The organism is Enterovibrio sp. FF113 (genome assembly GCF_041439165.1).
Classification (GTDB): domain Bacteria; phylum Pseudomonadota; class Gammaproteobacteria; order Enterobacterales; family Vibrionaceae; genus Enterovibrio; species Enterovibrio norvegicus_A.
Genome location: NZ_JBGONO010000021.1, coordinates 877 through 58,547, shown reverse-complemented (window position 1 = coordinate 58,547; position 57,671 = coordinate 877). Strand labels below are relative to the sequence as shown.

Below are 57,671 nucleotides of genomic sequence, written 5' to 3'. Positions count from 1 at the left end.
ACATCCTGGTGACGAAGGCTTTCCAAGCCAAATTCCGTTTGAATCCTAATCGCAGCCCTGCGTTAGTCTTCCTGACTGTCCTTTTCCCTGTCGTGTTCCCAGTCGACATAAATAATTCTACGCCGATAAAAAATACAAAATAGGCGTCGACTCACATTTCAAACATACATTTTATTTCGAGAATTATTATCTAACTGAAAGGTAGGAGAAAAAAACAAAAACAGGCAAGTTTTAGGGAAGAATACTTACTAGAAGTTGGGCGATCACCTACAAAATAGCGCGTGAAAATGCTCGGCAGACATTGATATCTGAGTAACCTCAAGATGTATAATTCAGTGTTACGTCTAATAATATTGCTCTGGATATAGACGCAAAAAAGGCAGCCTCAGCTGCCTTTTGGAAACTTAACGAGCGAACAAATTAGTGCAAACCGCCAACGTATTGGGAAATAGCGTCGATCTCTTTGTCCGACAATTTGCTAGCAACGATACGCATCATACTATTCAAGTCGTTATTACGCTTCGCATCGCGGAACGCCATTAACTGAGCTGAGACGTATTCGGCATGCTGTCCAGAAATTTTAGGAAACCCTGACAGTGATGTGCCGTTACCACGTGGACCGTGACAAGCAATACACGCCGCAATGCCGCGCTCTGAATCACCCGCCAGATAAATCTGCTCACCGAGATCAACCGACGTTTCAGGTGTCGCACCTGGCTTGGCGGTTTGTGATGCGTAGTAAGCAGCGAGATCAGACATATCCTGTTCGGACAATGATGCCACCATGCCTGCCATTACTGCATTGTAACGGCCTTGCTCTCCACCCGTCGTCATACCGAGCTTAAAATCTTGAAGTTGCTTTAACAGGTATTTTTCGTGTTGACCTGCCAGAACGGGGTTTGCCGGAATGAGACTATTGCCGTCAGGACCGTGACATGCGGCACAAGTGGTTGATTTTGCTTTACCTGCTTCTGCATCACCCTGTGCATAGACGGTAAAACTCGCAATTAAAGTGAGTAGTAGCGCTAATTTCTTCATGACATTCCATTTATAATTATCAAGCTTCCAATACCACGATGCCCACGCCATCATGATACAATCATCGAGCAAAAACCGAGCACGGTCATTTTACACAATTTCACATAAAAGTAATCAGTCGACTACATAAAGTCGAGACGGAGTTAACAGTGAATCCTTCACTCAACTATCGCAACACACACTTTATCACCAGTGCCCCAGATATCAGGCACTTGCCGCCTGATACCGGTATAGAGGTCGCGTTCGCGGGACGCTCTAATGCTGGTAAATCTAGCTCAATTAATCGACTTTGTGATCATAAAAGCTTGGTTAAAGTGAGTAAAACGCCGGGTCGCACACAATTGATCAACTTATTTAAAGTGGATGAGGGATGTCACATTGTCGACTTGCCGGGCTATGGCTTCGCGCAAGTTCCACTGGAAATGAAGAAAAAATGGCAAAAATCACTGGGTGAATATTTACAAAAACGTGAGCAATTGAAAGGATTGGTCGTGTTGATGGATATTCGTCACCCGCTGAGAGAGCTTGATCAGCAGCTTATCTTTTGGGCGGTTGACTGCAACTTGCCAATTTTGGCGCTGCTAACCAAATGTGACAAACTAAAAAGTGGCGCACGTAAAGCAGAGTTAGCCAAGGTAAGAGAAGCCGCTCTAGATTTCGGTGGTAACGTACAAGTCGAACTCTACTCCTCGCTAAAAGGCATTGGCGTTGACATGCTGCGTAAGAAGCTAGATAGCTGGTATTTCCCCGTGTTTGAAATGGATGCAGAGACAACTGTCGACGCAGAAGAGAACGACGTTATCGCTACTAACGACGATTCAACGTCTAACCAGTAACCATCTCTTTGGTAAACCATAAGCTTTGTTGGATTTCAGACAAATAAAACCCCACCAGAAGGTGGGGTAACGGGAGAGAAATAGGAGGTTTTTTCTTATTCGTTATGAGTTGAGTGTCATCCATAATCTCCATCTCCGCAAGTTAGCCCTGCCGTTACGCTAAGTATTTTTGCCTTTCTTTACAGACAGATAATGTATTCAACCTCTGTAATGCACTGATTTTTAACATCTTGATTTTCTTATATGATACTTATTTTTTGTCGATAAATATCATTCCATTCACATACTCTGCCTGATCTTTATTCTGGAAGTGAATTACAATTTTAGCGGATAAAAAAAGACCGATCTGAATACTCAGATCGGTCACAAATAACGTGAAAGCCATCTGCCTAAAAAGCGTTGCAGACCACCCTAACCACATCAAGAACAAGAAGCAGCGGTCATTATAGCGCCGAGAAGTTTAAATTAAAGTAATTGCTCTAATCATGGGCGATAAATTATAACTCCTACACTACAAATAGATTAATTCATTGTTTTCAATGATTTTTATTCGATAATTGGAACTGAAGAGAAAACGGGTTTTCACAATAAAAAATGCCCCGGTCGACATTCATCGACCGGGGCTGCTGAATCAGCCAAATCCAATAACGTGAAACAAAAGGTCTGAAAGATAGAACATCTTACCTCTGTACCCTACGTCGCTAAATGTATATCAAATGGCCGATTAAGAAAACCCTTTACGTAGTTTTTTTTCATCAAATTATAAAAAATAGTGCTTTATGTATTCACAATGTTTCATGAAATCAATAAAAAAGCCCGTCTATACGGGCTTTTTTCGTTATGAAATTTAAGTGATTGTGTGATGGGTATCGACCATATGGTCGACTAATCAGTGTGCTTGATCCCAGTTTTCGCCTGTTCCAGAGTCTGCCACGAGAGGAACTTCAAGTAAGGCGGCAGATTCCATTAACTTACAAACCTGTTGCTCAACATCCGAAAGGTGTGCGATATCGACTTCCAGCACCAATTCATCGTGTACTTGCATGATCAAAGCAACACGACCTTCAGGCTGTTGTCCAATCCAACTGTCGACAAGAATCATCGCGCGTTTAATGATATCTGCCGCTGTTCCCTGCATCGGTGCGTTAATCGCAGCGCGTTCAGCCCCTTTACGGCGCATACCATTGCTTGAATTGATTTCTGGCAAGTGTAGTCGACGACCAAAAATAGTCTCTACATAACCTTGCTCGGCAGCCTGTAAACGCGTGGCTTCCATGTACTGACGCACGCCAGGATAACGTTCAAAATAACGCTCCATATATTGCTGCGCTTCGCCACGAGGAATTCCCAACTGTTTGGCCAAACCAAATGCACTCATGCCGTAGATTAAGCCAAAGTTAATGGCTTTAGCGCGACGGCGCATTTCACTGGTCACTTCACTAATATCAATCCCCATCACTTCTGCCGCCGTGGCACTGTGAATGTCTTTCCCGTTGCGGAAAGCTTCAAGCAATGCTTCATCGCCAGACAGATGCGCCATAATGCGAAGCTCGATTTGCGAGTAATCGACAGCAAGAATAGCTTTGCCCGGTGGTGCGATAAACGCCTGACGAATACGACGCCCTTCTTCATTACGAATAGGGATATTCTGCAAGTTTGGATCGGCCGAAGACAAACGACCTGTCGCAGTCACCGCTTGGTGATAAGAAGTATGCACGCGTTTGGTTTGCGGCTTCACCATCCTTGGCAGCTTGTCGGTGTAAGTCGACTTCAGCTTGGCTAGACCACGGTATTCGAGAATACATTTAGGCAGTGGGTAGTCCAGTGCCAACTCTTGCAGCACTTCTTCATTGGTTGACGGTGTGCCTGATGGGGTTTTCTTGACTACCGGCAGACCCATCTTTTCAAACAAAATGACTTGAAGCTGTTTTGGAGAGCTAAGATTGAACTCTTCTCCCGCCAACTCAAACGCTTGCTTTTCTAATTCATCAAGACGGATGGCAATTTCTTTCGATTGCGTAGCAAGCATGTCGGCATCGATCAAAACGCCATGACGCTCCATACGTGACAACACAGGAACAAGCGGCATTTCATATTGCTCGAAAATAACTTTAAGCTTTTCGTCTTGCAGCAAATGCGCCATCAACACATTGTGTAGGCGCAAGGTAACATCCGCATCTTCCGCGGCATACGGCGCGGCTTGTTCCATCTCAATTTGATTAAACGTCAGCTGCTTTTTACCTTTACCCGCAATTTCTTCGAAACTAATGCAAGCATGTTGCAGATAGCGTAATGCCAAACTGTCCATGTCATGACGCCCAGCCACACTATTAAACACATAAGATTCAAGCATGGTGTCGTACGCAATGCCCTTCATCTCAATGTCATAACGCGCCAATACGCTCGAATCATATTTCAGGTTCTGACCGACTTTGAGTGCACCGGCATCTTCTAGCCATGCTTTCATTTCTGCCAGCACCCAGTTTCTATCTAACTGTTGTGGCGCATCGAGATAATCGTGGGCAACAGGCAAGTAAGCCGCTTCACCTTCTGCAACGGCAAAAGAGAGGCCAACCAGATTGGCTTCCATGTAATCGAGGCTGTCAGTTTCTGTGTCAAACGCCACCACGTCAGCACTGCGCAGTTTGTCCATCCAAACGCGAAACGCTTCTTCGGTCAAAATGGTTTCGTACTTGCTGCGATCAATGCTTGCCGCTGAAAAGTTTACGTCTTCTTTTTTACCCGATGCTGAAGGCGTACCGGATGCGACCGCTCGCTCAGCGACAGCATCCATGCCAGCACTACCGCTTTGCGCTTCCGCTAACCAGCGCTTGAAATTAAGCTCAGTAAACAGCTCAACCAATTTGTCATTTTCAGGCGCACGGTTAGTCAATTGTTCGGGTGTAAATGGCAATTCACAATCTAACTTGATGGTGGCGAGTTGATACGAAAGGAACGCCCCATCTTTGTTGTCTTCTAGCTTCTTCGCCATGGTTTTAGAACCACGGAATCCAAGGTCGGCAATTTTATCAAGGTTCGCGTATAGCTCTTCTAATCCACCGATACCCGCGATCAAAGCCGTCGCGGTTTTATCACCCACACCAGGGACACCTGGGATGTTATCGACTTTGTCACCCATCAAAGCCAGATAATCGATGATGTACTCTGGGCCAAAACCATATTTATCATGCACGCCTTGTGGGGTCATGATGACATTGGTCATGGTATTAATGAGAGTGACATTCTCATCCACCAGCTGCGCCATATCTTTATCACCGGTACTGATCAGAATCGGCATACTGGCCTTGGAACCCTGCACGGCAAGCGTACCGATCACGTCATCTGCTTCGACACCGTCGATAACCAGCATTGGGAATCCCATAGCTTCAATGATTTTATGCAATGGCGCTATCTGACCGCGCAGGTCATCCGGCATCGGCGGACGATGTGCTTTATATTCGGCATACATGTCGTCACGAAAGGTTTTACCTTTAGCATCGAAAATCACGGTCACATTGGATGTCGGATACTGTTTGACCAGACTACGTAGCATGTTAACCACGCCATAAATCGCACCTGTTGGCTCGCCATTGGCGTTAGTCAAACTAGGGGATGCGTGGTACGCGCGATAAAGATAAGAGGAGCCGTCGACCAGAATCAACGGACTGTCAGAAGTCGTCGCCATAACGTTATAAGCTAACCAGAAAATGATTGATGGGCTAGGATGCCACGACTGGCGAATTCTGTTAACCCGCGATTTCGATTTCTATGGCTAAGAAAGCAAGTCACGCTTCGATTCATACCCTCACATTTATTTTCATATCGACCTACAGACTCATTATCAAACTGCCCTGTGCATAAACACTTTCCCGCCCATGACACCCACCTTTCGCTGTGGATAACTTTGTTAGTATTTATTTTTGGCAATTCAGATCATGTGTGAAAAACGCACAAAATCAAAAAATATATCTTTTGTTTTTATGCACTTAACTCTAAGTCATTGATCCGGATCAGGATCGTGCGGAGATCATCGACTGTGGAAAAAGAAATTGACCACCGATCAAAGCAACCTTGCATCTTTTACAATACCGTTCTCTAAGGTTGTGATCAGCGTGAATTCAAATCACCATCGTTTTGCTCATAGACTACGCTTGATCTGGCTATTAACTCGGCGGCGATCCACGCTTTCGCCGCAAGATGATTTCTTGCAACGAGGACACATTTATGAAAAAGGTGGCTGTCATCCTGTCAGGATGTGGTTTTTATGATGGTTCGGAAATTCAAGAATCGGTGTTGTCGCTTCTTGCGATAGAGCAAGCGGGTGCAAGCTGGCATTGCTTTGCGCCTGATGAAGAGCAATTTCATGTCATTAACCACCATGCAGGCGAGGAATCAGGCGACACACGTAACGCCTTGCAAGAAGCTGCGCGTATTTGTCGTGGCGATATTGCCCCAATATCCACGTTGAACCCGGATGACTTTGATGCCCTGCTCTTACCTGGCGGTTTTGGTGTAGCAAAAAATCTCAGTGATTTTGCCAACACAGGCGTATCCATGAGCATTCAAGAAGACGTTCTGCGTGTTTGTAAAGCGTTCGCAAGCGCTGAAAAACCAGCGGGCTATATTTGTATTTCCCCGATCTTGATACCAAAGGTGTATGGCCCAGGCGCGAAAGGGACCATAGGAACAGACCCCGAGACGGCAGCAGCATTTAATGCCATGGGCGGTGAACATGTTAATTGTCCCGTTGATGACTTCGTGCTTGATCAAAGCCGACGCTTGCTTTCCACTCCTGCCTATATGCTTGCTACATCGGTGAGTGAAGCGGCTTCTGGGATCAATAAACTGGTCGATAAACTCGTGGATATGGCGTGAAAGACGTTTGATATGACATGAGTAAAAAAGCGAAGAAGAAAAAGAAGTAGAAGAAGAAAGAAAAAAGCGACGCCGAGTTGGCGTCGCCTGCATCAGAAAACTGCACTACGTAAGCAGATTCATGCAAATACATTTACTGGAAACAATGTGAGCAATGTCGTGTGTTCTCTGGTGAAGATTGCCTTCGCCATCGAACGAAATAAATACTAATCATTCTCATTAGCGTTTACAAGTTATTATTACTGCTTTATTTTTGCTCATTCATAATGTGTGATTTTCTTCACAAAATGCAGGCGGTATTGATCCAGTGAGTCTTTTTTCTCTAAGTGCTCAATCAAGTAATGGTTATTGAGTAGCAAACAAAGCATGCCCGCAAAGCAATTACGCGATTTCACACGCAAGCTGGTGTAGCCATGTTGAGCGACCCAGCGCTCTTGCGAATGCAACAGCGCCTGTGCGATACCACGACGGCGACCTTTACGGGTGACGCCACCTAGCCAGCTATAGAAACAATCTTCATCCAATTGATAACCCACTTTCACCCCACAGCTTTCCCCATCTTGTTCTGCAATCAGCACCAAAAAGGGCTTGTCACCAATACGTTTTTTAAGTGAAACCAGCGTTTCCTCACGGGAAAATTCATCGATTTGACCGAGTACGTTGATGGCATCGGCCAGCGTGCCTTCTCGAATGATCATGGGTGTATCCTTATTTGATCAGCACTCATGTGCTTTTTCTCCGAGTATAGGCGAACAGACAAAAAAAAAGCCGATCAAACGATCGGCTCTATTACCCTCAATCTTATATGCAGGCAGACGCTAAACCAGCTTGGCCTGCGCTGTCTCGTTAACCTTAGTCATGCGACCCACAAGATAATTCAACAACACGCCATACATAGGTACAAACAGGCCAAGGCTTATGATGAGCTTAAAGACGTAATCGACAATGGCGATTTCCGTCCAGTTAGCCGCCATGAAGGCATCAGGGCTGTTGTAAAACGCGATGGCAAAGAAAGCCAAGGTATCAAGCGCGTTACCAAACACGGTTGAACAGCTAGGTGCTACCCACCATTTTTTTGTCTGGCGTAGGCGATTGAACACATGAATATCGAGGATCTGACCAAGCATGTAAGCCATGAAGCTTGCCACGGCAATACGCGCCACAAAGAGGTTAAACTCCGTGAGGTGCGCGAGTCCTTGATACTGTCCTTGATAGAACAACACCGACAACACATAAGAGATCAACAGTGATGGCACCATCACGCTGAAAATGATCTTACGTGCCATGCCTGCACCAAAAATACGAACAGTCAGATCGGTCGCCAGAAAGATAAACGGAAAGGTAAATGCGCCCCATGTGGTGTGAAAACCAAAAATGGTGAACGGCAGCTGTACCAGATAATTGCTAGACGCAATGATAACGAGGTGGAAAACCACCAAATAGGAAAGGGCGTTGCGCTGTTGCGCGGGCGTAAAAGTGCTCATTTGGAACCTTTTTGTCATTGGGGGCGAGGGAACCCAAACGTACTTATTATGCCGAGTATTCTACTCGACACCGTATTTTTCTGCTTCGCGGTGCAGTTGCATAACGCAAAGAAGGTGGCGAATTATACAGCATTTTTTTGGCTTGCCAACTGTCGTCGCGTCGCCGTGGTATCACGAAAAGGCGAGTTGTCTACTTAACCAGCGATGCAAAAACAGTAGTTCTTCATCGCCTTCTTTACCAAGGCGCTCTAACCACACACTGGCACTGTAATGCTCAGCTTTGAGCATAAAGGTGACGCCTTCAAAGTCGACCAACCATGTGTGCAGATCGGCATCGGTTTGCTTATCCTGCGCGTTGGCGTCAATCAGTTGGCAAAACCTATCTAGCATAGCTTCTGCGTTGTCGAAATCCATCCCATCCGCGGCCAACACCAAACGCCCTTCATTGGCGTCAAAATGCGATAACCTAAATCGTGGTTTATCCATAACTCGCATCATCCGTGTCGAGCGTGATGTGATCTTCAATCACGTCCAAAAATACATGGCCGTATTTTTCTAGCTTGCGCTGACCCACGCCATTGACCGCCAGCAATTCACCTTGCGAGGTCGGGATCATTTCAGCCATTTCAATCAAAGTGGCATCGTTAAACACCACATACGGCGGGATGTCTTCTTTATCTGCAATCGCTTTGCGCAGTTTACGGAGTTTGGCGAACAGCTTTTTGTCGTAATTGCGTTTGCCAAGCTTGTCGGCTTTACTACGTGGTGACAGACCGAGTCTTGGCACGGCAAGTTCAAGCGATGTTTCACCGCGCAAGACAGGACGTGCTTCTTCAGTCAGTTGCAGCACAGAACTTCGTGCAATGTTTTGCATCAGGTAACCGCGATGGATCAGCTGACGGAAAATGCTGACCCAATACTCATGACTGTGGTCTTTGCCCAGTCCATAAGTGCTGATCTTCTCGTGCCCGTGCTCTTTGATGCGCTGGTTTTGCATACCGCGCAGCACTTCAACCGTGTAACCCACACCAAAGCTCTGATTCACGCGATACACACATGACAGGGCTTTTTGCGCTTGCTCTGTACCGTCAAACAGCGTGGGCGGATCTAAGCAAATATCGCAGTTACCGCAGGGTTTCTCGCGATATTCACCAAAGTAATTCAATAACACCAGCCGGCGACAGGTTAGCGCCTCAGCAAACGCGCCCATGGCATTAAGCTTGTGGCTTTCCACCTGCTTCTGTGGCCCTTCTGGCTTTTCTTCCAAACAGCGATGCAACCAGCCGATATCCGACGGGTCATAAAACATCACCGCTTCGGCGGGCAAACCATCACGCCCAGCACGTCCGGTTTCCTGATAATAGGATTCGATGTTGCGTGGAATATCATGGTGAACCACAAAACGCACATTGGGTTTATTAATCCCCATGCCGAACGCAACCGTTGCCACCACAATTTGCACGTCATCGCGCTGAAAGGCTTCTTGCACCCAAGCGCGTTGTTCATTGCTCATGCCTGCATGATAGGCCGCTGCGCGTAAATTTTGATCGCACAGCTTTTCGGCCACCTGCTCGACCTTCTTGCGGCTGCTGCAATAAATGATGCCGCTTTGTCCGCTTTGCCCGGCGAGAAACTGGGTCAATTGCGCCAGCGGCTTATGCTTTTCCACCAAGGTGTAGCGAATATTGGGGCGATCAAAACTACCAAGGAAAGAGTGCGGAGCATCCAACGCAAGACGCGAACAAATATCCTGACGCGTGGCGTCATCTGCGGTGGCGGTCAACGCCATCACAGGCACATTCGGGAAATGCTGTTTTAGGCTACCCAGTTGCGCATATTCGGGACGAAAATCGTGTCCCCATTGAGAGATACAGTGTGCTTCATCCACAGCGATCAAGGCTATCTTTACCGTTTGCAAACGTTCGATAAAGTCACGCATCAACACGCGCTCAGGCGAGACATATAAAAGCGAGAGGTTACCCTCGCGCAGTGCTTGCCATGTTGCTGCTTGTGCTTCTGGGAGCATGGAGGAGTTAATACACGACGCTTGCACGCCGTTCGCAAGCAGTTGGTCGACCTGATCTTTCATCAGCGAAATAAGCGGAGAGATAACAATCGTCAAGCCATCGCGCACCAAAGCAGGAATTTGGTAGCACAGGCTTTTACCGCCACCCGTTGGCATGATGACAAGGCAGTCTTGACCCGCGATAGCGGCATCAATGACTTCCTTCTGACCGTCTCGGTAGCTGTGATAGCCAAACACCGACTGCAAAACAGATTCGTCTTGTGCCAGTTCCAGCGTTTGCGCGGCAGAATCAGTGACGGTCATGATGCCTCTCTTCAATGAATTGGCGCTCATTCTAAACGCCCTGCGCCAATGTTGAAAGCCATGCCGTTGTTGCACACGATTTTCTCATCAATATGTCACCTTTAAGGTGTGCTTAGCGATACATCCTCCATATACTGATTGATGCAGCTAAACCGTTTATATTTGATGACCATTCAGCACTACCACGCTAGATAAGCCATCAATACCCCTTATTTTTCGCTGCCCGCGCCGCCTTTAGGCGGTTTTTGCTCTTTGTCGTAATTTGTATGTTGAGATCTTGCAGTGAATGATGCGCAACAAACCCGCCGAGGCATATTTCTTGCCATTGGCGCCTATAGCATGTGGGGTATTGCCCCGATCTACTTTAAAGCGTTAACTGACGTCCCGGCATTGGAGGTCGTGATGCACCGTGTGCTGTGGTCGTTTTTCTTTCTCGCCATCATAGTGAAAATGAGTGGCAGCTTTGCCCGCGTAAAACTGCTACTCAAAGATACCAAGCGTTTAGCACTTTTAACCGTCACTGCCGTGGTTATTGCCGCCAACTGGCTCATTTTCATATGGGCCGTGGGCAACAACCTCATGTTAGACGCAAGCCTTGGCTACTTCATCAACCCACTCTTTAATGTGGTGTTAGGCATGGTATTTCTCGGCGAACGCTTCCGACGATTGCAATGGGTCGCCGTGGCACTGGCCTTTTCTGGTGTGGCTATTCAAGTTATCACTTTTGGCTCATTGCCTTGGGTTGCGTTGGTGTTGGCGGGCAGTTTTGGCTGCTACGGTCTGTTGCGAAAGAAAATCAATGTGGATGCAGCCACCGGACTATTCATTGAAACCGCAGTGTTATTGCCAGCGTCAGCAATCTATTTGCTCTTTATTGCCGACAGCGCGACCTCAAACATGCTCGACAACAGTTGGAGCATGAACCTGCTACTGATCGCCGCAGGTATCGTCACGACCTTGCCATTGTTGTGCTTTAACGGCGCAGCCACCAAATTGCGCTTATCAACACTGGGCTTTTTCCAATACATCGGCCCAACCATTATGTTTTTTTTGGCCGTGGGCATTTATACCGAACCGTTCACCGCGGATAAGGCCACCACCTTTGCCTTTATCTGGACAGCGCTGGCTATCTTCACGTTTGACGCAGTCAGACAACAAAAGAAAAAGCGCAAGTTAAACACTCCATCTTGATATTTCGGCACCGCAAGGTGCCGTTTTTTTATACCCGCAATATTTTTCTATCCTTCTGCCTTCACAGAGAAAAATTGACATCCTGCCTCGTTAATCCGACACACTTCTCGCTCATTAGCGAACTATACTCAGAGGCTAACCGTTCGTGCGTTAAAAGGAATTAGAATGAAAAAGCCCCCGACTCGACTCTTGTCCGCATTGGCACTTAGCTTAATGATGACAGGGACTGCCAACGCGACTGCTGAAGGTCAAATCACCGATGCTATCGCGCCCGAACTTGCCACAGGCAGCGTGATGCGAAAGAGCGTAAAAGGCACGCAATGGATGGTGGCGTCGGCCAATCCTCATGCCAGCAAAGCCGCCGAGTCCATTCTAAAAAAAGGCGGCAATGCGATTGATGCCATGGTCGCGGTGCAAACCGTGCTGGGCTTGGTTGAACCGCAAAGCTCTGGCATTGGTGGCGGTGCTTTTTTGGTGTATTGGGATAATAAGGCACAAGCCTTAACCACGTTTGACGGGCGTGAAACCGCGCCAATGGCAGCAACGCCAACACTATTTCTTGATGACAATGGTCAGCCGTTGAAATTCTATGACGCCGTCGTTGGTGGGCTGTCCGTCGGCACGCCGGGTACGTTGCGTTTAATGCATGATACCCACGCTAAGTATGGCGACCTGTCTTGGCGCGCCGTGCTCACCCCGGCTATTGAACTGGCACAAGCCGGTTTTGAGGTGTCACCGCGTTTGGCGGCGCTGATTGAAGGCGATGCTGATAGGCTGCGCCGCTACCCTGCGACTCACCAATATTTCTTTGACGACAACGGTAACCCTCTGAGCATTGGCGATCGTTTAGTGAACCTCGAATACGCCAGCACCTTGAAAATGGTGGCAGAGGATGTCGACAACTTCTACCAAGGCCCCATCGCTGATGACATTGTCGCGACCGTCCAAAACGCGGCGGGCAACCCCGGCGTATTGAGTAAAAAAGATTTGGCCGATTACCGCATTGTTGAACGCCAACCTGTCTGCGCCCCTTATCGTCAATATCGAGTCTGCGGCATGGGACCGCCGACCTCAGGCGCGATTACCGTTGGGCAAATCCTTGGCATTTTGAGCAACTTCCCACTGAAAGACCTCGGCAAAGACTCCCCTGAAAGCTGGCGTTTAATGGGTGATGCCTCTCGTTTGGCATTTGCCGACCGCGGACGCTATATCGCAGACACTGACTATGTGCCAGTGCCAACCGAAGGCTTGTTAGCACCCGAATACTTGAAAGCACGCGCGGCATTGATCCCTGCTGAAGGTGCCATGACTGATGTGTCCCCCGGCATGCCACAATTTAGCCATGCGATGAAAGCGCCGGCATTGGCCGACGATCAGTCCATCGAACTGCCATCCACCAGCCATTTTTCCATTGTGGATAAAGCGGGCAACATTGTCTCCATCACCACCACCATTGAAAACGGCTTTGGCTCGCGCTTAATGACCCGTGGTTTCTTGCTCAACAACGAGTTAACGGATTTCTCCTTTGCCACACAAAAAGACGGCGTGCCTATCGCAAACCGCATTGAGCCGGGTAAACGCCCCCGTTCATCCATGGCGCCCACCATTGTCATGCGTGATGGTAAACCATACATGGCGGTAGGCTCACCGGGTGGCAGTCGCATCATCGGTTATGTTGCCAAAACACTGGTCGCGCATCTTGATTGGGGTTTAGACATTCAATCAGCCATCGACTTACCGCATCTCGTCAATCGCTTTGGCACTTTTGATCTCGAGGCAGGGACGGATGCAGAAAGTTTCAAACCTGCACTTGAAGAAATGGGATATAACGTCAATATTCGTGACTTAACATCAGGCATTCACGGTATTGTTATCGACAGTGGTGCATTGGAAGGCGGTGCCGACCCAAGGCGCGAAGGGCTGGTCACTGCACAGTAACCCGTTAAGCCCCCTCAGGAGAATATGAATGTTACGTAAAATCAATACGATGGCACTTTGTGCCATTCTCGCAACAGCAGCAGTACCTGCTCAAGCACTTAGCTTGGACAGCCTACTCGGTGAAGCGAACAAAGAAGCCAGTAATTTACTCAATGGCGTAGACACAAAAACGGCAGATAACCCACTCACGTCGTTGCTGTCGACAGATCTTGGCGTCAATGACAAGCAAGCAGCAGGCGGTGCGGGAGCCCTACTTGCCATGGCTTACCAATCCCTAGGGGAAGAACAAAGCGGTGAGTTACTCAAGATGGTGCCGGGCATGGATTCTTTGACGGGGATGATTCCAGACGATCTCGCCAGTAACCTTGGCAACTTAGAGTCCGTCGACAAAGTCTTCGGTGTACTTGGCTTAGATCCAGGCATGGTACAAAAATTTGCCCCAGTGATACTCAAGTATTTGACCGGTGAAGGCGCCAGCGAATCGCTCATTAGCGGTTTAACGGACGCTTGGGGCGCAGCAAAATAATCTGTCTCTTGTTTCCATTCTCTTTAACTTGAGTGCGATACAAGAACCAACAGACGAAAAAGAAGGGGTGGCCTAAGCCACCCCTTCTTTTTACTGTCGTTTTTCCATGCCTTAACGTTTTGCTTTTAGCTTTTGGCTTTTGGCTTTTGGCTTTTAGAGCATGGCGCTTAACAGTGTCTGCCGTTACATCGCTTCTAGCTTGGCATATTGCGTCACCAACCACTTGATCCCTTCGCCATTAAAGGCGACCTGCACACGGCTTTGATTGCCGCTGCCTTCAAAATTGATGATCGTACCTTCACCAAATTTTGGATGCTGAACACGCTGGCCGAGATTAAAGCCCGTTTGATTGAAATTCTGCTGAGTCTGCGTTTGAGAGAAACGACCACTCGCCGCAGCGGGACGCGACACCTTAGCGCGCATACGCACTTCTTCTAGGCACTCTTCAGGCAATTCACGAATGAAGCGTGACGCTTTGTGGAACATGTCCTTGCCATACACACGGCGCATTTCAGCATGGGTGATAAACAGCTTTTTCATGGCGCGCGTCATGCCCACGTAGCAAAGGCGACGCTCTTCTTCGAGGCGCCCCGCTTCTTCGGATGACATTTGGCTCGGGAACATGCCCTCTTCCACACCAACCATAAACACCAACGGGAATTCCAACCCTTTGGCGCTGTGAAGTGTCATCAGCTGCACGGCATCATCAAATTCATCCGCCTGCCCTTCACCAGCTTCCAAGGCAGCATGAGACAAGAAGGCCGATAGCGGCGTCATGTCGTCTTGCACCTCTTCCGGCGCTTCATACTGGCGGGTTGCGGTGACAAGTTCTTCCAAGTTATCAATACGTGCCTGCGCTTTCTCGCCTTTTTCGGCTTCGTACATCGCGCGCAAGCCCGAATGCTGGATCACGTAATCGGTTTGCTGGAACAGCGCCATCTCACGCGTCTCGTCTTCTAACGCATTGACCAATTCAACAAAACGACGCAGTGAATTGGCCGCACGTCCCGCCAACACTTGCTCTTCCAACAACTGAGTACTGGCTTCCCACATGGTCGCGCCACGATCACGCGCCGCCAAACGAATGGTTTCCAAGGTGCGATCGCCCATTCCACGTGTTGGTGTGTTGATCACACGCTCAAAGGCAGCATCATCAAAACGGTTCGCCATCAAACGCAGGTATGCCAGCGCATCTTTGATTTCCTGACGCTCGAAGAATCGCATACCACCATAAATTCGATAAGGCAGCCCTGTTTGAATCAAGGCTTCTTCCAGCACGCGAGATTGGGCGTTGTTGCGATATAGCATGGCACAATCGTTCAATGCGCCGCCTTCGTCATGCCAAGATTTGATTTTACCGACGACAAAGCGAGCCTCATCCAACTCATTAAATGCACTGTATACGGAAATTAATTCACCTTCGTGACCGTCGGTCCACAGGCTCTTACCCATACGTTCCGAGTTGTTGGTGATCAGATGGTTTGACGCCTTCAAAATGTTGCCCGTGGAACGGTAGTTCTGCTCAAGACGAATGGTCTTCGCGCCAGCAAACTCATCAAGGAAGCGTTGAATGTTTTCGATCTTAGCGCCACGCCAGCCGTAGATAGACTGATCGTCATCGCCCACAATCATCACATTGGCTTGCGTGCCAGCCATCATGCGCAGCCAAGCGTATTGAATGTTGTTGGTATCTTGGAACTCGTCGACCAAAATATGCTGAAAACGCGCCTGATAGTGCTCACGAATATGGGTTTTATCGCGCAATAACTCGTGGCAACGCAGCAAAAGCTCCGCGAAATCCACCAGTCCTGAACGGTCACACGCTTCTTGATAAGCGCTATAAACACGTAACCAGGTTTTTTCGACGGGATCGAACTGCGCATCAATATGATGTGGCCGTAAGCCCTCGTCTTTTTTGGCATTGATGTACCACGATGCTTGGCGCGCAGGCCAGTGTTTCTCATCAAGGTTTTGTGCTTTTATCAAGCGACGCAGCAGACGCTGTTGATCGTCAGAATCCAGAATTTGAAAATCTTGCGGTAAATTCGCATCAAGATGGTGAGCACGCAGAATACGGTGACACAAGCCATGGAAGGTACCGCACCACAATCCTGATGACGTCCCCTGCATCAGTTGGTCGATACGCCCACGCATCTCCGCTGCCGCTTTATTGGTAAAAGTCACCGCCAGTACTGAAAACGGCGAGGCATGCTCCACTTTCATCAACCAGGCAATGCGATGAACAAGCACTCGGGTTTTGCCACTACCCGCGCCAGCGAGTACCAGATAGTTGCCGAGCGGCGCGGCCACGGCTTCGCGTTGTTTGTCGTTAAGACCGTCAATCAGGTAGGATACGTCCATCGTTCATTCACTGGTTATTTATACACTGGTTGAGGATTATATACCCAAGTGACTTTCAGGTGCGAACCTAACACCAAAATTCTGGGGCAAAGACCAACATACACCCCGATATTAACGCCGCCTTACTCCGCTCCTTTCACCAATCCAGGTTTCTCTCTCATACTTTTATAAAAATGATGATTCAAACCAAACAAAACTCATACATATCAATACTTTAATCCACCTCTTGGTTCGTCATTGGTTATTTTTAATCAAAAAATAACCGCAACAGCGAAAGTTTTCATTCACTCAACCTATCCTTTTAGGTGAGCACGTTATTGAAGACGGCTCTTTCTTTAATCAATTGATAATCCTAAGGACCTCCGTCCTTACAATGAGGAATTGACATGAAAAAGACTAATTTTGCTGTCGCTGCTGCTATTACCAGTCTGCTTGCTGTGGGTGCAACCACTTTGACGACAACGCCTGCCCAGGCTGCAGAAAAAGAGAAATGCTACGGTGTCGCAAAAGCGGGTAAAAACGACTGCGCAACGGCGACCAGTTCTTGTGCGGGTACATCAACCAAAGATGCCCAAAAAGATGCGTTTATCGTCGTGCCTCAAGGCCTATGTGACCGCCTGTCAGGCAGCGCTAAGTCGGCCTCTTAATCAGAGTAACGTCTTAATCGAAACAGGGGTTAGGCATGGAAAAAGTTTCTCCTTGGATTGGCGTGGGGCTAAGGCATCCACATCATGAGCACTTCATCAATAAATCCCCGGATATAGGATGGTTAGAAGTACACAGCGAGAACTTTTTCCAGCCTGATTCTGATGCTTTTCAGGCGTTAGATACCTTGCGACGCCAATATTCGATTAGCTGTCATGGCGTGGGTTTGTCATTAGGGTCAACCGACCCGATAAACCGCGACCACTTGCGTCGACTCAAACGATTAGTTGATGAGATCGATCCCTTATTCGTCTCTGAGCACCTCAGTTGGAGTTCGGTAAATGGCGAATATTTTAATGATTTACTGCCTCTTCCTTACACCGAAGAAGCACTGGATGTGTTTTGTGCCAATGTCGACATCACACAAGATCACCTCAGTCGACAGATTCTGGTGGAAAACCCATCGAGTTACTTGAGCTTTAACCACTCAACCATTCCTGAATGGGAGTTTCTGGCCGAAGTCGCCAGACGCACTGGCTGCGGATTGTTGCTCGATCTGAATAACGTGCATGTCAGTGCCTTTAATCATGGCTTTGACGCACAGCAATACTTAGCCGCTATTGATCCAGAGTGGGTGAAAGAAATCCATTTGGCAGGCTATGTCGTTAATCCGCTGCCCGAGGGTGAAATTTGGATTGATACTCACAGCCAGCCAGTTTCTGAGCCAGTATGGGCGCTTTATCATCAATGGATCGCCGCAAACGGGCCACGACACACCTTGATTGAGTGGGATAGAGACATTCCAACACCCGAGGTGCTGCTGGCGGAAGCGGCGAAAGCCGATGCCATCTTAAAGGCGCTATATTATGGCCCCTTGCGAGAGGTGGCATCATGACATCGCCAGACTTAGCCTCTCTGCAGCGACAGTTTAGTGACGCGCTGCACTATCAGCCGCACCAATTGCCGGTTGCTCAAGGCGTCACAGCACCCGATGCGCTATTGCAGGTTTATCGCAACAACTTCGTGATGACATTAACTGAATGCCTCGGCGTGGCTTACCCCGTGGTCAATGCACTGGTGGGTGAGGAGTGCTTTGCTGCCATTGCTCGCCAGCACGTGCTGACCACGCCAATGAATAATGCCTGTGCCGATCGTTATGGCGAAGGGTTTGACAAGACAATGACGTCATTGCCCAACATCATCGAAGCTGTCCCTTATCTTGCCGATATCGCGACACTAGAGTGGCATATTCAAACGGTCAGTCAGGCGACGATAACGAAAATGCCGTTTCCAGTGGAAGCCTTAGCGCTAGTGACACCTGAAGATTTTGGCAATATCCAGCTTCAGGTATCCCCCACAGCCAAAGTGATGCAAAGCCATTTCGCCATCTGCAGCATTTGGCAAGCAATCACCCATCATGATGAAGCGGCGCTGCAATCGCTTGACCCTCTTAATTCCGAGGCGACGCTCGTTCAACGCCGTCATAACACGCTAGAAATCACGTTGCTTGATGCCGAAGAAGCCACATTAATCGTCGCTTGCGAGCAATCGCCGTTTGGCAATATTGCTCCTCATTTATTGCAACACGTCGCCAGCGCCATGCAGCGTGGCGTGTTTACTGATTTTACTCTCGCTCACACGCCATAAGAAAAAAGGACATCGCGCATGCTTTCAGTTATTACCAAATTGGACGATATTTTTGCGTCCGCGCTCAAGCCCCTCGCTCCGGTATTGCTGCTGATCAGTCGTCTTTGGGTGGCATGGGTGTTTTTCCGTGCAGGGCAGACCAAAATCGCAAGCTGGGACAGTACGCTATACCTCTTTGAGTATGAATATCAGGTACCGGTATTGCCTTGGGAAATGGCGGCATACTTGGGGACGGCAGCGGAACTTATCCTGCCTGTATTTTTACTATTAGGTTTGTTAACTCGCCCAGCGGCTTTTGCACTGTTCGTTTTCAATATTGTCGCGGTTGTGTCTTACCCCGCCCTTTGGGATAAAGGCTTCTTCGACCACCAAATGTGGGGCGTGATGCTCTTAGTCACCACCGTGTGGGGGCCGGGCTTACTGGCACTCGACAATAAACTTAAACAGCGCGGGTGAGAGTCAAAAGCTGACTCAGATGGGAGATCTCCACATCCGGAAGTAATGTTGCATGCCGCTGCTTTGTCAGCGGCTGTTTTGTTTCGTTAATCCAGCACGCCTTAAATCCTGCCAGTTTCGCACCGCGCACATCCGCTTTTAAATGATCGCCAACATGCAAAATGTTCTCAGGATCAACATCCAGCAAGTGTTTCGCTTTAGTAAACATAGCCAAGTCAGGCTTGGCTTTCCCGTCAGGTCCGGCTTGCAGAACATGCATAAAATACGGCGTCAGCCCCAGCCGATCACAATCAACATTGCCATTGGTGATCGCCAAAAGTGGGTAATTTGCCGCTAATGCCGCTAAGGTTTCAATGGCTTCATCTGGCACGGAAAAGTTGCTGCGCTCGAAAAGAAAGAATTCAACGGCGTCATTGGCAAGTTGTTGCGCTGCAAAGTCGCTCAGACCACAGCGAGTGGCGGCAAATTTGATCTGCGCTCGTCGAATCTCTGTGACAAACCCTACCAAGCGAGGATCTTGCTCCATCACCTGCTGGCGAATGTCCTGCCATAACGCCCAGCTAAATGCTTCCATCGGCGGGCAATGCGAGGCTAGCCAATCCAGCAACTGTTGCTCTGCGCGTACAATCACCACACGGTTGTCGTACAAGGTATCATCCAGATCAAAGGTCAGTGCTGAGACGGGTTGCCATCTGCGGTAAAACTTCATGCGCGTTCCTCTACTCGTTCCGTTGCCTGTATTCACTCGATCACAGTGCTCACCAGATCAAGATCTGGGGGGGGGCTAATCGCTTTTTCGTTTACGCGCTCTGGGATGCGCTGCATCGTAGACTTTGGCAAGATGCTGGAAGTCCAAATGGGTATAGACCTGTGTCGTCGACAAGTCTGCATGCCCCAGCAACTCTTGAACAGCGCGCAGATCACCGGATGACTCCAACATATGCGTTGCAAAGCTATGTCTGAGTTTGTGCGGATTAATGTGGCTATTCACCGCTTGCTTTTGTCCCCACTCAGCCATACGTTTTTGTACGCTTCGCGCCGAGATTCGGCTTCCTAATTTAGAAATAAACAGTGCATTTTCTGGTCCTTTCAACAACAGATTGCGCACTTTTATCCAATTAATCAGCCACTCTTTGGCCATGCCAGTAAACGGGACGATACGTTCTTTATCGCCCTTACCGATGACGCGAAGATCGCCTTTTCGTACCGCCACATCTCGAAGATTTAGGCCGGTAAGCTCAGATAAACGTAGCCCCGCACCATACATCAACTCCATCATGGCGCGATCGCGCACCGCTAAGGGGTCGTCAGAATCGACAGAAAGCAGTTGGTTGATTTCATCCACATCAAGATTTTTTGGCAAGGTGCGCCCTTGTTTTGGCGCTGCCACACCTTTGGCTGGATTTGCACCCAAAGCACCATCGACAATCATAAAATCAAAGAAACTACGAAGAGCAGATAAACGCAGAGCAATGCTGCCCGGCTTTAGGCGTTCACGCTTGGCTTGCGAGGCAATTTGACGCACCCAGCCGGCATCGACATCCTGCCATTGAGTCACACCCGAATCCTGCAAAAATGTGGCGCAAGCGGTCAATTGTTGACGGTAATTAGATTCGGTATAGCGACTTAAGCCCCGCTCACGAATCATGTAATCAAAAAATCGCGCCAGTGGTTTTTCCAAGGCCGACAGCAGGCTCATTCGTCTGACTGCCACTTGGTAAGAAGAATAGCGATGTGCTCTGCAATTTGCTCAACAAACAGGGTGTCCATGCTGGGCTGAAAGTGTCCGCCATCTTTGCTGGCAAACGACAAAAAGCCTAGCTCTTTCCCCTTGTAAACAGGTACTAATGCATAAGAGCCTAGCTCTGGTGCGTGACTAACAAATAGTTCACCATCGGCTTTACGAAGACGACCCAAGTAAACATGCTGACCGCAAAAATGCGCCGCTTTTATTGCGTCGACACTTTTTTTGTTCAAGGCATGATGACCAACATCGTAAAAACGCAAGCTAACTGAGAGCTGCAGCGACGAGGCTAAAGTACGTAACGCCTGATGAATATCCTGCTCACGACTGGCGGCAAACAAAGCTTTGTGCGCCTGCGAGAAAGCACGAAACAGGTTTTCATTCCCTGCAGCAATGCTCATCAATTGGGTGATGTCTTCTTCTAGTTCAGCCACGCGTTCGCGTAATCGGCTTAGCTGAATTTCAACCAAGGAAACCGCGCCACGTTGTGGATGAGAGAGTCGAAGTTGCTCCAGCAATTTAAGCTGGCTAAGAAAAAAGTCAGGATTGTCTTTCAAATAGCTGGCCACGGCATCGTCGGTAAGCGCTTTTGCCAGTGGCCCTTCGAGCTTGGAAAGCTCCGTCATACTGTTATTTGTCCATCATAAACATGTGAAGCTGGGCCGGACATATGCAAAGCATGTCCCGGACCACGCCAACGAATGTGTAGATCGCCGCCTGGCAATTGCACGCGTACAGACTCATCAAGCAAGCCTTGTGCAATGCCGACAGCCACCGCTGCGCAGGCACCGCTGCCACAAGCTTGGGTCTCACCTGCGCCGCGCTCATAAACGCGAAGACGAATTTCACTGCGTGATACCACCTGCATGAAACCTGCATTGACACGCTCAGGAAAGCGCTCATGGGATTCCACCAACGGGCCCAAGGTGTCAACATCGGCCGTATCCACATCGTCAACCACTGTGACACAGTGTGGATTACCCATACTGACTGCGCCAACAAACAAGGTTTTATCGCCTACACGTAAAATATAGGTTTTTTCTTCTGTGTTTGCGCGGAAGGGAATTTTTGATGGTTCCCAAACAGGCTCGCCCATATTGACCGTGACCTGATCGTCACCATCAATATTGAGTACAATTTTACCCGACTTAGTGCTGACTTGGATTTGATGTTTATTGGTCAGCCCTTTCATGCGAACAAAACGAGCAAAGCAGCGCGCGCCGTTGCCGCACTGCTCGACTTCACTGCTGTCAGCATTGAAAATCCGATAGTGAAAATCACTCTCCGGATCATAAGGTGGCTCGACCACCAAAAGCTGATCAAAACCCACACCGGTGTTTCTGTCCGCCAAACGACGGATCATGTCCGGGGAGAAATACGCATTTTGCGTCACGCAATCAACCACCATAAAGTCGTTGCCGAGACCATGCATTTTCGAGAATTGTATCTGCATCCGGTTCCTTTATTCAGGCAAAACCTGTTCTAACTGCCACAGTGATTCCAGTGGCTCTCTCTGACGTACCAGATGGGCTTGCTCACCGTCCACCATCACTTCGGCAGCACGGCTACGCGTATTGTAGTTCGATGACATCACAAAGCCGTATGCCCCTGATGAACGCACAGCAAGCAAGTCACCAGCTTCCAACACCAAGGAACGGTCTTTGCCTAAGTAGTCGCCTGTTTCACACACAGGGCCAACCAAATCATAGGTTTTGCCTTCCCCGTCGCGCGGACGAAGCGGCACAATGTCTTGCCATGCTTGATACAACGCAGGGCGCAGTAAATCGTTCATCGCCGCATCAATGATGGCAAAATTCTTCTCGGCGTTGTGCTTGAGAAATTCAACTTTTGTGACCAATACACCAGCGTTGGCGGCAATGGCACGACCCGGTTCAAACACCAACTCTATGTCTTGATGATTGTCGAGACGATCTAGTAAGGCCTTGGCGTAGTCAGATGGCTCAGGTGGCTTTTCATCGTGATAAGTCACGCCCAATCCACCACCAACATCAAGATGAGTAATGTTAATACCATCTTCACGCAGTGCATCAATCAGCCCCAAAAGGCGATCGGTAGATTCAATAAATGGCGCCAGATCCGTTAACTGAGAGCCGATATGACAATCGATACCGTGTACGTCCAGATTTGGCAAGCCATGGGCGTAATGGTAAACCTCACGCGCACGGTCGAATGCAATACCGAACTTGTTTTCTTTAAGACCGGTTGAAATATATGGGTGGGTTTTGGCGTCTACGTCCGGGTTAATACGCAAGCTAACAGGTGCGACTTTACCGAGTTCACCCGCCACTTGATTCAATCGATCAAGTTCAGCTTCCGATTCCACGTTGAAACACTTAATACCCAACGACAGTGCACGCGCCATTTCTGGGGCAGTTTTACCCACACCAGAGAAAACCACTTTAGCCGGATCGCCACCCGCTGCAAGCACACGCTCTAGCTCGCCTTGGGAAACGATGTCAAACCCTGAGCCTAAACGAGCAAGCACATTGAGCACACCCAAGTTGCTGTTCGCCTTCACGGCATAGCAAATCAGGTGTGGATGATCGCCAACTGCATTATTAAACGCATGCCAATGACGCTCTAGCGTCGCACGAGAATAAACGTACAGCGGGGTGCCATAGTCTTGTGCCAACTGTGCCAAAGGCAGGTCTTCTGCCCAAAGCTGTCCGTCATCCTGATAATTGAAGTAATCCAACGTTGTCCTTCCCTGTCCGATATATTATGGCTGATCAGTTCCCTGAGCTTGCGTATCCTGTGTGTTTCCCGTTTCTGCTGGCGCACTGTTTTGCGCTGGCGCGTCTTCGGGAAAATAGAGTGGGCCTTGTTGGCCACATGCAGACAGCAAGGTAATTGCGGCCAGCACAACAAGTTTCAGGGTTGTTCGCATCATTTATGCCAGTGATCCAAAAGTTAATGCCCTCTATAATCGCATCAACACACTGAAAAGCAATAGGACGGAATACAATGAACACCAGTGAATACCATGAACTTGTCGACGCAGAATGGATGGCCATCGAGGAAGGTATCGATGAATGCGGTGCAGATATCGATTACGAAACATCTGGTAATGTTCTGACACTGGATTTTGAAGACCGCACTCAGATCATCATTAATCGTCAAGAGCCGATGTCAGAGATCTGGCTGGCGTCGAAATCCGGAGGCTTCCACTTCGCTTATAAAGAAGGAAAATGGCTGTGTAGCAAGACAGGCGTTGAGTTTAGCGAAATGGTCAAGCAAGAATGCCGCAAACAATCTGGCGAAGAGGTCAATTGGTAGAGCGCGCATTGCTTACGCACTAAATCAAGACTCACAAACGCAACGTCGCTGAAAGCCATTAGGTTTTCAGCGACGTTTGTGTCGGTACGTTTAGGCTTACAATTTAACGAGAAGCAACCTGTGCTGGCTCACCGCGCGTCTCTGCGCCACGTTGCCACTGGCGATCACTCTTATACGGGATCACCTGCGCCCGACCATCAGCCTGATGGATGATGTCGTAAAACTGAGGTAAGTTGAAATTAACGGCTTGGCCACTAAAGCTCACTTTTTCCTGAGATGATGTGTAGAAGCGGTTCACGCCTTGCACCATTTCTTCTTTATCGCCACTGCATTGACGATACATTTCTACGCGATTATTTTCGTCCAACACATAAATATTGAACCCTTCGCTGCAATCTTCGAAGAAAAACTGGATTATACCTTCACTAGCATACGCATCGACCACTTCTGGCGGATGTATTTCTCCCTCTTTATCCAACACCACCAAGGGCGATCCCGTGATCTTGTTGGTTGAGATAGAACGATAAAAATCCACCGAGTTCTCAAGTTTTTGTACCGACACGCCGCGTCGCTCAAAGAACAATCCGAAGGTTTGATCAGCCACACGAATCGCTTTAAAACGACGACGTTTTTCCTGATCGATAGGCTTTAATCGCATATCAATACATTCTGCCACCAACTGATACACCAAATTACGGATCAAGCCGCGCATTTTTCCAGCGTAGCAAAACACGTCGACAGACTCGGGGGGAATCGCATCTTGGTGCATCTTGCCTAGTAGCGTCTTAAGCACATCCAGCATGGCGTTATCACCCTTAAAATTCAGGGTACGCACTTCATTCCAGCTGTTGCGGTAAACCAAATCAACGCTACCCACCAAGCATTGCTGCTCAGCACCGTAGCTGAAAATGTCTGTGTTTTTGAAATCGAATCGAACTGACGGCTGCTTCAATTCAGAAGTAGGATCGTGCTCAAGGTTGATGAACAGCGCCAGTTTGCGGATTTCACAAGGGCTCGACAACGCCTGCAATGATGGATGCGGTCGACGTACCGAGAAGGTATTTCGCATGTCACTCACCAGCTGATACAACTTGTCGATGTCGACTTCACTGGTACGTGCGACGGAATGCAGGCAAGTCGATTCAGTGAGCATGCCATTGAAATACGCCCAAGCAACAAGCTTGGACAAGTAACGGTTGTGCTCTAGTGGCGCGCGACCAATGATGTCGACAGGTTTAAGTGATTGCTTATACAAATACCAACCCGGCGGATTGTTGCGCCCTTCCGGCACTTGAATCAAGGTCAGGTTAGGTTCGTGCAAATCCGGCGATAATTGAGGATTAAGCAAGGTCACTTTACCCGGCAACACCTCAAATGCAGCGTACAGCTTACGCGCCAAAATACTGATATCTTCAGGACTAATCGCAGAAGTAATGTCATTGCGACGCGCAAAGCGGATCAGGTTGCGATAGCTCAGCATCAAAGCTTCTAACAGCTCGTTATGCGCCTCTTTAACCTCTTCCACCTTCCAGTTACGGCGATTATCCAGACGTGCAATATCGTCTTGCGTCCAACCCCATTCACGGGTCAATACGCACAACACTTCACGGCGCCATGGCACGGAGCCTGGGCCCGGTTCACGGGTCAGTTTTTCATGGGTTTTGAGGTAAAAACAGCGACGCACCAAATCGAGACGACGGTGATCGTCAATGCGTTCGAGGTAACGCGTGACTTTCTCCAACATCAGATAGTAAGCATCAGATTGATACACATCCACCATACCGGAGAAGAAACGGCGCTTACCGTCAACACTAAGAAGCTGCGTGCCTGGGTATTCCCAAGAATACGCTTCAAGCAAAATCGCTTTCAATACCGACTTATACGGGGAGTCGATACTTTTATACAGTTGCCAAAGGCTGGAGCCAAAATACTCTTCTGCTGGGATCGACGGCAATCCGCCAAAATCGACCCAGTCATCACGACGAAGCGCACCGCTAGCGATCATCTCACCCACGTATTCTTCGTAGCAGTTTTCCATCTCTGGCGGCACCAAATACCACAGCAGTTGCTGACCAGCTAGGTGCAAGGCAGAGCGATAAAATTCATCAAGTAAGAGATAGTGTTGACTGGAGCCACAGTTATCAGACGTCATTTCCTGCGCGAGGTTTTGACGGAAACGCTGCTCACACATCACGAAGAAGTTCACTTCTACGCCTTGTGCCATTGCCCAATCAGAAATCAGCGAGCACTTAGCATCGAGCATTGAGCGCTCTTCTTCACTCACCCACTGTTGCACACAAACCCAAATATCCAGATCGCTGCTCAGGCTTTGCCCCATCGACGCGGTGCTGCCCATAGAGAACATCCCTTTAATCGGGAAATCTTTAGAAATGGGTTTTTCCGGCGCAGACGTATTCGATGCCAATGCACAATCATTGACAAAATCTTGATGAATATCTGAAAGGGTAAAGCTGGCAATGCCGTGAACAACACTGCGCTCGAGGTAGCCAGGAACGGCAGGATGGTTAAAGTGCAGCAAAGCAGGTAATACGTTAAACACGTTAACGGCCTGAGAATGCATAGCGCTTCGTGCGCGCTCCAATCGTACTCGATTGAAGGCATTAAGACGCTCTATTTGCTGATCAATATAGTTTTGCAAGATTAACATCCAAAGTTGCCGACATCCTAGTCAACGAAACAGGCCTCAACGAAATACCACTGCGAGTCCCATGGATAAAAACGTGATCAATCTAACAGTTTTTACTCGGAGCGTAAAGCAAGCAACGACACAACATATTTGCTAAACATCGCTCACTATCTGAACGAAACTGTGAGACACACAACGCTTTATCTCAAATTTGATTCGAAATAAGGTGAACCAAGTAGTATTTCACACCCTACAACGACCCTTATTATTTGATCCATATCACACAGGATAGTCTATGGTGCAAAGCTTCGCACATTTTAGACGCCGCTTTCTCTGCCCTATTGCTATGCATTTCCATAACAAGCCCTCCATCCCTTGCACTTCACGTTCACTGTCCTCGTTAATCACTGACGCCAATCACCGAAACAACCCATCTAAGTGATACGACGAATCACAGGGCATCACACGTACCGACTGACTTCTGAAATCCTGCATCTTGAGGTGGTTTGGCAATGAGAAGCGGTGATACGATTAGCGTATGCAAATCACATGGAACCCACTATGAATTCAACGCCCCTACGCATCGCGACTCGCAAAAGCCCATTGGCGCTTTGGCAGGCCGAATATGTTAAAGCTGCTCTCGAGAATACACACCCCGGTCTGGTGGTTGAGTTGGTGCCAATGGTGACCAAGGGCGACATTATTCTGGATACGCCACTCGCGAAAGTGGGCGGCAAAGGCCTGTTCGTAAAAGAACTAGAACAAGCCATGCTGGAAGGACGTGCTGATATCGCCGTTCACTCAATGAAAGATGTCCCTGTCGAATTTCCACAAGGGCTGGGACTCGTCACTATCTGTGAACGTGGTGATCCACGTGATGCTTTTGTTTCTAACACGTATTCGAGTATCAGCGATCTGCCACAAGGCGCGATTGTCGGTACATCGAGCTTGCGTCGTCAGTGCCAACTGCGTGAGATGCGCCCCGACCTCGTGGTTAACGATCTACGCGGTAACGTGGGGACACGTCTGGGTAAACTCGATAACGGTGAATATGACGCCATCATCCTTGCTGCGGCTGGTTTGAAGCGCCTTGGACTGCATGACCGTATTCGCAATGAAATCGAACCCGAAGAAATCCTGCCTGCAGTTGGACAAGGCGCCGTCGGCATTGAATGTCGACTTGACGATGAGCGTGTTCGTGCTTTGCTCGAGCCACTTGCTGATGCAAACACCACCTATCGCGTATTGTGCGAGCGTGCCATGAACAATCGCCTACAAGGTGGTTGTCAGGTACCTATCGGCAGTTATTCTGAAATTCAAGGCGATCAAATCTATTTGCGCGCTTTGGTTGGCGAGCCAGACGGCAGCGAAATCATTCGTGGTGAAGTCACAGGGCCGCTAGAGAAAGCCGAAGAATTGGGAACAGGCCTTGCAGAGCGATTGCTGGCAGAAGGCGCACGCCCGATTCTTGAAAAGTTGTATCAGGACGAAATATGACGGTCGTGGTCGTCCGTCCGGCACCTGCCTGTTATGCGCTGGTCGACAGCCTCAACCAAGCAGGAATAAAGGCGCTGCCCGCGCCTTTGTTATCTTTTTCAGCCGGCGCCGACCTCCCGACACTTCGCGATACCCTAACCACACTGCCTAACGGCAGTGTGGTTGTCGCTGTCAGCCCACGCGCTGTCGAATATGCGCAATTGCACTTAAACGAACATCATACCCAATGGCGCTCAGACCTACATTTCGTTGCTGTGGGCGAAAAAACAGCCTCTGTTTGGCGCGAACTGAGCAATATTGATGCGATGCAGCCCCCGAGCGAAGACAGTGAAGGCATGTTATCCCTGCCCGTTTTTTCAAAAACAACATCGTTATCTGTGCTGATTTTACGCGGCAATGGCGGGCGAGCCTTATTGGGAGATACGCTCATTCAAAGTGGTGCCAAGGTGCGCTATTTTGAAGCCTATCAACGACACTGGAACGCAGACGATTTATCATCATTAGCCAAACAATGGCGGGCAGACGGCGTCGACACCTTTGTCGTCACCAGTGGTGAACAACTTTCACTTTTATGCCAGACAATCTCAGAGTGTGACCAGCAATGGTTACGAGAATGCCATATACTGGTGCCAAGCAAACGGATTTACAATCAAGCAATTGGCCTTGGCTTTTCGGCAATTAACTGCGTAAACAGCGCCTCCAATGACTCGCTGCTGCGCGCTTTATACGAGATGAACAACTCGGGACATTCGGATGACAGACAAGAATAAACCTTCAGGCACGGAGAAAGACACAGCGGCGCCAGCATCCTCAAAAGACACGGCAACGAATGCGTCTGACAAAGCCACCAGCTCTCCTTCTCATACAGATACTAAAGTGTCTGATAAGACTCAAGCAGGCGATAAACCTTCTGTGGCACCGTCTTCTTCAGCAAAAGAAACCCAACCTGCTAAGCCTTCAAAACCCACCGCCTCTGCACCTGTGAAAGAAAAGAAAGGCGGGCGTGGATTGGCTGTACTTGCCATTGTGCTGGTTATTGCACTGGGCGCGGGTCTTTACTACCACGGGCATCAGCAATCAATGCAATACAACGCAGGTATTGCCACACTAAGTTCTCAGGTTTCTGAACTGAAAACGGCGCTGGAAGACAGTGACAAACAAGCACAAGCTGCGGTGCAAAAAGCCACGCAAGATACACAAGTGCTGATCGACCAGCAGGGCAAAACCATTGCCAGTTTGCAATCGGCTTTGGCTGACGTGAAAGGTCGCCGTCCTAATGACTGGTTACTAGCAGAAGCGAACTATTTAGTTAACCAAGCAGGCCGTCAATTATGGCTGCAACATGACGTGCTGACCGCAACAACCTTGATGGAAAATGCAGACCAACGCATTGCAGAGTTGAATGACCCGTCGCTGACGCCACTGCGCCAAGCCATGGCAAAAGACATTCAACAGCTGAAAGCGATTAAGCGCATCGACCGTGACGGCATCGTACTCAGACTGAACAGCTTGCAACAAGAAGTGGATAAACTGCCACTGGCTAATGCGATCATTCCTGAAGGCGAAGCGGTTGTCCCAGAGACAGTTTCAGATAACGTCGATGATTGGCAGCAAAACCTTAAAGCGTCACTGAGCGATTTTGTGAGTCAGTTTATTACCTACCGTAAACGCGATGGTGATGTCGTACCGCTTCTCACCCCTGCGCAAACCTTCTATTTGCAAGAAAACCTCAAAGCCAAACTGGATCAGGCTATCACCGCGGTGTATCGCCAAAATGGTCGTCTGTATGCGGAATCGTTAAAAGCGGCGGAAGAATGGGCCGAGCGTTTCTATAACCAAGACGCCAAGATCACCGAAAGCTTTGTCAGCACGCTAAAAGCACTGAGCCAGCAAACCATTGCGGTGAGCTATCCAGAAGCATTGGAAAGCCAGCTACTTATCAGCGACTTGTTAGCCGATCGCCTACGGCGCGACCTTGCGCCGCTGTCGACGGGGGAGAGCAGCCAATGATCAAAATCCTCCTATTAGTTATCGCACTGATCGCAGGTTTGATTGTTGGTCCTGATTTGGCCGGTAATCAAGGTTATGTGCTGATCTCTGCCGCAAATCAAACCATCGAAATGAGTCTGACTACATTGGTTATCGTGGTCATTGCTGCATTTGCTGCCTTGTTCATTCTCGAGTTTCTCATTCGCAAATTGTTTTCGTTTTCGAACTCAACCCGTGGCTGGTTTTCTGGCCGTAAAAGCAAAAAGGCGCGCACCTTAACTAACCAAGGTTTGGTCAAATTGCTGGAAGGAGACTGGAAACAAGCGGAGAAATTGGTGGTAAAGGGTGCAAACTGCAGTGATGCGCCGCTGCTTAATTACTTAGCCGCCGCAGAAGCAGCGCAGGGCCGTGGCGATGTGGAAAACCGCGATCGCTACCTGCAACAAGCCTCTGATTTTGGCACTGACAGCCTAGCTACCTCACTGACTCGTGCAAAACTTCAATACCGTCAGGGCCAATACGAAGAAGCACTGGCAAGCATGCAAGGCTTGTTAGATGCGAACCCGCGTAATGCCATCTTGCTCAATCTGCTTAAAGATACCTATCTACAACTGCAAGATTGGCAAGCATTGCTTCGCCTGTTGCCGTCACTGAAACGTGTGAAAGCCATTTCTGACGCAGATGCGACCAAACTGGAGCTAAAAGCTGAATGCGGCTTGATGGCCCATATCGCGACACAAAAGGGCAGTGATGGCCTTCTGGCGCATTGGAATAGCCTGTCGCGTGCAGCGCGTCAGCAAACACCGCTGATCGCCTGCTTAGTCAAACAATTGATTGCACGTCACGCCGATTCTGAAGCCTATGTCATTTTACGAGAAAATCTTAAGAAGCATCCTGATGAAACCTTGATTGGTCTCGTGCCTGAGTTGTCATTGCCTGACTATCACCCAGCGATTTTGAAGTTGCAGGATCTGTTGCGCTACAACGAGAGTAATCCGATCACACACAGCGCATTGGGTCAGTTGTATTTCCGCGAAGGAAAATGGGCAGAAGCTCGTCAGCATTTTGAAAAAGCGCTCAATATTCGTGCAGATGTGACCGACTATGCATGGCTGGTTGATACGCTTGAAAAGCTCAATGAATCAGGCGAAGCCAATCACCTCTCACGTGAAGCATTGAAACTCGCGCTACCTCACAAAGAATGAAACATTTTGCGCACAAAAAAACGCCCGAGCGGGCGTTTTTTTATTCACAAAATCCACTCAAAGCCGTAAAAACAACCCATTATGTTTCAATTCGTTAATAATCATTAAGGGCTATTTACCAGCCATTGTTAAGACAAAGTAGCTGGTATCAAATAGGAAGGTAAAATTTTGATGTCAAAAACCTTTATTTGAAAGTGAGCCCGTTGAATCATGGATATGTTACCTTGGATCATTGTGTCAGGCCTGATGGTTTCTGTTGTTACCGGTCTACTGACAGTTCTGCTGGTAAAAGGCATGGAGTAACTCTCTGCCTACTACCAATAACGCCTCCGCTTGGAGGCGTTTTTGTTTTCAGCATCTGACGATGCTGAACCAAAGATATCAAATGTTAAAAGAAGACATATGCCGCTTCAGGGCTTAAGCTCAATCGGCTTACAGAGGACTTTTTTTGTGTTAGCCACCCGTGCACACTTTCGACACACATAATCGGGGGCTGTGACCAGTTTAGCTAACGCTACCATGTCTTTTTCAATGTCTTTACTTTTCCAATCACACAAGGTTTTTGCCAACCCTATGCCTCCTCTGCTCTATCTAGGTCATCTGTTCAACGCTATACGCGATCAACGCATCGCCGCTTTCACGTAAACGTCGAAACGATTCTTCTTGGTTTCAATTTGGGTAGACGGCGTTTTTCCCGCAATGAACTCAGCGTAATCAGGGCGTTTAACCACCACACGCTTGGTTGCCAGCAAATAAGCAGGATCGAACAAACCATCAGCATCATGATCAGCACCAACCAGTGACTGAAACACGCGCATTTCTTTTTTTACCAAGGCTGATTTTTTTTTGTGCGGATACATAGGGTCAAGATAAACCACATCAGGGCGCTCAAGCGTTATGTCATCCACCAACTGCGTCAATGCATCGTGACTGGATGCATGCACCATCGACATGCGTTCGCTGACCCAATGTCCAATTTCTGGATCTCGCTTGGCACGTTCTAAGCCGTCTTCAAGTAATGCCGCGACCACAGGGTGGCGTTCTACCATCTGTACTTTGCAGCCCAGTGATGCCAGCACAAACGCATCTCGGCCCAAGCCCGCCGTGGCATCGAGTACTGTCGGTGTCGCACCTTTGTTGAGGCCAACCGCTTTGGCAATCGACTGCCCCTTACCGCCACCAAATTTACGGCGATGCCCAACAGCACCGCCGACAAGATCAACAAAAACAGCGCCCAGTTTAGGTTCATCCAGCTTACGCAACTCTAACTGTGATTCGGTTAAAACGAGGGCAAACGTGGCATCGCGGTCATGGGTGAGACCCCAACGTTGTGCGATGGTATCAAGGGTGTCTTGGCGCGTTGGCGCTTCGCAGGTTAAAGCAATCTGCACCTGAGTTCTCCGGCAATCTAGTCTCGCCGAGTATAACCTCAAGCGTCGCCTAGTTGGAGCAAAGAAAACGGCGATCTTCTTGCCGCTTACTCTTGCGCCTCTAGAGAGCGTTGCAGATATTCGCTTTTGATAAGCAATTCCATCGGTTTTGGCATACTGAAGTGATAACCCTGCGCATAATCGACACCGAGTGATTTAAGGCGAGTTAAGATGGCTTCGTTCTCGACAAATTCCGCCACGGTCTTCTTGCCCATCTGCGTGGCCAATTCGTGAATAGCCCTTACCATTGCGTAATCGGTTTCATCTTCCGCAATGTCACGAACAAACTGACCATCAATTTTGATAATGTCGACAGGCAATCGCTTGAGGTAGCCAAACGACGATAAGCCAGAGCCAAAGTCATCCAGCGCAATGGTGCAACCTAGCTGCTTGAGTTTGGTAAACAGCTCAATCGCATCCGTCAGATTGCCAATAGCGGCGGTTTCGGTGATCTCTAGACAGATCGAAGAACTCGGCACATTGCTCGAGTTCAGCGCATCAAGAAGAAAAGCAATGAAACCTTCGTCGCTCATTGAACGTCCCGACAGATTAATCGAAATCATGGCGATTTCATTCACGTACTCAGGGTTGCGCTCAAACCAGCCCAAGGTTTTTTCGATGACTCGTTTATCGATAAGATGCGCCATGTTGTAGCGCTCAGCCGCAGGAATAAACAACCCGGGCGCAACATAGTTACCCTCGCGGTCACGCATACGCACCAAAACTTCGAAATAGAGTTTTTCTCTCAGCTTTGAAGACACACTAACAATGGGCTGGGCATACACTTCAAGCCGATCTTCAGCGAGGGCGGCGTGAATTTTATTCACAAATGCCATTTCACGCTCATGACGACGAAGCTCTTCGTCATCAGGGCGATAAAGGTGAACCCGACTACGACCATCATGTTTTGCGGCAAAACAGGCTGTATCAGCCTGTGCATGCACTTGTTGAGGCGTTCCCGCCGTTTTGTCCAACATGCGAATACCCACGGAGCAACTCAATGCCAAACGAGAATTGTTCCAGTAGAAATCCATCTCACTGAGACTATCAAGAATTTGTTTACCCTGTGCAAGCGCCTGCTCTTCGTCGCATTGATAACAAATCACTGCAAACTCGTCGCCGCCTAATCGCGCCAGCGTGGCACCAGTAGGCAGAAGTTCTCGCAGCGCTTGTGCGGTTTGTTTTAACGCTTCATCGCCCGCTTCATGCCCAACCGTGTCGTTAATCACACGGAACTGATCCAAATCGATGTAGAACATTGCGTGAGTAAAACGCTCGTCTGAGGCGGAGTTCAGTGCATCAACCAAACACATTTCAAAATGGCTACGATTTATCAATCCCGTGAGGAAATCATGTTGCGCTTGATACCTCAGTTGCTGTTCCATACGACGGTTTTCAGTGATGTCTTCCCCCACCAGCAGAAGTTGAGATTGCACTTGTGTGGAGCGGACACTTTCACGAATCCAACGCTCTTGCCCGTCACTGGTGCGATAGCGAGTTTCACGACGCCAAATCCCAAAACGCTGGCGATTCGAACTGCCCAGTAAGCTGCGTGGCGGAGGACTATCGTCTGCATAAAAATCAGTGACTTTGTGCCCAAGCATATGGCGTTTGGAAAAGCCCAGCCATTCGGTCGCGCATTGATTAACCGATTGAATACGTGACTGGTGGTCAATGGTCAGCAACATCACAGGTTGCTGCTCATACAACATGCGATACTCTACTTCACTGCGTTGTAATTTCTGTTCGGCCAGTTTGCGCTGACTAACATCTCGCGCTTCAAACAGTATCTGCGCATCGGCATCACTGTGATCGGGCAACGCTTTGAGCGCCACATCAAGTATCACTTCGTTTTGCTGCTCTGATAATAGACAGGCCTCAAAACGACTAGTTTGCCCCTCTATCAGCGATTCAATGTGCAATTTCAATCTGTCACCGCTTAACCAATCGGACCAATGCCAAAGAGGCATAGACTCTCGCGTTTCCCATTGAGGGAATATCCGTTGAAACGCACCATTAGCGGAGACAACGCGGCCTTGATAGTCAAGCAGGGCGATATATTGGTGGCTCTGATCGAACACGCCTTTAAACAAAGCACGACTTTGCGCTAACTCACGCTCGCCCTTTTTTTGCTTATTCATTTGCTTGGCTAATCCAGCAATGATCAAACCAGCAATAAACATAATGGCGACACTACTGAGGATCGCATCTCGATTAGAGACCATAAATGAAGGGGGTTGATTCACCGACACCACGTTGGAGAATAAGGTCAGGTCAATGTGCTTCTTCTTGGCTGTGGTGTACTCAAACATGAGTTGGTTAGCATCAGTGACGATAGGTGGCGTCTTTGAGGACTGCAAGGCTTCAGTCAATAGCTGTGCCTGCACCAAACCATGATGATGACCATCAACCATGATCCCACCTATCACGCCATAGGGCAGCATAAAGCTATTTGCGCCGTAGATAGGAACCGTCGCGGAAGTCGTGATCTTCGTAAGCAGGTCACCGTGGTTCATAAATGCCCCATCGGCATCTTTGAAATACGAGATGAACAACACCACATCACCGGATTCTAATTCAGCAATGCGATTCACCAAATCGTCAAAACGCATCTGATGAAGACGGTTGACCTCAACCCCCAAATCCGTTGCATTTTCTAACTGTTCACTGATCGCCTGCCAGTAATCACGACTGGAATAAGCATCATCAAGCGCTAACCACACACGTTGGGTATCTGGATGAACAGCTTTAATCAAAGCGACGTTATCCGGCACATTGATCAATTCTTCCACGCCCGTTAAGCGTGTAAGGTTTTCAAAAGGTGCATAGGTAGCGATATTCAGGCCTGAAAAAACCACCGGAATATCACCAACCTCCTCCGCCAAGGCACTCACCAACCACAATGCCGCATTATCCGTGGTCAGTATGGCGTCATAGTGATGATCACGCAGGCGGCTCTGATAAAGGGATTTCAATTCCGCCATATAGCCGACGGACTGAACGCGCTTGGTATCGAGATAGGTGTGCTCGACAACAATGTCTTGCCCTTCTATACCCTGCTCTATGCCTTCAACCAGTGATTCTGTCCAAAAAAAATCGGGATGATAGGAATGCACAGCAAGAACCTGATAGGCTGCTAGGACTGCGCCGCTTTTCAGTAAGACGATAGCAAGGAAGAAACACTTAAATATATGGCGCATAGGAATAATTATTAAAATGTTCCTGAGAGTATCATTATCATGACACCCTATTGGTAAGCCTGTCAGTTGGTCAAGTTTCATGCACGGAAACTGCGGGTAACATGGAGTTTAGTGAATACCAATGAATGACGTTGCAAAGTTAGATGATTTAGATCGCCAAATCCTGCACACCTTGATGGCCGATGCCAAAGTGCCTTATGCCGAAATGGGTAAGCGTTTTTCGGTCAGTCCAGCGACGGTACATGTGCGTGTGGAAAAGATGAAAGCTGCAGGTATTATTACGGGGACTGAGGTGTTGGTTAATACCAAAGCGCTTGGTTACGACGTGTGTTGTTTTATCGGCATCAACCTTTATGCTGCCCGTGATTACCATTCTGCGATAGAAAAACTGCAGCAGCTCGATGAAGTCGTCGAGGCCTATTACACCACCGGCGCCTACAACATTTTCGTTAAACTCATGTGCCGCTCCATTGAAGAGCTGCAATATGTCCTGATTGATAAACTGCAAGCTATCGACGAAGTGCAGTCAACGGAAACGCTGATTTCTCTGCAAAACCCCATTAAGCGAAATGTGGCACCGTAAGTAAGACACAAGAAACAACCGTCAGGACTGCCAAAATGAAAAATGCCAGCAAGTTAAAGTTGCTGGCATTTTGGTGTTCTCGGCACAGAACTAATTATTCAGTGCTTTCTTGATTTGGCAAATCAGGGATATCCATCTGCTTATCTTCAGCCAACCAACGCGCAACGTCTTTGGCGAAATAGGTCAAGATACCGTCTGCCCCAGCGCGCTTAAAGCACAGTAGCGATTCCATCACGGTTTCACGCTCATTCAGCCAACCATTTAACGCCGCCGCTTTATGCATCGCGTATTCGCCCGAGACTTGATAAGCAAAGGTCGGCACTTTTAGCTCTGATTTCACTCGGCGAACCACATCCAGATATGGCATGCCCGGTTTCACCATGACCATGTCAGCGCCTTCATTGATATCCATCGCCACTTCATGAATCGCTTCGTCGCTGTTAGCTGGGTCCATCTGATAGGTTTTCTTGTTGCCACCTTTCAGGTTTGCCGCCGATCCAACCGCATCACGAAACGGTCCGTAATAGGCTGATGCATACTTAGCTGAATACGCCATGATTTGGGTATGAATGTAACCCGCCTCTTCGAGTGCTTCGCGAATAGCGCCAATACGACCGTCCATCATGTCTGATGGGGCCACCACGTCCGCACCCGCTTCAGCGTGGGACAATGCCTGCTGGATTAGCACTTGGGTGGTTTCGTCGTTTTGCACATAGCCGTTATCGTCAGTCAAACCATCTTGACCCGACAAGGTGTATGGGTCGAGTGCGACATCAGTGATCACGCCAATTTGTGGCACATGCTCTTTCAACAGTCGCACGGCACGCTGAACTAACCCTTCAGGGTTATGCGCTTCTTCGGCACTGGCCGATTTAAACTCTTTCGGCACAACAGGGAACAACGCGATCGCTGAAACGCCTAACTTGGCTAGGTATTCTGCTTCATACAACATCAAATCAATGGAAAGGCGTTCAATGCCCGGCATTGATTCAATGCTTTCACGGCGGTTTTTACCCATAAGGATAAACATCGGGTAAATCAAATCGCTCGCTGACAGTTGGTTTTCTGCCATTAAGCGACGGCTAAAGTCATGTTTGCGCAGACGGCGCATGCGACGGGCCGGGAATGCGCCCTGAATGGATATGGTCACGATATCCTCCTTAATCCAAGTGCTTTGAGCGAATCATAACGTCTACAGTTTGAATAAGCGACGGGTGTTCTCCACGCTTTGTGTGATCAACTGCTCAGTGTCTTGCTGACGCAATACAGCAATCACTGAGGCGATATGAGGTAAGTAGCAAGGTTCGTTGCGGCTCGACTTAGGTTTAGGCTTGAGATCACGCGGCTGTAAGTAAGGCGCATCGGTTTCTATCATCAATCGGTCATCCGGAATAAGCGGTACGATAGCGCGAAGAGCCTCACCGCGTCTTTCATCACATACCCAGCCCGTGATACCGATATACAACCCCGCCTCTAAGCACTCACGCAGCTCTTGCTCCGATCCGGTAAAGCAGTGCAATACCGCGCCCGGCAATTGTGGCAGCCATGGTGTCAATATCGCCATAAAGCGTTCATGAGCATCTCGGCAATGCAGAAACACAGGCATGTTCAACTCAGCAGCTAAACGAAGATGCACTTCAAACACCGCTTCTTGCTGTGGGCGAGGTGAGAAATCACGATTAAAGTCGAGCCCGCATTCACCGATTGCCACGACATGCGGAAGGCTCGCAAGCTCGCGAATAGTAGGCAATGCCATATCTTCCACCGTTTTGGCATCGTGTGGATGCACGCCCGCGGTCGAATAAGCAAAGTCAGAATACTGGGCGGCAAGCGCCGCCGCTTGAGGACTTGACTCAAGATCAGTCCCGGTCAGAAGCATTGCGGTGACACCCGCCTCTTTGGCACGAGCGACGACGTCATCTCGGTCTTTATCAAACCGGCTACTGGTTAAGTTGACACCAATATCAATCACTGTTTGTCCTCGGTTATCTGTCTTAGCAACGTTGGTGGTTACATTACATTGGGCGCATAAAGAAAAAGCCAGTGTATCACTGGCTTTATTCACTCTGGCAGGGCGTTATCCCTGACTGTGCTCTTCATTCTCGTCGCTGTTTTCTTCATCGCGTCGCTTATAGAAGCGGGAGAAAAACAGCCCCACTTCAAACAGCAGACACATTGGGATAGCCAGCAGCGTTTGCGAAATAATGTCTGGCGGTGTCAGGAACATGCCAACAACAAACGCAGCGACAACGATATAAGGCCGCTTCTTGCGTAAGTCGTCAGGGTCCACAGCACCTGTCCACACCAACAAAATAATCGCGACCGGTATTTCAAACGCAATACCGAACGCCATAAACAGTGCCAAAATAAAATCGAGGTAACTGGCAATGTCGGTGGCTATCTCGACATCTATCGGGGCAATCGACGTAAAAAAGCCGAACACCAACGGGAAGACAACGAAATACGCGAAAGCCACGCCGCAATAAAACAGCAAAGAACTGGATGCCAGAAGTGGCATGACAAGACGTTTTTCATGCTTGTACAGCCCAGGCGCCACAAACGCCCAAATCTGATACAAGATCATAGGAACAGCAACGAACACCGAGACCACCAAGGTCAGTTTGATTGGCGTGAAGAAGGGCGATGCCACATCCGTTGCAATCATACTGGTGCCTTCAGGCAGCCGATCAACCAAGGGTGCCGCCACGAATGTGTAAATATCGTTGGCGAAATACACCAAACCAAGAAACACAACCAGCACAGCTAATAAAGCGCGCAGCAGTCTGTCTCTCAGTTCTACAAGGTGACTAATAAGCGGTTGGGTATCTTCAACAGATGACATAGTTACTCGACAAAAACTTGAGCCCTACGGAATACCGTTACTCGGTTTTATCCTTAGTAGGGCTAGTGGCGCTGGCAACATCAGTGTTCTCGCTCTTACTGGCGTAAGGGCGCTGTACACCTTCTGCTGCTTTTTTTAGCTCATCAACAGATTGTTGTAGGTCGGGCGACAGGTTTTGCATTCCCATCTGCTCGGCTTTTTTCAAGTTATCCTGTAGCTCTTGAATTTTAAGCTCTTGTTCAAGCTCATCTCTCACAGAACCAGCCATACGTCGCGCCGCACCAATCCAGCGGGACACATTTCGAATAGCAACAGGTAAACGTTCAGGGCCGAGAACCACCAGACCTACAACTGCGATCAGGATCAGCTCCCAAAAACCGATATCAAACACGGATTATGCCTGCTCTTTGTCTTTCGCTTCGCTCTTTTGTGCTGTGCTGTCTTTCTCTTCCAGTTTTTCCTGGACGAAGTCAGCGTCTTTCTTTTCATCGTCTGTCATGGCTTTCTTAAAGCCTTTTACTGCCGAGCCCAAGTCGCCGCCGATGTTACGCAACTTCTTGGTACCGAATAGGAGAATGACAATGACGGCAACGATAAGGAGTTGCCAAATACTAATACCACCCATCTAGTGCGACCTCTGTTTTATGTGGTGAATAACTGAAGTAACCCGAGTCTACTCGCATAATGTTACAACTTATTTGATATTGCCAAGCTACCTCAATTTTCGGCTTTCAGCGAGAATAACTTGAATTGACACTTATTTATTAAATGCTCGCCATGCAAACAGCCAACTGAACAACGCAACCGTTCCCGCTATCTGCGGCAAATCTTCCACTTGGTTACTATAGAGTATGGCAGAGGTGACGATCAGTGTTGCCCCAACACCCAACAGGAACCTTGCACGATTGTGTTGCTTTCGCGATTGCATAAATTCTTTATACATAACATCCATGCGCTGATTGACCTGACGGCCTTGGCGCAAACTGTCATAGACCAGCTCAGGGAGTTCCGGTAATTTTTCAGCCCAAAATGGTGCTTTCTCTTTGATCGCGTTAATGACCGCTTGCGGCCCTAACTGGCGTGACATCCATTGTTCGAGAAACGGTTTCGCCGTGTCCCAAAGATCCAATTGCGGGTAAAGCTGACGCCCAAGGCCTTCTACATACAGCAAGGTTTTCTGCAGCAGTACTAACTGAGGCTGCACTTCCATATTAAAGCGACGCGCCGTATTGAACAGGTTGAGCAAGACATGACCGAAGGAAATCTCACACAGCGGCTTTTCAAAAATAGGCTCACACACAGTGCGGATCGCGAATTCAAACTCGTCGACATTGGTATCGTGAGGCACCCATCCAGAATCAACGTGCAGCTCTGCCACTTTGCGATAATCACGATTAAAGAAAGCGAGAAAGTTTTCCGCCAAATAACGCTTATCTTCACGATTCAGCGTCCCGACGATGCCACAGTCCAAGCCAATCCATTGTGGATCTTCTGGGTGTTCATAAGAAACAAATACATTGCCAGGGTGCATATCAGCGTGGAAAAAGCTGTCGCGAAACACTTGGGTGAAAAACACCTGTACACCGCGCTCGGCGAGCAATTTCAAGTCCGTACCGTTGGCTTTAAGCCCTTCAAGATCGGACACCTGAATACCGTAGATACGCTCCGACACCATCAAACTGGTACGGCAGTAATCACTGAAGGTTTCGGGCACATAAAGAATATGGTCGTTTTCAAAATTGCGGCGTAGTTGAATTGCATTGGCCGCTTCGCGCATCAAATCCAATTCATCGAGCAAGGTCTTCTCGTACTCACGTACCACTTCCACAGGCTTTAAACGACGAGCCTCAGGCAGGAAACGGGCAACAATACGCGCCATGCGATACATGAGTTTGATATCGGCTTGAATGACAGGAAGAATGTCAGGACGAATGACTTTCAATACCACTTCTCGGCCATTTTCTTTCAACGTCGCGGTGTGTACCTGCGCAATGGATGCAGAAGCCAGTGGCGTTTCGTCGAAATCATCGAACCAGTTTTCGAGCGGTCCACCCAACGCATTTTCCATTTGGGTCTTAGCAAGCTTGCCGTCGAAAGGGGCAACTTGGTCTTGCAACAGCGCGAGCTTATCGGCAATTGCAGGTGGAAACAAATCACGTCTCGTCGACATCATTTGCCCGAACTTAATCCAAACCGGTCCAAGCGCTTGCAGTGCCAATCTTAAACGTTCGCCCAACGGCATGTCTTGGTGCTCGTTTTTCATCCAAAACAGCATTTTTCGCAGCAAATGTGGGGCGCGAGTGATCGGCTGCTTAGGCAACAGCTCATCCAAGCCATAGCTCAGCTGAACTTGGGTAATTTTATAGAGGCGACGAATTTCGCTCGGTGTCATGCGTTTTCCACCTTGGCGGCTAACGCCAGTTTTTGTTCAAACGCATCAAGGCGCGCATGTAGACGCGATGCCTGACTTTGCACTTCATCAACCTGATCGGCAAAATAAGCCACTTCCAGCGCTCCGGGTGCCAAGCGCCACTCTTCAACGACCAATTCCGCCGCATAGCGCTGATTGCGCTCGCCGAATGCTTTAATAAAAGCCAGCCCTTGCTTTGCGCCGCGCACCATAGTGTGCGCTACTACATCACCGGTGTAGTGAGATAACCATTCGGCAATGTCTAAGTTAAGGCCATTGAGTAAATTGGAAAACTGCTGAGCAACATCGATGTCACCATCAAGATGCAGCTTGTCTTGCTTGATAAGCGCAGTCAGGTTGGCTTTGTCTTTCAGCTGCGGCGCGACAGAGATCGCCAACGCCAGATCGCAATCTGCATCACCGTCGAAATCTGCTAACACATCAATTTGCTGACTGAATACAAACACCAGTTTCTTATTGATGTCTGTCAGGGTGACACGCAATACTTTGCCTTTCAGGCGAGCAAGTCGACGCTGACTTTCCGCATCCTGACGAACCAGCGAGTTAAGGCTAGTCTCAACAACAGCGGTGACTAATGGGTCAAGAGGCATACTGGCACCTTAGAATTTGTAACCACGGTGCAGGGCAACAATGCCACCGGTCAGGTTGAAGTATTTGGTTTGATCAAAACCGGCATCTTCCATCATGCCTTTCAGCGTTTCCTGATCAGGGTGCATGCGAATAGACTCTGCCAGGTAACGATAGCTCTCGCCATCATTAGCAATAAGCTCGCCCATTTTAGGCAGAAGGTAGAACGAGTAGGCGTCATAAATCTTTGATAACGGCTCGACCAAAGGCTTAGAAAATTCCAATACCAGTAAACGGCCACCCGGCTTCAACACGCGATACATAGAACGCAGCGCTTTGTCTTTGTCGGTAACGTTACGCAAACCAAAGCTGATGGTGATGCAATCAAAGTGGTCATCCGGAAATGGCAGTTCTTCTGCGTTAGCTTGAACATAGTTCACGTTGCCTACCACGCCCATGTCACGCAGTTTATCGCGACCCACATTGAGCATGGAGTTGTTGATGTCAGCCAATATCACCTGGCCTTTCTCACCGACAATGCGAGAGAATTTTGCGGTCAAATCACCGGTACCGCCCGCCAAATCCAACACGCGATGACCAGGGCGTACGCCACTGCAATCAATGGTGAAGCGTTTCCAAATTCGGTGAATACCCATGGACATCACATCATTCATGATGTCGTATTTTGCGGCCACATTGTGGAAGACGTTAGCAACCATACCGACCTTTTCTTCTTTGGCGATCGTCTTGAAGCCAAAGTGAGTGGTATTGTCCTCTGTGTCTTGCGTCACGCCCTGTGTCAAATCTGTCATTGTAAACCCCTGAGTAACACCGGACTGGAATAGGAAATGCCCGATATTTTTGCCGCTTAGTGTACTTTACATACTCAAACAACCACAAGAAGCGCGAGTCAATGTGATGTCGCCATCATGTGGTTATTTTAATCAGATCAAACCATGCTCAAAGTGCTTAGTGCGCCAACTACCTGTCCGATGACTCGCGTGAGACGGGTAAGCTAACCACATCTTCGTTTTGTTCAGATTCTTCTGACGTGTCTCTTTTTAGCATAGTCGGGCTGATATCGCGCTTTACCTCTACCCCGAGGGATTTAAAGCCTTCCACCTGACGAAGAATATTCCCTCGTCCTGTCGACAATTTATTTAGCGCGCTGTGGTAGCTGTCTCCCGCTTTATCAAGCGCTGCACCGAGCACTTCAACATCTGCGACAAACAGACGAATCTTATCGTAAAGCTTGGCGGCTTTATCGGCGATAAGACGCGCATTCTGATTTTGATGCTCATAACGCCACAAATTGTTGATGGTTCTCAATGCCACCAGCAAGGTCGTTGGACTGACAAGCATAATATTATGATCAAGTGCCTCGCGGATCAGTGATGGCTCAGCTTCTAAGGCAATCTGGAATGCGGGCTCAATAGGAATAAACATCAGCACGTAATCAAGGCTGTGAACACCATGCAGTTGATGATAATCCTTTCGCCCAAGCCCTCGAATATGCCCGCGAATAGCGGCAACGTGCTCGCGCAACGCGCTGTCTTTTTCCGCCACTGTGTCTGCGTGGAAATAACGTTCATACGCGACCAGCACCATTTTTGCGTCAATCACGACATCTTTTTCTTGCGGCAAACGCACAATCACGTCTGGCTGATAGCGCTTGCCTTCCTCGTTTTCTAAGCTAACTTGGGTTTGGTATTCATAACCATCACGTAAGCCAGATTCCTCCAACACGCGCGCCAGTACAACCTCGCCCCAGTTACCCTGCTGCTTGTTATCCCCTTTCAACGCTTGCGTCAGGTTCACGGCTTCACGTGTCATGTCCTCATTGAGCTTTTGCAGGCTTTTGATTTCATGGATCAGGGTGTGACGCTCTTTGGCCTGCTCACCAAAGCTGTCACTGACTTGTTTATGAAAGCCCTCTAGCTGGCTTTTCAGCGGGCCTAATAACGAATCTAAGCTTTGTTTATTTTGTTCATCGACAGTCCGTGTTTTGTGGTCGAACACTTTGTTGGCCAAACTTTCGAACTGCACGCGTAGGCGCTCTTCGGCGCTTTCGAGTAAGCGGATTTTCTCGTCTGCCGCTTCCAGTTGCTCTTCAGTGCGGGTTTGCTGTTCACGTAGCGAAAGCTCTAGCGCTGCTTTGTGATCACGCAGGGAATCTAACGTCTCAGTAAGCTGCACTTTTTCCGCACGAAGTGCGTCCATTTGACGGAGCTTTTCGGCCGCCGCGGCCAGTCTGCCATACTGCAGGCGAAGTTCAGCGCTGAGTCGATCTCGATCCAAATCCAGTTCATCGAGCTCTCCTTGAAGCGATGTGTTCTCGGTTTGCAGACGCTCAATCGCAGCGCAGCTGAGTTTTTCGTCGGCCTCACGTTGCTGCATATGGAGATCGCGCAGGTTTCGCTGTGCCATACGATGATAGACCGCACTGACGATGAATGTCAGTCCTGCACCTATTGCCGCTGCAAGCCATATCATGCCATCTGAAAACAGGCTTTCGATCTGCATGCCATTAACCTTTTCAATGTTCATCATTACTTGTAGCAAAGGCTAATAAGACACTGGATAAATGTCCAGTCTTTCTGTTTATCGGTAACTGCACTAGACTGCTGCTCTCCTCTTTATTAAGTAAGCACTTCTCATGAATGATCGCCTTGCGATTGGCTACGGATTGGCTGCCGTGTTGCTTTGGTCAACCGTCGCGACGGCTTTTAAAATCACCCTGACTTACATGGACCCGATCCAAATGCTGGCTGCCGCCAGTGTGGTCTCTGCATTGTCACTTGTCGCTGTGGCGGGATGGCAAGGCAATCTACACCTCATTACGTCGACGTTTTTTCGCCGTCCGCTTTATTATTTGATGCTTGGGCTTATCAATCCGTTTATCTATTATTTGGTGCTGTTTAAAGCCTACGACTTGCTGCCCGCATCATTGGCTCAGCCGCTTAATTACAGTTGGGCGATTACGCTGACTTTGATGGCGGCCATATTCTTAGGGCAAAAAATTCGTAAGCAGGATTGGATTGCGGCGGCATTGGGCTATGCCGGTGTGGTGGTTATTGCGACCAAGGGCAATGTCTTGGACTTAAACTTTGATAGCCCGCTAGGCGTTGGATTGGCCCTTTTCTCAACACTACTTTGGGCTGGTTATTGGATCCTAAACGCAAAAAACCAAGCCGACCCTGTCATTGGGTTGTTACTTGGTTTTCTTTTGTCCTTGCCGTTCTCTATCGGTCTTAGCCTATATAGTAGCGATTGGAGTGGTATTCCTTGGCAAGGCTGGCTCGCCGTCAGTTACGTGGGCTTGTTTGAAATGGGGATCACGTTTGTGCTTTGGCTGAAGGCGATGAAGTTGGCGACCAATACCGCCAAAATCAGCAACCTTATCTTTATTTCGCCATTCATTTCACTGATATTACTGGCCAATATTATAGGCGAGCAAATCCACCCAACGACCTTGATAGGCTTGGTAATGATTATTGCTGGTTTATTGATTCAGCAACGAAAAAGTAAGACGTGATTTAAAACAGTTAAGCGTTACGCTGCGCTAGATATTGGCGCAGCTCATCCACTGAAATGCCGTCATCTGCGATTTCTTGTGCCAATTCCTGAACGCGCTCTCCGCGGCGATCCGCAATAACTTTATTAAATTGATGGACCAATTCACGCAATCCACTGATCGGTACTTGGCGAGCCGCACGTTGGACGCGATCCTCACTCATACCGCTTAATTCTGTGAGAAGTTTACCAAACATCATTTTCTCTGGAGATTCTTCAAGAGTCTCCAAGTGACGAGCTAATTCAAGCATCGACATCGACATAGTTATACAACCTATTGTTTTAATTTTCGGGAAGAAAGGAAGTGTTCGCACACTAAATATACTCCCTTTGGTCAATAAGCAACAAAAAAATACCCGCACAAAATAATTTGGCGGGTAAATAGTCGGTAATAAGCACGCCATTATTACGAAGTGAATGCCGTAAACATATCGCCTAGAGGGTCAGCACTTCGTGCTTTGTGCGCTTTTTCACTAATATAGCTTACAGTACTGTTTTCTCGTTTTTAGCACTCAGCCGTATGCCAGCGCTTGCCTGCTCGAGACCAAAGCACAGCCAAGCCCGGCGCAATCAACAGCATATGGAAAACCAATAGGTGAGGCTCAGAAAGACCAGCTCGTTGTGTCAGGCTGACAAGGATACCCGCGCCACTCATTTGAAAGAGGCCAAGCAGCGCCGCCGCTGTGCCAGCACGTTGACCAAAAGGCTCCAGCGCTTTGCCTGCCGACGAGCCCAACACCCAAGCAAAGCCAAATGACGATAAGAACACGGGCACCATGAAGGCCCACGCGGTTTGTGTCGAGCTCAACACGCCCATCAACACACCCGCAAATACCAATATCATCATGCCTGCGTTTAGCGTTTTACGGCTCCCGACGATATCCATAACTTTTGGCGTCGTCATTGAAGCAAAAATATTGAGCGCAGCGTTGATGGCAAACCATCCTGTAAACTGCCCCATCGACAAGCCCAATCCATTGATGAGTCTCACCGGTGCTGACGTTACGTAAGCCAGAATCACCGCCATTGCCAACATGCAAAGCACGGCATGATAGATAAACACGGGTTCTTTCAATACTTGCCAGTAACGGGAAGGACTCAACAGCGCGCCGCTTGAATCGGTATCAGCTGGGCGCGTTTCGCGAAACAGCGTAAATACCAGCACCAAAGCCACTAGCGCATATGCCATCATGAAACTAAAGTTTGAACGCCAGCCAAAGTGAACAGTTAACCAACTGCCCAACAACGGTGCCAGCGCAGGGATAAAACAGATAGCACCATTGAGGTAACTGATCATTTGACCGCTTCGCTTACCGCCAAAGCTATCTCGTACTGCCGCAAACGCACACACAGAGGTTGCGCACGCACCCGCACCTTGCAGTAAACGCGCAATGAGCAAAGCGTCTAACGAAGAAGCAACCCAAGCCATGGCAGAGCTTGCGGCGTAAATAGAGATACCCACTAAAGCGACGGGACGACGACCAAAACGATCGGCTAATGGGCCAGCCAACAATTGGCCCATGCCCAAACTCACCATAAACCATGAAATAGTGTCTTGAATACGGGTCGGCGCAACATCAAATTCTGCGGCCATAATTGGCATAGCAGGCAAATAAATATCAATAGCAAGCGGGCTGAACAGTACAAGCAGTACCATCAATGCAACCAAGCGGCTATCAGGTTTCGAAGAGGGGGTGGACATAAGGAACTCCTGATTAATTGCGCGCAGTGTAGTCTTGTTTTGATATGAATAAAAATGGCTTATAGTCAGGTGAGACATTCCCGTATGGAATATTACTATTGAATCTGAATCATTTATTACGCTACGACCTCAATATGCTGATTTGTTTGCATATTTTATTGGAAGAGTGCAACGTCACGCGCACAGCTCAACGTTTGCATCTGAGCCAATCTGCGGTGAGTAAGAGCCTCGCCAAGCTACGCGAGCAATTTGATGACCCTTTATTTAACCGTACTTCACGTGGTTTACACCCGACAGCCAAGGCACTATCACTTAAACCCGCGCTGAAAAACTTGCTCAACCATTTAGACGGACTGACTGTATCTGATGCGTTCAATCCCGCTACCAGTGATCGTCGTTTTCATTTTGCACTGGTCGAAAGCGCCTACCCTCTTTTGATGCCGCGATTCTTAGGTGAAATACTAGATGCAGCGCCATCAATCACCTTAGATACTCAGGCATGGGGTGCTGGTACGTTTGATGCAATGGCACGGGGCGAAGTGGACTTTGGTATAACAGGAAAAGATCTGAACCCTGCTGATGCGATGCTCACTTTAATGCCTCCCAAAGGCATCGTTTACGAAGAGTTATATCAAGATCATCAAAAAGTGATTGTTCGCCAAGGGCACCCGTTATTGTCAAAGCGCTGGAATATGGAAAGCTATCTCAAACAGCGCCATATACAAGTCCGTTGTGATGGCAGCGATCGCTGGCTACTGGATTACAAGCTCGCCGAACGTGGGCTTGAACGCGACATTGCGATGTATGTCCCTGACTTTAATAGTGCGGCCAGTTTATGCACCCATACCGATTTGGTATTTACCGCGCCATCTCACTTCGCCAACGCCGTGGCCAAGCAACTGGATTTGGTGGTGACATCTTTGCCTGAGCCGTTACCGCCCATGGCATATACCCTGTTTTGGCATCAAAGTCAGGAATCTGACCCTGGTCATCGTTGGCTGAGACAGCTCATTATTTCGCGTTGCCGATATATGACAGAAATTGCAGCGGCTGAGGAAAACAGATAGGTTAGAGCCTTGAGAGAACACGCTAAACCTCATCGCTTTTTGAACATTACGATCAATCAAAACAGATAAAAATAGGACGAAAAATGCACGCCACTTATGCTGATCGCGTCAACGCATTGCGACGCTGGCTGGAAGACCAAGCGCTGGACGCACTGGTTATTCCACATGAAGACGAGTTTCTTGGAGAGTATATTCCCGCCCACAATGAGCGTCTTCACTGGGCCACCGGATTTACAGGTTCGGCAGGCGTGGCGGTGATCACTCGTGAAAATGCAGCCATTTTTGTTGATGGTCGCTACACCGTACAGGTGCGTAAACAAGTCCCTGGCGATATTTTTGAATATCGTCATTTGATTGAACAACCTGCATTGCAATGGCTTACTTCTAACTTGCCACAAGGCAGCAAAGTCGCCATCGATACGCGTCTTCATAGCGCAAACTGGCTAGCTAACGCCGAGCAAACTGTGGCAGGAAAACTGACACTGACCGCTATCGACAGCAACCCGATTGATGCACTTTGGCACGATCGTCCTGAGCCACGTTTAACCACTGCTCGTCTGATGGGCAACGAGCTCGTTGGACAAAGCAGCACAGAAAAACGCGTGCTCATTGGCCAAGCACTGACAAAAGCCGGTGCAAACGCAGCGTTGCTGAGTCAACTAGACAGCATTTGTTGGCTCTTAAACATTCGTGGTGGCGATGTATCTCGCCTTCCCGTCGTATTGGCTTCTGCATTGGTTGAAGCGAATGGCAACGTCATCCTGTTTATTGATCCTAGCCGCCTACCTGATGACTTTACAGCACATGTTGGCGCAGGCGTATCAGTGCAATCACCAGATGCACTAGAAGCGGCCTTGTCAGCTATGTCTGGCAAAACCATTTTGGTCGACCCACAAACCAGCAATGCTTGGGCAAGTCAGGTTCTCGCCAAAAACGGCGCAATCATTGTGCACGCTGCAGATCCTTGCATGCTGCCGAAAGCGGCCAAAAACACCACTGAAATTGCAGGCATGAAAGCGAGTCATATCCGAGATGGTGTGGCAGTAAGTCGTTTTCTAGCATGGCTAGATGCGCAAGTCGCAGCAGGCATTCTTCCAAACGAAGCAGCGCTTTCTGACAAACTCTACAGCTTTCGCGAATTGGACGAAACGCTGGCAGATTTGAGCTTTGATACCATTTCAGCCGCAGGCGGAAATGCGGCCATGTGCCACTATAACCACCTCAATCAACCGAAGCCGGGCGAACTGGAACTGAATAACGTGTATCTGGTGGACTCTGGCGGTCAATATCCAGATGGCACGACAGATATCACGCGCACCGTGGCAATCGGTGAATGCTCTGATGGCGTGAAGCAAGCATTTACGCTGGTTCTCAAAGGTCACATTGCACTCACCACAGCACGTTTCCCGAAAGGCACCGCTGGCAGCCAATTGGATGCATTAGCTCGCCAATACTTGTGGGCAAACGGCTTTGATTACGATCACGGTACAGGTCATGGCGTTGGTCACTTCCTCAGTGTTCACGAAGGGCCACAACGCATTGCCAAGGCGCCAAATACCGTTGCCTTACTGCCAGGTATGGTGCTCTCCAATGAGCCTGGCTACTACCGCGCAGACGCATTTGGTATTCGCATTGAAAATCTAGAGTTGGTGGTAGAAGTACCCACAGCGGGTGACATGACGGTAATGGGTTTTGAGTCACTAACTCGCGCGCCAATTGATCGTCGTTTGGTGGATGTGAACCTGCTGACTGACAGCGAGATCGCATGGTGGAACGATTACCACCAAAAAGTGTGGGCCGATATCAGTCCATCACTGCAAGATGATGATTTAGCTTGGCTTGAGCAATCCGTGGCACCCTTGTCTCGTTAACCAAATCACCGCCAATCAAACAATGAAAAAGGCTCCTCGGAGCCTTTTTAGTTTTCAATTTTGGCTACCCTGAATACCCGGCTTGCCAATCCTTCCAAACCACGTCAAAGCCTGCACTTTTCACCGCATTGGCGACCTCTCTGGCGCTACGCTCATCAGAGACCGCAAACTGTTCCAATTCAGGCTCATTGTCGGCATATCCTCCAGGCTGAGTTTTTGATGCCGCTGACATAGACGTAATCCCAAGGGGTAAGACTTTATCGCGAAACGCAGGCGATTCTCGGGTGGATAAGGACAACTCCACCTCTGAATTGAGCAAACGATATGCACAAATGAGCTGAACCAATTGCCTATCTGTCATGACGGATTTTGGCTGCACAGCGCCTTCACACGGACGCAATCTTGGGAACGATATGGAATAACGACTGCGCCAATAAGTTCGCTCCAAATAGTCGAGGTGAGTCGCGACGAAAAAGCAATCCGTTCGCCATTCATCAAGCCCAATTAGCGCACCAATACCGATTTTATCGATGCCTGCTCGCGCCAGCCTATCTGGCGTATCAAGCCTAAAAGCAAAGTCGGTTTTATTACCTCGAAGATGATGCTCACCGTAAGTCACCCGGTTATAGGTTTCCTGATAGACCATCACCGCATCCAATCCCAACTCTTTGAGTTCAGCGTACTCTGCTTGCGCTAACGGCTGCACCTCCATCGCTAGATAACTGAATTGACGCTTAATTTCAGGTATCGCCTGACGAAAATAGTTCATGCCAACTTTGGTTTGATGCTCACCCGTGACCAGTAAAATGCTGTCAAAGTTCATCGCCTTGATAGCACGACACTCACGGCCAATATCATCCATCGACAGGGTGCGTCGCTTGATGCGATTCTCCATCGAAAAGCCGCAATAGGTGCAAACATTGGCGCAAAGGTTCGACAAATACAGCGGAACATAAAAATTCACTGTGTAACCAAAACGGCGGCGAGTTAACGCCGCTGCTTGTTGCGCCATGTGTTCGAGATAGGGCTCGGCAGAAGGCGATATCAAGGCTTTAAAATCCTCAAGATCTCGCTTAGGTTTCGCCAGCGCACGCAAGACATCCGCTTCATTTTTACTATAGATAGATAGCCGAATATCGTCCCAATCTAGCGTTTCCCAATAGGCTGAAAAACTCATTTTTTCTCCCGTCTATCAGGTAAGTTCATCAAGAAACGACGTGAGTGGACTCGATGCAACAGCATGCTGTACTTTGCCCGCCAACCCTGCTTCATAGGCCATACGACCGCTTTCTACTGCCAACTTAAACGCCTGCGCCATGGCAACCGGATTGTGTGCCGCTGCAATGGCTGTGTTCACCAATACTGCATCAGCACCTCTTTCCATCGCTTCTGCAGCGTGAGAAGGCGCGCCAATCCCTGCATCGACGATCACAGGCACCTTGGCTTGATCGATGATGATGTCGAGAAAGTCCCTCGACACTAGCCCTTTATTACTGCCAATCGGTGCACCTAGCGGCATCACTGCCGCGCAACCCACTTCCTCTAACCGCTTACAAAGCACAGGATCAGCATGACAATAAGGCAATACTATAAAACCCTCTCTTACCAGTACTTCTGCCGCCTTCAAGGTTTCTATCGGATCGGGCATGAGATATTTAGGGTCAGGATGAATTTCAAGCTTAAGCCAGTGAGTACCAAGCGCTTCTCGTGCCAATCGCGCAGCAAAAATGGCTTCTTTCGCCGTTTTTGCGCCTGACGTATTCGGCAATAAATTGAGATTGGCAGCGATAAGCGGTGCAAGAATATCGTCTTCGCGGTTTTGAACGTCAACGCGTTTAAGCGCCATAGTGACAAGTTCAGAGCCACTTGCCGCAATACTTTGCGCCATCACTTTGGTTCCGGAAAATTTTCCGGTGCCCGTAAATAATCGAGATGAAAACGTTTTATCTGCAATTGTTAACATGGTCATCCTCCTGCAATAGCTTGAAACACGGCGACCTGAATACCTTCGGTCAATGGTGTCTGCTGCCACTGACCTCGCGGGATAATCTCTCCATTGATGGCGATGGCCACAGATTGCTGTGACAATGACAACTCGTGTATCAAAGCATCAAGATCACTTGAACCGGCTGGAGAATACGCCTGTTCATTAAGCCAAATGTTCATCGGGCACCTCGCTGACATGTGATGAATTATGGGGGTGACAGACGGCGCAATCACTATCAATAGGGATCGACATAGCGCGAAGCGACAAGGATTGACCATCCAACTGATAGAAACGGCTGGGGATGCTTTTTGTCTGTGTCAGTAGCTTGAGCGCTTCCAAAGCTTGTAGGTTGCCAATCACCCCAGCAACGGGCCCTACGACACCAGCGCTTTGGCAATTTCGTGGAGAAGCATCCTTGCTTGCAGGAAACAAACAGTGATAACAAGGCGAAATGCTCGCAGCGAAATCAAACACCATCAACTGTCCTTGCCATCCAATAGCGGCACCTGCAACCAATGGTGTGCAAGATTTCCTGCACACTTCATTCACCGCTTGCCGGGTCGCCATGTTGTCACTGCAATCGAGCACGACATCGGCCAATGACACTTCGAGGTCAAGTGCTCTATCAACAAGGTAGCGTTCCACTGCGCGACATTGAATCAGTGTGTTCAGCGCCATTAGCTGCGCACTCAGTGCGCGCGCTTTGCTCTCACCCAGATTGCCTTCACGGTATGCCACTTGGCGTGACAAGTTTGAACGCTCTACTGCATCATCATCAGCAAGCACCAGGTTACCTACACCCGCACCAGCAAGGTAGAGGCTGGCAGCAGTGCCTAGGCCGCCGCATCCCACAATAAGTACCTTTGCTTGCTTCAGGCGAGACTGCCCTTCTTCTCCCCACTCAGACAGCATAATTTGACGGCTGTAACGCTCAAACTCGCTATCAGACAGAGGCGGAATGCTCATGTCTCGCCTCCTCGGTCAAAATGCGTGAAAACGACTGCAATGTCGAAGGCAGATCGCCCGATTCGGTGACAGCTCGAACAACGGCAATAGCATCCACACCTGTTTGCCAAACCTCTGACGCGACAGACAAGTCAATGCCACCAATCGCGACAGTCGGGAAGCGACCATCGACGGTTTTCAGGTGTTTAGCCAACTGTTCAGTACCTTGAGGAGGTGTTGGCATGACTTTGGTTGGAGTGGGAAAGATATGTCCGATAGCCAAATAGCTCGGCGCAATCGAGAGGGCGAGATCCAGCTCCTGCGCCGTTCGAGTTGAGATCCCCAAGCGAATCCCCGCCTGAGCAATGGCCTCGAGATCTGCATCTTTCAGATCATCTTGACCAAGGTGTATACCGTATGCCCCTGCTGCGAGTGCTTTCTCCCAGTGGTCATTGATAAAGATCTGCGCCTTAGCGGTCTTTCCAGAGGCGACAGCCTCTTCGATCATTGCGTCTAGATCAGGTTCATTGGGATCTTTGATCCTAAGTTGAATGGTACGCACGCCTAGCGCCAACAAACGCTGAAGCAATACAATGTCATCAACCACTGGATAAAGAGGGCCAATGCCCTCCTCCATGCGCGCAAATGATACGCGACAGTTAAACATAGAAGGTTTCATCACACCTCCTACGCTTTCTGGTGGTAAAGTTCACTGCCTTTGGCCAAGAACTCTGCCGATTTTTGTTTCATGCCTTCCAGCGGATCATCCAGCATCTGAACTTCTACCGCTTGGCCTTTCTCTTGGTTTTTAGCGCTCTCGTCTTTAGCAAAAGCAAGCCGGACTTCTTGGCTTATCTTCATGGAACAAAACTTAGGCCCGCACATCGAACAGAAATGCGCCACCTTGCCAGACTCTTGAGGCAGTGTTTCATCGTGATAAGTGCGTGCAGTATCTGGGTCAAGTGCCAGATTAAATTGATCTTCCCAACGAAATTCGAAACGCGCTTTAGACAAGGCATTGTCGCGAACCTGAGCACCAGGGTGGCCTTTTGCAAGGTCTGCAGCATGCGCGCACAATTTGTAAGTGATCAGGCCGATTTTGACATCATCTTTATTCGGCAAACCAAGGTGTTCTTTTGGTGTCACATAGCAAAGCATGGCGCAACCGAACCAACCGATCATTGCGGCGCCAATACCAGACGTAATATGATCATAGCCCGGTGCAATATCGGTAGTCAGAGGGCCAAGGGTGTAAAATGGCGCTTCATGGCAGTGCTTGAGCTGCTCGTCCATGTTTTCTTTAATCATGTGCATCGGGACATGACCTGGCCCTTCAATCATCACCTGTACATCATATTCCCATGCAACTTTGGTCAGCTCGCCCAAGGTTCGTAACTCGGAAAATTGCGCTTCATCGTTTGCATCAGCAATCGAGCCAGGGCGCAAGCCGTCCCCCAAAGAAAGCGCGACATCATACTGAGCACAAATTTCACAGATTTCACGGAAGTGGGTGTAAAGAAAGCTTTCGGTGTGATGAGCAAGGCACCATTTCGCAATGATAGAGCCGCCGCGAGAGACAATTCCCGTCACGCGCTTGGCGGTCATTGGCACATAACGCAGCAAAACACCGGCGTGTATTGTGAAGTAATCAACACCCTGCTCGGCTTGCTCAATTAAGGTATCACGCATGACTTCCCATGTTAGGTTTTCAGCAATACCGTTAACCTTCTCAAGCGCTTGATACATTGGCACTGTGCCAATAGGTACAGGGCTGTTTCGCAAGATCCACTCTCGGGTCTCGTGAATGTTTCTTCCCGTAGACAAATCCATCACGGTATCGCCACCCCAACGGGTCGACCAAACCAACTTTTCAGTCTCTTCTTCTATCGAAGAACTCACTGACGAGTTACCAATATTGGCGTTAACTTTCACTAAGAAGTTACGCCCAATTATCATGGGTTCAGATTCAGGATGGTTGATATTTGATGGGATGATGGCGCGACCTTCTGCGACTTCTCTGCGCACGAACTCAGGCGTAATTTCTTTGGGTAAATTGGCACCAAAGCTTTGCCCTGGGTGCTGATGATTGAGTTGCTCATCGGCATATTTGTGGCGTCCCATGTTCTCACGTATTGCGATGTATTCCATTTCTGGCGTAACCATACCCTGACGCGCATAGTGAAGCTGAGTCACTCGCTTACCTTCTTTTGCACGACGAACATCGGGCAGTCTGCCAAAACGCAGTTCATCTAATGTATCATCATCCAGGCGTGTTTGTGCAAACTCTGAGCTTACTCCCACCAACGCTTCAGTATCGCCACGTTCTTCAATCCAACGCTCGCGCAGCTTTGGCAACCCCGCGTAGATATCAATGTGGTAATCAGGGTCGGTATAAACACCGGATGTATCATAGATAAGTACAGGTTCGTTATCTTCAAACTGTGGTGTTTCTTTATTTCCGCCGATCATGCTTGGCGACAACGAGATTTCACGCATTCCAACGCGAATATCTGGACGAGATCCTACAACGTGAACTTTTTTGGAATTAGGGAAGGGTTGTACCGACAGGTTGTCGATAAAATCTTTAGCTTCGTTTCTGGCTTGTTTACGGGTCGACATAGCATTACTCCATTAATTGTGGGAATAAATGCTTGCCGGATTTGCTCTGCAAGAGGTGTGTCACGCACAGATACAGTTACCCCGTTTGAGGTGACGTAATCTAAAACACGATTGTATTTACTTTCTCTTGTTTCCTTCGCAGGTATTAGCCTGATCAGGTTCAACGGATCCCGCTTTCGCGGTCTCAGCCAAATGGCACTCCGACAAGTATCAGTTGCAGTATAAGAAATGCGCTATGTCTTCTCAACCTCAATGTCTGTGATTAGCTGCGCATTAAGAGCTGAAAGCCTGCCCATGCGGCAAAAATACACACCACGACATTCAATACGATGTTTAACCCCATCTTGAACCACTCGCCTTGCTGAAGCAGCAAAACATTGTCCATTGAAAACGTGGAAAACGTTGTCAATGCACCAAGAAAGCCAAGGCCGATAAGATGTCGCCATGGACCAGGACCAAAAGTCTCTTGTTCAAGCGCCGCCACCAAAAATCCCATGAACAATGAACCAATAATATTCACTGTCAAAGTCCCATAGGGAAAACCTCGCCCTAACAAAACAGCGCAAATCTCAGAAATGAGATAGCGAGAGCAAGCACCCGCCGCGCCACCAATAGCAATATAGAAAAGCAAAACCGCCTGATTCATGGTCTAAAACCACTCGTAGCTTAAAACAGTAGCAATATGATACGCCGTAAAAACGACAAGCGCTAAGGCAGGAACAAGAATTGGATGTGATTGCGTATAACTGAGATTCATAAAAATAGCATTTATATCTAAAGTAAGGCTGAATAGGTAAACACACTGCTTCTCATGACACGCACAGAATGTAGCAGGTATAAATAAATCGACATTACTCTTCGAGGCCTTAAATGTGGCAGGGTGGAGAGATTTGACTGGGCTGGTATTCCAGCTCCCAACATCACTTTAAAAAAGTGACAGATTCGAAAAAGCCCCGACATTACTGTCGAGGCCTTAAATGTGGCAGGGGTGGAGAGATTCGACTGGGCTGGCATTCCAGCTCCCAACATCACTTTGAAAAAGTGACAGATACAAAAAAGCCCCGACATTGCTGTCGAGGCCTTGAATGTGGCAGGGGTGGAGAGATTCGACTGGGCTGGCATTCCAGCTCCCAACATCACTTTGAAAAA

52 protein-coding genes and 1 riboswitch are annotated in these 57,671 nt (G+C 48.7%); of the genes, 18 read left to right on the top strand and 34 right to left on the bottom strand.

What is annotated here, in order from left to right; translation table 11 throughout:
• Positions 1-420 precede the first annotated feature (420 nt).
• Positions 421-1,038 carry a cytochrome c gene (locus tag ACED36_RS16630; RefSeq protein WP_017004998.1) on the bottom strand — a complete coding sequence of 206 codons (618 nt, stop codon included), beginning with the start codon at positions 1,036-1,038 and terminating at the stop codon, positions 421-423.
• 149 nt (positions 1,039-1,187) lie between these two features.
• Between ACED36_RS16630 and yihA the strand changes: the two genes are divergently transcribed.
• Positions 1,188-1,874, top strand: coding sequence for a ribosome biogenesis GTP-binding protein YihA/YsxC (gene yihA / locus ACED36_RS16625; protein ID WP_016959466.1), 687 nt, complete (start codon positions 1,188-1,190; stop codon positions 1,872-1,874).
• Positions 1,875-2,763: 889 nt separating this feature from the next.
• Here the strand turns inward: yihA and polA are convergent.
• Positions 2,764-5,559 (bottom strand): DNA polymerase I, encoded by a 2,796-nt coding sequence (polA, locus tag ACED36_RS16620; protein ID WP_017005000.1) that lies wholly within the window; start codon positions 5,557-5,559, stop codon positions 2,764-2,766.
• Positions 5,560-6,098: 539 nt separating this feature from the next.
• On the opposite strand from polA, the gene elbB reads away from it, so the two are divergent.
• Positions 6,099-6,749 (top strand): isoprenoid biosynthesis glyoxalase ElbB, encoded by a 651-nt coding sequence (gene elbB, locus ACED36_RS16615; protein ID WP_016959470.1) that lies wholly within the window; start codon positions 6,099-6,101, stop codon positions 6,747-6,749.
• A 257-nt stretch (positions 6,750-7,006) separates the two neighbouring features.
• On the opposite strand, the gene ACED36_RS16610 is transcribed toward elbB, so the two are convergent.
• The 4 genes from ACED36_RS16610 to recQ all read right to left on the bottom strand — a co-directional run bounded on the left by ACED36_RS16610 (position 7,007) and on the right by recQ (position 10,562).
• Positions 7,007-7,447 (bottom strand): GNAT family N-acetyltransferase, encoded by a 441-nt coding sequence (locus tag ACED36_RS16610; RefSeq protein ID WP_016959471.1) that lies wholly within the window; start codon positions 7,445-7,447, stop codon positions 7,007-7,009.
• Positions 7,448-7,567: 120 nt separating this feature from the next.
• Entirely contained in the window at positions 7,568-8,233 is a 666-nt protein-coding gene (locus ACED36_RS16605) for a 7-cyano-7-deazaguanine/7-aminomethyl-7-deazaguanine transporter (RefSeq protein ID WP_016959472.1), read from the bottom strand.
• 171 nt (positions 8,234-8,404) lie between these two features.
• Positions 8,405-8,719, bottom strand: a complete 315-nt coding sequence (locus ACED36_RS16600; protein WP_016959473.1) for a DUF3630 family protein — start codon at positions 8,717-8,719, stop codon at positions 8,405-8,407.
• The gene (recQ, locus tag ACED36_RS16595; protein ID WP_029486334.1) at positions 8,712-10,562 is read right to left on the bottom strand and encodes an ATP-dependent DNA helicase RecQ; all 1,851 of its coding nucleotides are present in this window, start codon (positions 10,560-10,562) and stop codon (positions 8,712-8,714) included. The genes ACED36_RS16600 and recQ overlap by 8 nt, the downstream gene beginning before the upstream one ends.
• 282 nt (positions 10,563-10,844) lie before the next feature.
• On the opposite strand from recQ, the gene rarD reads away from it, so the two are divergent.
• The 3 genes from rarD to ACED36_RS16580 all read left to right on the top strand — a co-directional run bounded on the left by rarD (position 10,845) and on the right by ACED36_RS16580 (position 14,217).
• A complete protein-coding gene (gene rarD, locus ACED36_RS16590; RefSeq protein WP_016959475.1) occupies positions 10,845-11,753 on the top strand; it encodes an EamA family transporter RarD in 909 nt (302 codons plus the stop codon).
• A gap of 165 nt (positions 11,754-11,918) precedes the next feature.
• Entirely contained in the window at positions 11,919-13,691 is a 1,773-nt protein-coding gene (gene ggt, locus ACED36_RS16585) for a gamma-glutamyltransferase (protein ID WP_016959476.1), read from the top strand.
• Positions 13,692-13,719: 28 nt separating this feature from the next.
• Complete coding sequence (locus ACED36_RS16580; protein ID WP_016959477.1) at positions 13,720-14,217, top strand: DUF2780 domain-containing protein; 498 nt, start codon at positions 13,720-13,722, stop codon at positions 14,215-14,217.
• A gap of 183 nt (positions 14,218-14,400) precedes the next feature.
• On the opposite strand, the gene uvrD is transcribed toward ACED36_RS16580, so the two are convergent.
• Positions 14,401-16,578: a DNA helicase II gene (gene uvrD, locus ACED36_RS16575; RefSeq protein WP_371733550.1), complete on the bottom strand. Its 2,178-nt coding sequence runs from the start codon at positions 16,576-16,578 to the stop codon at positions 14,401-14,403.
• 386 nt (positions 16,579-16,964) lie between these two features.
• Between uvrD and ACED36_RS16570 the strand changes: the two genes are divergently transcribed.
• From ACED36_RS16570 to ACED36_RS16555, 4 genes are read left to right on the top strand one after another with little or no spacing between them, the layout of a single operon-like run.
• Positions 16,965-17,225: a DUF2282 domain-containing protein gene (locus ACED36_RS16570; RefSeq protein ID WP_016959479.1), complete on the top strand. Its 261-nt coding sequence runs from the start codon at positions 16,965-16,967 to the stop codon at positions 17,223-17,225.
• Between the two features lie 35 nt (positions 17,226-17,260).
• Complete coding sequence (locus ACED36_RS16565) at positions 17,261-18,118, top strand: DUF692 domain-containing protein (RefSeq protein ID WP_371733549.1); 858 nt, start codon at positions 17,261-17,263, stop codon at positions 18,116-18,118.
• On the top strand, positions 18,115-18,870 hold the full coding sequence (locus ACED36_RS16560) for a DNA-binding domain-containing protein (protein ID WP_016959481.1): 756 nt from the start codon (positions 18,115-18,117) through the stop codon (positions 18,868-18,870). The genes ACED36_RS16565 and ACED36_RS16560 overlap by 4 nt, the downstream gene beginning before the upstream one ends.
• An 18-nt stretch (positions 18,871-18,888) precedes the next feature.
• Positions 18,889-19,326, top strand: a complete 438-nt coding sequence (locus ACED36_RS16555; RefSeq protein WP_017005008.1) for a DoxX family protein — start codon at positions 18,889-18,891, stop codon at positions 19,324-19,326.
• Here ACED36_RS16555 and yigB read toward each other — a convergent pair.
• The 6 genes from yigB to ACED36_RS16525 form a co-directional block, all read right to left on the bottom strand.
• The gene (gene yigB, locus ACED36_RS16550; RefSeq protein ID WP_016959483.1) at positions 19,310-20,035 is read right to left on the bottom strand and encodes a 5-amino-6-(5-phospho-D-ribitylamino)uracil phosphatase YigB; all 726 of its coding nucleotides are present in this window, start codon (positions 20,033-20,035) and stop codon (positions 19,310-19,312) included. The genes ACED36_RS16555 and yigB overlap by 17 nt on opposite strands.
• 75 nt (positions 20,036-20,110) lie before the next feature.
• Positions 20,111-21,025, bottom strand: a complete 915-nt coding sequence (gene xerC / locus ACED36_RS16545) for a tyrosine recombinase XerC (RefSeq protein WP_016959484.1) — start codon at positions 21,023-21,025, stop codon at positions 20,111-20,113.
• The gene (locus tag ACED36_RS16540) at positions 21,022-21,696 is read right to left on the bottom strand and encodes a DUF484 family protein (protein WP_016959485.1); all 675 of its coding nucleotides are present in this window, start codon (positions 21,694-21,696) and stop codon (positions 21,022-21,024) included. Before ACED36_RS16540 ends, xerC begins: the two co-directional genes overlap by 4 nt.
• Positions 21,693-22,523, bottom strand: coding sequence for a diaminopimelate epimerase (gene dapF, locus ACED36_RS16535; protein WP_016959486.1), 831 nt, complete (start codon positions 22,521-22,523; stop codon positions 21,693-21,695). The genes ACED36_RS16540 and dapF overlap by 4 nt, the downstream gene beginning before the upstream one ends.
• 9 nt (positions 22,524-22,532) lie before the next feature.
• Entirely contained in the window at positions 22,533-23,786 is a 1,254-nt protein-coding gene (gene lysA, locus ACED36_RS16530) for a diaminopimelate decarboxylase (protein ID WP_016959487.1), read from the bottom strand.
• A 24-nt stretch (positions 23,787-23,810) separates the two neighbouring features.
• Positions 23,811-23,981, bottom strand: coding sequence for a lipoprotein (locus ACED36_RS16525; protein ID WP_016959488.1), 171 nt, complete (start codon positions 23,979-23,981; stop codon positions 23,811-23,813).
• Between the two features lie 74 nt (positions 23,982-24,055).
• Here ACED36_RS16525 and cyaY point away from each other — a divergent pair, with 74 nt between their 5' ends.
• Positions 24,056-24,367, top strand: coding sequence for an iron donor protein CyaY (cyaY, locus tag ACED36_RS16520; RefSeq protein WP_016959489.1), 312 nt, complete (start codon positions 24,056-24,058; stop codon positions 24,365-24,367).
• Positions 24,368-24,470: 103 nt separating this feature from the next.
• Here cyaY and ACED36_RS16515 read toward each other — a convergent pair whose 3' ends face one another.
• A complete protein-coding gene (locus ACED36_RS16515) occupies positions 24,471-27,035 on the bottom strand; it encodes a class I adenylate cyclase (protein ID WP_016959490.1) in 2,565 nt (854 codons plus the stop codon).
• A gap of 540 nt (positions 27,036-27,575) precedes the next feature.
• Here ACED36_RS16515 and hemC point away from each other — a divergent pair.
• The 4 genes from hemC to ACED36_RS16495 are packed head-to-tail and all read left to right on the top strand — an operon-like array spanning position 27,576 to position 31,705.
• Entirely contained in the window at positions 27,576-28,511 is a 936-nt protein-coding gene (gene hemC, locus ACED36_RS16510) for a hydroxymethylbilane synthase (RefSeq protein WP_016959491.1), read from the top strand.
• Complete coding sequence (locus ACED36_RS16505) at positions 28,508-29,281, top strand: uroporphyrinogen-III synthase (RefSeq protein WP_016959492.1); 774 nt, start codon at positions 28,508-28,510, stop codon at positions 29,279-29,281. The genes hemC and ACED36_RS16505 overlap by 4 nt, the downstream gene beginning before the upstream one ends.
• Positions 29,265-30,521: a uroporphyrinogen-III C-methyltransferase gene (locus tag ACED36_RS16500; protein ID WP_016959493.1), complete on the top strand. Its 1,257-nt coding sequence runs from the start codon at positions 29,265-29,267 to the stop codon at positions 30,519-30,521. The genes ACED36_RS16505 and ACED36_RS16500 overlap by 17 nt, the downstream gene beginning before the upstream one ends.
• On the top strand, positions 30,518-31,705 hold the full coding sequence (locus ACED36_RS16495; RefSeq protein ID WP_016959494.1) for a heme biosynthesis HemY N-terminal domain-containing protein: 1,188 nt from the start codon (positions 30,518-30,520) through the stop codon (positions 31,703-31,705). The genes ACED36_RS16500 and ACED36_RS16495 overlap by 4 nt, the downstream gene beginning before the upstream one ends.
• Before the next feature lie 620 nt (positions 31,706-32,325).
• Here the strand turns inward: ACED36_RS16495 and ACED36_RS16490 are convergent.
• Together ACED36_RS16490 and ACED36_RS16485 are read right to left on the bottom strand one after the other, a co-directional pair.
• A complete protein-coding gene (locus ACED36_RS16490; protein WP_016959496.1) occupies positions 32,326-33,096 on the bottom strand; it encodes a class I SAM-dependent methyltransferase in 771 nt (256 codons plus the stop codon).
• Between the two features lie 86 nt (positions 33,097-33,182).
• On the bottom strand, positions 33,183-36,335 hold the full coding sequence (locus ACED36_RS16485) for an ABC transporter substrate binding protein (protein WP_016959497.1): 3,153 nt from the start codon (positions 36,333-36,335) through the stop codon (positions 33,183-33,185).
• 121 nt (positions 36,336-36,456) lie between these two features.
• Here ACED36_RS16485 and asnC point away from each other — a divergent pair, with 121 nt between their 5' ends.
• Positions 36,457-36,918, top strand: coding sequence for a transcriptional regulator AsnC (gene asnC, locus ACED36_RS16480; RefSeq protein ID WP_016959498.1), 462 nt, complete (start codon positions 36,457-36,459; stop codon positions 36,916-36,918).
• Between the two features lie 94 nt (positions 36,919-37,012).
• Here the strand turns inward: asnC and hemB are convergent, their stop codons facing one another.
• The 9 genes from hemB to rmuC form a co-directional block, all read right to left on the bottom strand.
• Positions 37,013-38,068, bottom strand: a complete 1,056-nt coding sequence (gene hemB / locus ACED36_RS16475; protein ID WP_016959499.1) for a porphobilinogen synthase — start codon at positions 38,066-38,068, stop codon at positions 37,013-37,015.
• A gap of 42 nt (positions 38,069-38,110) precedes the next feature.
• A complete protein-coding gene (gene tatD / locus ACED36_RS16470; RefSeq protein WP_371733548.1) occupies positions 38,111-38,890 on the bottom strand; it encodes a 3'-5' ssDNA/RNA exonuclease TatD in 780 nt (259 codons plus the stop codon).
• A gap of 105 nt (positions 38,891-38,995) precedes the next feature.
• Positions 38,996-39,760: a Sec-independent protein translocase subunit TatC gene (gene tatC / locus ACED36_RS16465; RefSeq protein WP_016959501.1), complete on the bottom strand. Its 765-nt coding sequence runs from the start codon at positions 39,758-39,760 to the stop codon at positions 38,996-38,998.
• 37 nt (positions 39,761-39,797) lie between these two features.
• Positions 39,798-40,151, bottom strand: coding sequence for a Sec-independent protein translocase protein TatB (tatB, locus tag ACED36_RS16460; RefSeq protein ID WP_016959502.1), 354 nt, complete (start codon positions 40,149-40,151; stop codon positions 39,798-39,800).
• A gap of 3 nt (positions 40,152-40,154) precedes the next feature.
• Positions 40,155-40,385 (bottom strand): Sec-independent protein translocase subunit TatA, encoded by a 231-nt coding sequence (gene tatA / locus ACED36_RS16455; protein ID WP_016959503.1) that lies wholly within the window; start codon positions 40,383-40,385, stop codon positions 40,155-40,157.
• Between the two features lie 132 nt (positions 40,386-40,517).
• Positions 40,518-42,152, bottom strand: coding sequence for a ubiquinone biosynthesis regulatory protein kinase UbiB (gene ubiB / locus ACED36_RS16450; RefSeq protein WP_371733547.1), 1,635 nt, complete (start codon positions 42,150-42,152; stop codon positions 40,518-40,520).
• Positions 42,149-42,781 (bottom strand): SCP2 domain-containing protein, encoded by a 633-nt coding sequence (locus tag ACED36_RS16445; protein WP_371733546.1) that lies wholly within the window; start codon positions 42,779-42,781, stop codon positions 42,149-42,151. Before ACED36_RS16445 ends, ubiB begins: the two co-directional genes overlap by 4 nt.
• 9 nt (positions 42,782-42,790) lie before the next feature.
• Positions 42,791-43,570: a bifunctional demethylmenaquinone methyltransferase/2-methoxy-6-polyprenyl-1,4-benzoquinol methylase UbiE gene (gene ubiE, locus ACED36_RS16440; RefSeq protein ID WP_016959506.1), complete on the bottom strand. Its 780-nt coding sequence runs from the start codon at positions 43,568-43,570 to the stop codon at positions 42,791-42,793.
• A 169-nt stretch (positions 43,571-43,739) separates the two neighbouring features.
• On the bottom strand, positions 43,740-45,281 hold the full coding sequence (rmuC, locus tag ACED36_RS16435) for a DNA recombination protein RmuC (RefSeq protein WP_371733545.1): 1,542 nt from the start codon (positions 45,279-45,281) through the stop codon (positions 43,740-43,742).
• A gap of 133 nt (positions 45,282-45,414) precedes the next feature.
• On the opposite strand from rmuC, the gene ACED36_RS16430 reads away from it, so the two are divergent.
• Positions 45,415-46,293: a DMT family transporter gene (locus ACED36_RS16430; RefSeq protein WP_016959508.1), complete on the top strand. Its 879-nt coding sequence runs from the start codon at positions 45,415-45,417 to the stop codon at positions 46,291-46,293.
• Positions 46,294-46,303: 10 nt separating this feature from the next.
• On the opposite strand, the gene ACED36_RS16425 is transcribed toward ACED36_RS16430, so the two are convergent.
• Positions 46,304-46,594, bottom strand: coding sequence for a hypothetical protein (locus tag ACED36_RS16425; RefSeq protein ID WP_016959509.1), 291 nt, complete (start codon positions 46,592-46,594; stop codon positions 46,304-46,306).
• A 242-nt stretch (positions 46,595-46,836) separates the two neighbouring features.
• Positions 46,837-48,033 carry a multidrug effflux MFS transporter gene (locus ACED36_RS16420; RefSeq protein WP_016959510.1) on the bottom strand — a complete coding sequence of 399 codons (1,197 nt, stop codon included), beginning with the start codon at positions 48,031-48,033 and terminating at the stop codon, positions 46,837-46,839.
• A gap of 98 nt (positions 48,034-48,131) precedes the next feature.
• Between ACED36_RS16420 and ACED36_RS16415 the strand changes: the two genes are divergently transcribed.
• Positions 48,132-49,100 carry a LysR family transcriptional regulator gene (locus ACED36_RS16415; RefSeq protein WP_017005018.1) on the top strand — a complete coding sequence of 323 codons (969 nt, stop codon included), beginning with the start codon at positions 48,132-48,134 and terminating at the stop codon, positions 49,098-49,100.
• An 83-nt stretch (positions 49,101-49,183) separates the two neighbouring features.
• Positions 49,184-50,971: an aminopeptidase P family protein gene (locus ACED36_RS16410; protein WP_017007020.1), complete on the top strand. Its 1,788-nt coding sequence runs from the start codon at positions 49,184-49,186 to the stop codon at positions 50,969-50,971.
• Positions 50,972-51,035: 64 nt separating this feature from the next.
• Here ACED36_RS16410 and thiH read toward each other — a convergent pair whose 3' ends face one another.
• The 7 genes from thiH to crcB all read right to left on the bottom strand — a co-directional run bounded on the left by thiH (position 51,036) and on the right by crcB (position 57,168).
• Complete coding sequence (thiH, locus tag ACED36_RS16405; protein WP_017005414.1) at positions 51,036-52,148, bottom strand: 2-iminoacetate synthase ThiH; 1,113 nt, start codon at positions 52,146-52,148, stop codon at positions 51,036-51,038.
• 15 nt (positions 52,149-52,163) lie between these two features.
• A complete protein-coding gene (locus ACED36_RS16400) occupies positions 52,164-52,934 on the bottom strand; it encodes a thiazole synthase (protein ID WP_026024073.1) in 771 nt (256 codons plus the stop codon).
• A gap of 2 nt (positions 52,935-52,936) precedes the next feature.
• Positions 52,937-53,137, bottom strand: a complete 201-nt coding sequence (gene thiS / locus ACED36_RS16395; RefSeq protein ID WP_016959515.1) for a sulfur carrier protein ThiS — start codon at positions 53,135-53,137, stop codon at positions 52,937-52,939.
• On the bottom strand, positions 53,121-53,924 hold the full coding sequence (locus ACED36_RS16390; protein WP_016959516.1) for a HesA/MoeB/ThiF family protein: 804 nt from the start codon (positions 53,922-53,924) through the stop codon (positions 53,121-53,123). Before ACED36_RS16390 ends, thiS begins: the two co-directional genes overlap by 17 nt.
• A complete protein-coding gene (gene thiE, locus ACED36_RS16385) occupies positions 53,902-54,582 on the bottom strand; it encodes a thiamine phosphate synthase (protein ID WP_371733544.1) in 681 nt (226 codons plus the stop codon). Before thiE ends, ACED36_RS16390 begins: the two co-directional genes overlap by 23 nt.
• An 8-nt stretch (positions 54,583-54,590) precedes the next feature.
• Positions 54,591-56,522, bottom strand: coding sequence for a phosphomethylpyrimidine synthase ThiC (thiC, locus tag ACED36_RS16380; RefSeq protein WP_017005025.1), 1,932 nt, complete (start codon positions 56,520-56,522; stop codon positions 54,591-54,593).
• Positions 56,523-56,636: 114 nt separating this feature from the next.
• A riboswitch (TPP riboswitch) is annotated at positions 56,637-56,735 on the bottom strand.
• Positions 56,736-56,784: 49 nt separating this feature from the next.
• A complete protein-coding gene (gene crcB / locus ACED36_RS16375) occupies positions 56,785-57,168 on the bottom strand; it encodes a fluoride efflux transporter CrcB (protein ID WP_016959519.1) in 384 nt (127 codons plus the stop codon).
• Positions 57,169-57,671: the final 503 nt, after the last annotated feature.

What these genes read in the sequence shown, in the direction of transcription:
- thiC (WP_017005025.1), bottom strand. Translation starts at nt 56,522, where the DNA reads ATGTCGACCCGTAAACAAGCCAGAAACGAAGCTAAAGATTTTATCGAC.
- hemC (WP_016959491.1), top strand. Translation starts at nt 27,576, where the DNA reads ATGAATTCAACGCCCCTACGCATCGCGACTCGCAAAAGCCCATTGGCG.
- uvrD (WP_371733550.1), bottom strand. Translation starts at nt 16,578, where the DNA reads ATGGACGTATCCTACCTGATTGACGGTCTTAACGACAAACAACGCGAA.
- ACED36_RS16505 (WP_016959492.1), top strand. Translation starts at nt 28,508, where the DNA reads ATGACGGTCGTGGTCGTCCGTCCGGCACCTGCCTGTTATGCGCTGGTC.
- elbB (WP_016959470.1), top strand. Translation starts at nt 6,099, where the DNA reads ATGAAAAAGGTGGCTGTCATCCTGTCAGGATGTGGTTTTTATGATGGT.
- recQ (WP_029486334.1), bottom strand. Translation starts at nt 10,562, where the DNA reads ATGACCGTCACTGATTCTGCCGCGCAAACGCTGGAACTGGCACAAGAC.
- polA (WP_017005000.1), bottom strand. Translation starts at nt 5,559, where the DNA reads ATGGCGACGACTTCTGACAGTCCGTTGATTCTGGTCGACGGCTCCTCT.
- ACED36_RS16540 (WP_016959485.1), bottom strand. Translation starts at nt 21,696, where the DNA reads ATGACGGAGCTTTCCAAGCTCGAAGGGCCACTGGCAAAAGCGCTTACC.
- tatC (WP_016959501.1), bottom strand. Translation starts at nt 39,760, where the DNA reads ATGTCATCTGTTGAAGATACCCAACCGCTTATTAGTCACCTTGTAGAA.
- ACED36_RS16525 (WP_016959488.1), bottom strand. Translation starts at nt 23,981, where the DNA reads ATGATGCGAACAACCCTGAAACTTGTTGTGCTGGCCGCAATTACCTTG.
- thiE (WP_371733544.1), bottom strand. Translation starts at nt 54,582, where the DNA reads ATGAAACCTTCTATGTTTAACTGTCGCGTATCATTTGCGCGCATGGAG.
- ACED36_RS16495 (WP_016959494.1), top strand. Translation starts at nt 30,518, where the DNA reads ATGATCAAAATCCTCCTATTAGTTATCGCACTGATCGCAGGTTTGATT.
- ACED36_RS16390 (WP_016959516.1), bottom strand. Translation starts at nt 53,924, where the DNA reads ATGAGCATTCCGCCTCTGTCTGATAGCGAGTTTGAGCGTTACAGCCGT.
- ACED36_RS16500 (WP_016959493.1), top strand. Translation starts at nt 29,265, where the DNA reads ATGACAGACAAGAATAAACCTTCAGGCACGGAGAAAGACACAGCGGCG.
- ACED36_RS16400 (WP_026024073.1), bottom strand. Translation starts at nt 52,934, where the DNA reads ATGTTAACAATTGCAGATAAAACGTTTTCATCTCGATTATTTACGGGC.
- ACED36_RS16515 (WP_016959490.1), bottom strand. Translation starts at nt 27,035, where the DNA reads ATGTTAATCTTGCAAAACTATATTGATCAGCAAATAGAGCGTCTTAAT.
- ACED36_RS16605 (WP_016959472.1), bottom strand. Translation starts at nt 8,233, where the DNA reads ATGAGCACTTTTACGCCCGCGCAACAGCGCAACGCCCTTTCCTATTTG.
- ACED36_RS16410 (WP_017007020.1), top strand. Translation starts at nt 49,184, where the DNA reads ATGCACGCCACTTATGCTGATCGCGTCAACGCATTGCGACGCTGGCTG.
- asnC (WP_016959498.1), top strand. Translation starts at nt 36,457, where the DNA reads ATGAATGACGTTGCAAAGTTAGATGATTTAGATCGCCAAATCCTGCAC.
- ACED36_RS16630 (WP_017004998.1), bottom strand. Translation starts at nt 1,038, where the DNA reads ATGAAGAAATTAGCGCTACTACTCACTTTAATTGCGAGTTTTACCGTC.
- ACED36_RS16565 (WP_371733549.1), top strand. Translation starts at nt 17,261, where the DNA reads ATGGAAAAAGTTTCTCCTTGGATTGGCGTGGGGCTAAGGCATCCACAT.
- ubiB (WP_371733547.1), bottom strand. Translation starts at nt 42,152, where the DNA reads ATGACACCGAGCGAAATTCGTCGCCTCTATAAAATTACCCAAGTTCAG.
- ACED36_RS16560 (WP_016959481.1), top strand. Translation starts at nt 18,115, where the DNA reads ATGACATCGCCAGACTTAGCCTCTCTGCAGCGACAGTTTAGTGACGCG.
- thiH (WP_017005414.1), bottom strand. Translation starts at nt 52,148, where the DNA reads ATGAGTTTTTCAGCCTATTGGGAAACGCTAGATTGGGACGATATTCGG.
- ACED36_RS16445 (WP_371733546.1), bottom strand. Translation starts at nt 42,781, where the DNA reads ATGCCTCTTGACCCATTAGTCACCGCTGTTGTTGAGACTAGCCTTAAC.
- ACED36_RS16580 (WP_016959477.1), top strand. Translation starts at nt 13,720, where the DNA reads ATGTTACGTAAAATCAATACGATGGCACTTTGTGCCATTCTCGCAACA.
- ACED36_RS16485 (WP_016959497.1), bottom strand. Translation starts at nt 36,335, where the DNA reads ATGCGCCATATATTTAAGTGTTTCTTCCTTGCTATCGTCTTACTGAAA.
- ACED36_RS16425 (WP_016959509.1), bottom strand. Translation starts at nt 46,594, where the DNA reads ATGTCGATGTCGATGCTTGAATTAGCTCGTCACTTGGAGACTCTTGAA.
- ACED36_RS16570 (WP_016959479.1), top strand. Translation starts at nt 16,965, where the DNA reads ATGAAAAAGACTAATTTTGCTGTCGCTGCTGCTATTACCAGTCTGCTT.
- ACED36_RS16430 (WP_016959508.1), top strand. Translation starts at nt 45,415, where the DNA reads ATGAATGATCGCCTTGCGATTGGCTACGGATTGGCTGCCGTGTTGCTT.
- thiS (WP_016959515.1), bottom strand. Translation starts at nt 53,137, where the DNA reads ATGAACATTTGGCTTAATGAACAGGCGTATTCTCCAGCCGGTTCAAGT.
- yigB (WP_016959483.1), bottom strand. Translation starts at nt 20,035, where the DNA reads ATGAAGTTTTACCGCAGATGGCAACCCGTCTCAGCACTGACCTTTGAT.
- ACED36_RS16555 (WP_017005008.1), top strand. Translation starts at nt 18,889, where the DNA reads ATGCTTTCAGTTATTACCAAATTGGACGATATTTTTGCGTCCGCGCTC.
- cyaY (WP_016959489.1), top strand. Translation starts at nt 24,056, where the DNA reads ATGAACACCAGTGAATACCATGAACTTGTCGACGCAGAATGGATGGCC.
- ggt (WP_016959476.1), top strand. Translation starts at nt 11,919, where the DNA reads ATGAAAAAGCCCCCGACTCGACTCTTGTCCGCATTGGCACTTAGCTTA.
- ACED36_RS16610 (WP_016959471.1), bottom strand. Translation starts at nt 7,447, where the DNA reads ATGATCATTCGAGAAGGCACGCTGGCCGATGCCATCAACGTACTCGGT.
- xerC (WP_016959484.1), bottom strand. Translation starts at nt 21,025, where the DNA reads ATGAGCCTGCTGTCGGCCTTGGAAAAACCACTGGCGCGATTTTTTGAT.
- crcB (WP_016959519.1), bottom strand. Translation starts at nt 57,168, where the DNA reads ATGAATCAGGCGGTTTTGCTTTTCTATATTGCTATTGGTGGCGCGGCG.
- ACED36_RS16600 (WP_016959473.1), bottom strand. Translation starts at nt 8,719, where the DNA reads ATGGATAAACCACGATTTAGGTTATCGCATTTTGACGCCAATGAAGGG.
- tatA (WP_016959503.1), bottom strand. Translation starts at nt 40,385, where the DNA reads ATGGGTGGTATTAGTATTTGGCAACTCCTTATCGTTGCCGTCATTGTC.
- dapF (WP_016959486.1), bottom strand. Translation starts at nt 22,523, where the DNA reads ATGCAGATACAATTCTCGAAAATGCATGGTCTCGGCAACGACTTTATG.
- rmuC (WP_371733545.1), bottom strand. Translation starts at nt 45,281, where the DNA reads ATGCAGATCGAAAGCCTGTTTTCAGATGGCATGATATGGCTTGCAGCG.
- ACED36_RS16420 (WP_016959510.1), bottom strand. Translation starts at nt 48,033, where the DNA reads ATGTCCACCCCCTCTTCGAAACCTGATAGCCGCTTGGTTGCATTGATG.
- ubiE (WP_016959506.1), bottom strand. Translation starts at nt 43,570, where the DNA reads ATGACAGATTTGACACAGGGCGTGACGCAAGACACAGAGGACAATACC.